The organism is Bradyrhizobium sp. URHD0069 (assembly GCF_000701345.1).
GTDB lineage: Bacteria > Pseudomonadota > Alphaproteobacteria > Rhizobiales > Xanthobacteraceae > Bradyrhizobium.
In genome coordinates, this window is record NZ_JNIJ01000026.1 from 55,760 (window position 1) to 98,372 (window position 42,613).

Annotated in this window: 37 protein-coding genes and 1 pseudogene (1 of these 38 only partly in view); 25 read left to right on the forward strand and 13 right to left on the reverse strand. The window is 60.9% G+C overall.

From position 1 onward, the window contains the following. Positions 1-284 carry the 3' end of an SDR family NAD(P)-dependent oxidoreductase gene (locus N554_RS0117145; RefSeq protein WP_029584585.1) on the forward strand. Its footprint begins 502 nt before the window's first position, so the window shows 284 of its 786 coding nt (coding positions 503-786); the start codon falls outside the window, past its left edge; the stop codon is at positions 282-284. A 1,315-nt stretch (positions 285-1,599) separates the two neighbouring features. Here N554_RS0117145 and N554_RS0117150 read toward each other — a convergent pair. Next, positions 1,600-3,180, reverse strand: a complete 1,581-nt coding sequence (locus tag N554_RS0117150; RefSeq protein ID WP_029584586.1) for a winged helix-turn-helix domain-containing tetratricopeptide repeat protein — start codon at positions 3,178-3,180, stop codon at positions 1,600-1,602. Positions 3,181-3,371: 191 nt separating this feature from the next. Between N554_RS0117150 and N554_RS0117155 the strand changes: the two genes are divergently transcribed. The 5 genes from N554_RS0117155 to N554_RS0117180 all read left to right on the forward strand — a co-directional run bounded on the left by N554_RS0117155 (position 3,372) and on the right by N554_RS0117180 (position 8,200). Next, the gene (locus tag N554_RS0117155; RefSeq protein ID WP_029584587.1) at positions 3,372-4,127 is read left to right on the forward strand and encodes an SDR family oxidoreductase; all 756 of its coding nucleotides are present in this window, start codon (positions 3,372-3,374) and stop codon (positions 4,125-4,127) included. 43 nt (positions 4,128-4,170) lie between these two features. Then, on the forward strand, positions 4,171-4,470 hold the full coding sequence (locus N554_RS35970; protein WP_081851290.1) for a hypothetical protein: 300 nt from the start codon (positions 4,171-4,173) through the stop codon (positions 4,468-4,470). A 24-nt stretch (positions 4,471-4,494) separates the two neighbouring features. Next, positions 4,495-5,448, forward strand: a complete 954-nt coding sequence (locus tag N554_RS0117165) for a helix-turn-helix transcriptional regulator (protein WP_029584622.1) — start codon at positions 4,495-4,497, stop codon at positions 5,446-5,448. A 511-nt stretch (positions 5,449-5,959) separates the two neighbouring features. After that, positions 5,960-7,165, forward strand: coding sequence for an NAD(P)/FAD-dependent oxidoreductase (locus N554_RS0117175; RefSeq protein ID WP_029584589.1), 1,206 nt, complete (start codon positions 5,960-5,962; stop codon positions 7,163-7,165). 78 nt (positions 7,166-7,243) lie between these two features. After that, positions 7,244-8,200 carry an MBL fold metallo-hydrolase gene (locus N554_RS0117180; RefSeq protein ID WP_029584590.1) on the forward strand — a complete coding sequence of 319 codons (957 nt, stop codon included), beginning with the start codon at positions 7,244-7,246 and terminating at the stop codon, positions 8,198-8,200. Positions 8,201-8,442: 242 nt separating this feature from the next. On the opposite strand, the gene N554_RS0117185 is transcribed toward N554_RS0117180, so the two are convergent. The 4 genes from N554_RS0117185 to N554_RS0117200 all read right to left on the reverse strand — a co-directional run bounded on the left by N554_RS0117185 (position 8,443) and on the right by N554_RS0117200 (position 13,462). Beyond that, positions 8,443-8,835 (reverse strand): VOC family protein, encoded by a 393-nt coding sequence (locus N554_RS0117185; RefSeq protein ID WP_029584591.1) that lies wholly within the window; start codon positions 8,833-8,835, stop codon positions 8,443-8,445. Between the two features lie 128 nt (positions 8,836-8,963). Beyond that, positions 8,964-10,157, reverse strand: a complete 1,194-nt coding sequence (locus N554_RS0117190) for a calcium-binding protein (RefSeq protein WP_029584592.1) — start codon at positions 10,155-10,157, stop codon at positions 8,964-8,966. A gap of 959 nt (positions 10,158-11,116) precedes the next feature. Further along, entirely contained in the window at positions 11,117-12,175 is a 1,059-nt protein-coding gene (locus tag N554_RS0117195; RefSeq protein WP_029584593.1) for a phosphotransferase family protein, read from the reverse strand. 48 nt (positions 12,176-12,223) lie between these two features. Beyond that, complete coding sequence (locus N554_RS0117200; protein WP_029584594.1) at positions 12,224-13,462, reverse strand: acyl-CoA dehydrogenase family protein; 1,239 nt, start codon at positions 13,460-13,462, stop codon at positions 12,224-12,226. A gap of 239 nt (positions 13,463-13,701) precedes the next feature. On the opposite strand from N554_RS0117200, the gene N554_RS0117205 reads away from it, so the two are divergent. From N554_RS0117205 to N554_RS0117220, 3 genes are all read left to right on the forward strand, one after another. Then, positions 13,702-14,367: a TetR/AcrR family transcriptional regulator gene (locus tag N554_RS0117205; RefSeq protein ID WP_029584595.1), complete on the forward strand. Its 666-nt coding sequence runs from the start codon at positions 13,702-13,704 to the stop codon at positions 14,365-14,367. Between the two features lie 574 nt (positions 14,368-14,941). Beyond that, positions 14,942-16,303, forward strand: coding sequence for an acyl-CoA dehydrogenase family protein (locus tag N554_RS0117210; RefSeq protein ID WP_029584596.1), 1,362 nt, complete (start codon positions 14,942-14,944; stop codon positions 16,301-16,303). A gap of 403 nt (positions 16,304-16,706) precedes the next feature. Next, positions 16,707-17,318, forward strand: a complete 612-nt coding sequence (locus N554_RS0117220) for a DUF5666 domain-containing protein (protein WP_029584598.1) — start codon at positions 16,707-16,709, stop codon at positions 17,316-17,318. Between the two features lie 2,492 nt (positions 17,319-19,810). Here N554_RS0117220 and bioB read toward each other — a convergent pair. The 3 genes from bioB to N554_RS41500 form a co-directional block, all read right to left on the reverse strand. Beyond that, positions 19,811-20,818, reverse strand: a complete 1,008-nt coding sequence (gene bioB, locus N554_RS0117245; protein WP_081851292.1) for a biotin synthase BioB — start codon at positions 20,816-20,818, stop codon at positions 19,811-19,813. Positions 20,819-20,947: 129 nt separating this feature from the next. Continuing rightward, entirely contained in the window at positions 20,948-22,177 is a 1,230-nt protein-coding gene (locus tag N554_RS0117250) for a CaiB/BaiF CoA transferase family protein (RefSeq protein WP_029584602.1), read from the reverse strand. Beyond that, positions 22,140-22,415: a hypothetical protein gene (locus tag N554_RS41500; protein ID WP_210165380.1), complete on the reverse strand. Its 276-nt coding sequence runs from the start codon at positions 22,413-22,415 to the stop codon at positions 22,140-22,142. The genes N554_RS0117250 and N554_RS41500 overlap by 38 nt, the downstream gene beginning before the upstream one ends. 222 nt (positions 22,416-22,637) lie before the next feature. Between N554_RS41500 and N554_RS0117255 the strand changes: the two genes are divergently transcribed. From N554_RS0117255 to N554_RS0117275, 5 genes are read left to right on the forward strand one after another with little or no spacing between them, the layout of a single operon-like run. Next, positions 22,638-23,594 (forward strand): ABC transporter permease, encoded by a 957-nt coding sequence (locus N554_RS0117255; protein ID WP_029584603.1) that lies wholly within the window; start codon positions 22,638-22,640, stop codon positions 23,592-23,594. Continuing rightward, positions 23,594-24,490 carry an ABC transporter permease gene (locus N554_RS0117260; protein ID WP_081851293.1) on the forward strand — a complete coding sequence of 299 codons (897 nt, stop codon included), beginning with the start codon at positions 23,594-23,596 and terminating at the stop codon, positions 24,488-24,490. Before N554_RS0117255 ends, N554_RS0117260 begins: the two co-directional genes overlap by 1 nt. A 47-nt stretch (positions 24,491-24,537) precedes the next feature. Beyond that, a complete protein-coding gene (locus N554_RS0117265; RefSeq protein ID WP_029584605.1) occupies positions 24,538-26,244 on the forward strand; it encodes an ABC transporter substrate-binding protein in 1,707 nt (568 codons plus the stop codon). Positions 26,245-26,258: 14 nt separating this feature from the next. Continuing rightward, positions 26,259-27,230: an ABC transporter ATP-binding protein gene (locus tag N554_RS0117270; RefSeq protein WP_029584606.1), complete on the forward strand. Its 972-nt coding sequence runs from the start codon at positions 26,259-26,261 to the stop codon at positions 27,228-27,230. Continuing rightward, positions 27,223-28,236: an ABC transporter ATP-binding protein gene (locus N554_RS0117275; protein WP_051677532.1), complete on the forward strand. Its 1,014-nt coding sequence runs from the start codon at positions 27,223-27,225 to the stop codon at positions 28,234-28,236. Before N554_RS0117270 ends, N554_RS0117275 begins: the two co-directional genes overlap by 8 nt. Before the next feature lie 249 nt (positions 28,237-28,485). Here the strand turns inward: N554_RS0117275 and N554_RS0117285 are convergent, their stop codons facing one another. The 3 genes and pseudogenes from N554_RS0117285 to N554_RS43035 all read right to left on the reverse strand — a co-directional run. Then, positions 28,486-28,764 (reverse strand): hypothetical protein, encoded by a 279-nt coding sequence (locus tag N554_RS0117285; protein WP_029584608.1) that lies wholly within the window; start codon positions 28,762-28,764, stop codon positions 28,486-28,488. Positions 28,765-28,855: 91 nt separating this feature from the next. After that, positions 28,856-29,809: a class I adenylate-forming enzyme family protein gene (locus tag N554_RS42715; protein ID WP_256378744.1), complete on the reverse strand. Its 954-nt coding sequence runs from the start codon at positions 29,807-29,809 to the stop codon at positions 28,856-28,858. Positions 29,810-29,936: 127 nt separating this feature from the next. Further along, a pseudogene (locus tag N554_RS43035) lies at positions 29,937-30,455 on the reverse strand (AMP-binding protein); the annotation flags it as partial. A 326-nt stretch (positions 30,456-30,781) separates the two neighbouring features. Here N554_RS43035 and N554_RS0117300 point away from each other — a divergent pair. The 4 genes from N554_RS0117300 (at position 30,782) to N554_RS0117310 (ending at position 35,973) form a co-directional block, all read left to right on the forward strand. Continuing rightward, on the forward strand, positions 30,782-31,591 hold the full coding sequence (locus N554_RS0117300; RefSeq protein ID WP_081851294.1) for a response regulator: 810 nt from the start codon (positions 30,782-30,784) through the stop codon (positions 31,589-31,591). A gap of 184 nt (positions 31,592-31,775) precedes the next feature. Next, on the forward strand, positions 31,776-32,489 hold the full coding sequence (locus N554_RS38425; RefSeq protein WP_197033604.1) for a DUF1127 domain-containing protein: 714 nt from the start codon (positions 31,776-31,778) through the stop codon (positions 32,487-32,489). Then, positions 32,486-33,472: a cytochrome-c peroxidase gene (locus N554_RS0117305; protein WP_029584612.1), complete on the forward strand. Its 987-nt coding sequence runs from the start codon at positions 32,486-32,488 to the stop codon at positions 33,470-33,472. The genes N554_RS38425 and N554_RS0117305 overlap by 4 nt, the downstream gene beginning before the upstream one ends. Next, on the forward strand, positions 33,469-35,973 hold the full coding sequence (locus N554_RS0117310; RefSeq protein ID WP_051677533.1) for a two-component system VirA-like sensor kinase: 2,505 nt from the start codon (positions 33,469-33,471) through the stop codon (positions 35,971-35,973). Before N554_RS0117305 ends, N554_RS0117310 begins: the two co-directional genes overlap by 4 nt. Positions 35,974-36,346: 373 nt before the next feature. Here N554_RS0117310 and N554_RS38430 read toward each other — a convergent pair whose 3' ends face one another. Together N554_RS38430 and N554_RS38440 are read right to left on the reverse strand one after the other, a co-directional pair. Continuing rightward, positions 36,347-36,991, reverse strand: coding sequence for an alpha/beta fold hydrolase (locus N554_RS38430; protein ID WP_245283634.1), 645 nt, complete (start codon positions 36,989-36,991; stop codon positions 36,347-36,349). An 851-nt stretch (positions 36,992-37,842) separates the two neighbouring features. Next, positions 37,843-38,097: a hypothetical protein gene (locus N554_RS38440; RefSeq protein WP_081851297.1), complete on the reverse strand. Its 255-nt coding sequence runs from the start codon at positions 38,095-38,097 to the stop codon at positions 37,843-37,845. 604 nt (positions 38,098-38,701) lie between these two features. Here N554_RS38440 and N554_RS42090 point away from each other — a divergent pair. The 7 genes from N554_RS42090 to N554_RS0117370 form a co-directional block, all read left to right on the forward strand. Further along, positions 38,702-39,211: a hypothetical protein gene (locus N554_RS42090; RefSeq protein ID WP_245283635.1), complete on the forward strand. Its 510-nt coding sequence runs from the start codon at positions 38,702-38,704 to the stop codon at positions 39,209-39,211. A gap of 226 nt (positions 39,212-39,437) precedes the next feature. After that, entirely contained in the window at positions 39,438-39,851 is a 414-nt protein-coding gene (locus N554_RS0117345; RefSeq protein ID WP_029584616.1) for a hypothetical protein, read from the forward strand. A 5-nt stretch (positions 39,852-39,856) separates the two neighbouring features. After that, positions 39,857-40,243, forward strand: coding sequence for an ASCH domain-containing protein (locus N554_RS0117350; protein WP_029584617.1), 387 nt, complete (start codon positions 39,857-39,859; stop codon positions 40,241-40,243). Positions 40,244-40,246: 3 nt separating this feature from the next. Further along, complete coding sequence (locus tag N554_RS0117355; protein ID WP_051677535.1) at positions 40,247-40,861, forward strand: SOS response-associated peptidase; 615 nt, start codon at positions 40,247-40,249, stop codon at positions 40,859-40,861. A 24-nt stretch (positions 40,862-40,885) separates the two neighbouring features. Further along, entirely contained in the window at positions 40,886-41,377 is a 492-nt protein-coding gene (locus tag N554_RS0117360; protein WP_371259494.1) for a hypothetical protein, read from the forward strand. Further along, positions 41,374-41,562: a hypothetical protein gene (locus tag N554_RS35985; RefSeq protein ID WP_036053444.1), complete on the forward strand. Its 189-nt coding sequence runs from the start codon at positions 41,374-41,376 to the stop codon at positions 41,560-41,562. Before N554_RS0117360 ends, N554_RS35985 begins: the two co-directional genes overlap by 4 nt. A gap of 324 nt (positions 41,563-41,886) precedes the next feature. Then, positions 41,887-42,613: IS110 family RNA-guided transposase (locus tag N554_RS0117370; RefSeq protein ID WP_029584620.1), on the forward strand; the 727-nt coding region annotated here is incomplete at its 3' end.

The window sequence follows — 42,613 nt, forward strand, 5'->3', positions numbered from 1 at the left end:
CCACGGCGTATTCGCTGTCCGGTACCGGCGTGCGGATCAATGCGGTATGTCCGGGCCTGATCGAGACCGGCATGACCAAACCGGTGTTCGACCGCGCCAAGGAGCGCGGCACGGAGGACAAGATCGGCCAGCTCAACCCGCTCAAGCGCGCCGGTCAGCCGCACGAGCTCGCGGCGATGGGATTGTTTCTCGCCAGCGATGAGGCGTCGTACGTCAACGGACAAGCGATCCCCGTTGATGGCGGCCTCACCGCGTCGATGCCGTATACGGGCAAACCGATTTAGTGGATCGTTGAGGTGCAACGCGTTCATCGAGGTTGTGATCATGTCTCCGACCTCATCCCTGCGTAACGGCTTCGCCGTTATCGCTGGAGGAGCGCGCCCTTGCGCGCGTCTCGAAGGATGGCCGCGAGTCCCTGCGTTGCGCCCATCCTTCGAGACGCTTGCTTCGCAAGCCCCTCAGGATGAGGTCCGTATCCTTCACACGCTCTTTCGCTGGCGACAAAGGGCTGGGAGTGTGACGCGTTGAGACGTCATCGCGAGCCGACGAGTCGCGCGAAATGCGTAGTCAATGTCGTCCCCGCGCACGCGGGGACCCATACGCCGCGGCCTTACATTTTGGCACGGTGGCTAACGGTTTCTGCTCCAATAGACTAAGGTGGTTATGGGTCCCCGCGTGCGCGGGGACGACGCATGGTGGGGGTGTGCGTTCGCACTCAGCGAGCCGCAACGGATTCAATTTTCAGACAGCTGCATTGTTCGCAGACGCAGCTACGCGATCCCGCGGCGCGATGCGCCCGAGGCGTGCTGGAATCTTTCGCCCAGGAAAATGAGGGCGTGGGGAATGCCGGGTGCACGGTGCACCCGCAGCCCGTGTGCAATGGTAGTAAGCACACGGTAGTCACCGCAGGTCACCGGAACACCCGGCATTCCCGCACGCAATGGTTTTAACGGCTTATATCGTGCTCTCCCCGGCGACGAATTCGTCTTGTCACCGTCGTCGGCGGATTGAAGGTTTTGCCGAACCCGGTTGGGCCAACGATAACCTCCGCCGACTTGACACCAGCAACGGGTGCCAGGACCACACGGTTTTGCCGTCCGCGACCCGTCTTCGCCAAGAGGCTTCGCCGGGCTGTGCACCTCCGGCGAAACTTTAGTGAAAACGGAAGCAGCATCGTTCGTCTGCGCGCCGCAATTCGCTCACGAGGTTCAACTCGCCCTGCGATCGCCAATGCGCGCCCGACGCTGCCGCGTCCACCGCATCCCACCCCGCGTCCGTGACGATCGCGATACGCCCCTCTCATGGGGTGAGACGGCGAGGGATATAGATTTGATTTGGATAAAACGGGAAGCGGAATATTTTTGCAAATGGGGCTGGACAGGAAAATCGGTGATTTGCCCGTCGGGCAAATCAGTTCACAAGGTGGACGGAGTCGCTTGCGCCAAGCCCACCACTCACTGGCCGTGACACTAGCTCGGCGCCGGAATTTTGATTTGTCTGATCGTCCTTTTTCCAGCGGCGGCAATCAGCTACGCCCCGATAGCGACCAAATTCTGCAGCGCAGCCAAGTGTCGCGATGTGCCAAGAGCAGCCCTCAGATCACCGTTCAGGTAGCCCCGCCCTGCGAAGCCCTTCCGCGAATACTGAGAGATCCTCCGGCCGTTTGATCGGCAGCCAATCCCCGAGATTTGAGATGCGGAGCGCGGGGTGGAGCTCTCGCAGCTGATCCATTGCCCGCCGAGCTTCCTCCGATCGGCCGGTCAATGCTCGGCTCGCGGCGATGATGCTAACTGTCATCAGGAAGCTCGGCAGGTTTGTGTATGCCTCCTCCGCCCACGCGGAAGCCGCGTCAAAGCGGCCTGCGAAGAGATGTGCCATCGCGATTCCTGCCTGCATTCGGTACAATTCCGGATCGACGGGACTCAAACGCATGGCGCGCTCGAAGTGCTCGATGGCGCTTTGGGATTCGCCGCGCCAGGTTCGCAAAAAGCCGCCGAGAAACCAGGCCGATGCCAAGTTGGGATTGAGGAAGACGGCTCGGTCGAGCAATGCGATACCGCTATCGAGATCGCTTGTTAGGTGGGCAAGTGCATGACCACCTCGCGTGAGCGCCACTGCATCGTCCCGGCCTAGCTCGACGGCGCGGCGGGCCAATCGTACGCCCTCCGCTATTTCCTGCGGGCTATGGCTCGCCCAGCCATTGACTTTGCGCCAGACGTAGCACCACGCCGCCATTGCGTAAGCCGCAGCAAACTCGGGGTCGAGCTCGATGCTTCTTTGGAAAAGCGGCAAAGCCTCCTGGACGGGCTCCCTGCTGCCGCGATGCAAATGCGCGAGCCCGCGCAAATAGCAGTCATACGCGTTGAGGCTCGCTGTCGGCTTGCACTTCGCGCGTTCGATCTCCGCCAGCTCGACCCGCGGAGCGATGGCGCCGACGACGCTCGCGGCGATCCGGTCCTGCAGCTCGAAGATGTCGTCGAGTGTACCTTCGAAGCGCTCCGCCCAAAGGTGAGCGCCTGTGCTCGCGTTAATAAGCTGTCCCGTGATGCGGACACGGTCTGCGGCCTTGCGCACGCTGCCTTCCAGCACATAGCCAACCCCGAGCTCCCGCCCGACCTGCTTCAGGTCCACAGCCCCGCCCTGGTACGTGAAGCTCGAATTGCGGGCGATGATGAACAGCCAGCGAACGCGCGACAACGCTGTGATGATGTCCTCCACCACGCCGTCAGCGAAGTAGACCTGCTCGGGGTCTCCACTCAGGTTCTGAAACGGCAAGACGGCAATGGATGGCTTGCTGGGAAGGAGGAGCGCCGGTCGAGAAAGCTCATCCGATGAGCGCGAACCGATTTTGGCGGGGCCACCTGACGATTGTGCTTCCGTAACTTCGCCAACAAACCGAAAGCCCTTGCGAGGAATTGTGCGAACCAGGTGTTGCTCCTCACCACTGTCGCCGATCGCTTTGCGTACAGCGTTGATGTGGCTGGTCAGGGTCGATTCAGAGACGATGCGTCCGCCCCACACGGCATCCAGCAGGCTATCCCTGTTGACGACGCGCTCACGGTTCTGCACGAGGTAGACCAACAGGTCGAAGACTTGCGGGCCAACGGAAACCGCCGCGGAGCCTCGCGTAAGCTCCCGCCGCTCAAGGTCGAGCACACAATCCTTAAATGCAAACTGCATGTCGACGCTCCCTAACCACTGGGATGTTGGCAGCGATAGGACACGGGATTGCATGGCACGGGCCGGGCTCCTTTGGACGAGAATGCAAGGTAAACCCAAGAGGAATTCAAGGCCGCAGCAAGGCCTTCCGGCGGATTTGCAGGCATTCTCTTAAACACCAGCCAGATTGCCTGGTGAAAAAAGGAGCAGCCATGAGGATCGTCGTTATTGGAGGCAGCGGCCTCATCGGAACGAACCTCGTCAGCAGACTTCGCCAGAAGGGACATGAGGTCGTAGCGGCATCGCCTGCCTCAGGCGTCAACACAATAACGCGTGAGGGACTGGCCGAAGCTCTTTCGGGCGCCAAGGTTGTCGTCGACGTGGCGAATTCGCCGTCGTTCGAGGACAAGGCGGTGTTGGAGTTCTTCGAGAAATCGGGCCGCAACCTGCTGGCTGCCGAGGCCGCCGCGGGCGTAGGGCATCATGTCGCCCTGTCTGTCGTCGGCACCGAGCGGAATCCAGATAGCGGCTACCTTCGCGCCAAGGTGGCGCAGGAAAATCTCATCAAGGCTTCCAGGATTCCGTACACGATCCTGCAGTCGACGCAGTTTTTCGAGTTCGTCGGCGCCATTGTTCAGTCGGCCACGGATGGCGATACCTTTCGCCTGTCGCCCGCGCTTTTCCAACCCGTCGCTTCCGATGACGTCGCTGCCGCTCTGGCCGACATCGCGGTTGCCCCGCCGGCAAACGGTACTATCGAGATTGCCGGGCCTGAGAAGATCCCCCTCGACGCGATTGCGCGGCAGTATCTGGCGGCGAAAGCAGATCGACGTCAGGTGATAGCGGACATTCACGCCCGGTACTTCGGCGCACCGCTCGACGACAAATCCCTCACTCCAGGTGACCGTCCGCGTTTGGGGGCCATCCGATTCGAGGACTGGCTGAGCGGTTCTACGGCGCAAGGTTAGCCGCACTGCGCCCCAACTTTGCTTGATCTTCTGAGAACCAACAATGCCGAACTCATTCTATCTTACCTTGGCCGTGCTGCTCGGCATCGCCGCGATAGCCAACGGTGCTTTCATGCTTATCGCGCCAGAGAGTTGGTACCTCGCGGTGCCAGGCGTGACCACGACAGGCTCTTTTAACCAGCATTTCGTGCGCGACATTGGGTTGATCTTCCTGTTGCTCGGCGGCGCATTCTTGCTCGGCGCCGCACGACCGCATTTGCGTATTCTGCTTTGGGCCACGCCCTCGGTCTGGCTAGCCGGTCACGCCCTATTCGCGGCCGACGGCGGCCTCGGACTGACATAGCTACCCCAGTTGGAGTTTAGATCCATGAGTAAGCCGATCTTGCGCGATCCTTCGCAGGAGGATCCGCCAGCCGCGTCTGAGGTGCGCCAAGGCAACGTGCCGACTGCCGATGGGCGTCCTGCCGATGTGGAGATGGCACGGGTGCTTAGGACCGCACCGCTTCGCATGGCTTTGGATCCGTCCGGCGGCGCGATCGCCCACTGGAAACATGAACCATTGCACGACGTCGTCGAGCCCATGACCCATCACGTCATCATGGCTTACAACGGTTCGATGCAGCGCATGGAGCGGCGGTCAGGAAGATCGGTTGCGATTGGGACGTTTCGTCCCGGGGTTGTGATAATCATTCCGGAAGGATCAAGCTCCCGATGGGATATTCCGAAACCTGTTGATGTCGTTCAGCTCTATCTTCCGCACACAATGCTCGAGCGCGTTGCCCGCGAAGCCGACACCGCCACACCGACCAATCTCCTGGAGCGAACGGCGCATCCCGACCCCATTACATCCCGATTGCTCTTGACCGCGGCCGACGCCATGGAGGGCAACGGGGCCCTGGATACGCTGTTCAGGCATCAGCTGACAGACCTCCTGGCCACGCGCCTCCTGGCTGCGCACACCGGCTCGCCAACCACGTTCCAGCCGACCATGGGTGGGCTGTCGCCGAAGGTCCTGCTCCGCGCCATCGAACGCCTGCGCTCGGACAGCGATGCGGACGTCTCCCTCGCTGCGCTCGCTTCGGATGCCGGCCTGTCGCGCTTCCACTTCTGCCGAGCCTTCAAGGAAAGCACCGGGCTTTCGCCTCATGCCTGGCTGCGCCAGTACCGCCTCGAGCAGGCCATGCAAATGCTGCGCGACACTGACGCATCCGTCGTGTCGGTCGCAGCGGCGCTTGGCTATGCCTCCCAGACCGCCTTCGCCGCGGCGTTCAGGCGGCTGACCGGCGAAACCCCGAGCGATTGGCGACGACGCGTGCGTTAGCAGCAATCGCTCTACAAGCACGTCAATCGCTCTGGAGCGAGGCCCTGGGCGCCCTGTTCAGGCAGCAGCTCGCAGATCTCCTGGCCACGCGCCTCCTGGCTGCGCACGCCGGCTCGCCACGGCGAAACCCCAAGCAATTGGCGACGGCACGCACGTTAACAGCAATCGCTCTGCAACCAGGTCAATCGCTCTGGGGCAGTTGCAGAACTGGTTCGCTAGATCATCGCTGTGCCCACGACAACAACCGACGGAGACAAACGATGGTCTGGAAGAGTTTCATCAGCCAGCTTGCATTCACATCACGACGGAAAGTCCTCCCTGCCGCAATCGTGTACGCGATTTCAGTGATCGTTCACTTCACTTCGCCAGCAGACGGCGGAACGGAAATTCCAACGCATTCCGCTCAAAGGACCAATCCCCTCGAACTTCGCAACGTTATTCACGTCGGCGATTCCACTGGCGGCGGCAACGCGCGGATTTCCGAGAAAATCAAAACACAGGAGTAGATCACATGCGACTCGTCATCATAGGCGCCGGCTTCGCCGGCATGTACGCCGCACTTTCCGCTGCCCGCCTGCGCGACATCCAGGGCGTTTCGCCCGAGGAGTTCGAGATCGCGCTGGTTGCCCCAGAGCCGACGCTGGTGGTTCGCCCGCGGCTCTACGAACCGAAGCCCGAGACCCTGACGGCTCCTCTGCTGGATGTCCTCAAGGCTATCGACGTTGTCTATGTGCAAGGCAGCGCCGAGACGATCGACGCCAAGTCTCGTACCGTGGACGTCGTCGCCGCCAAGGGTGCGCGAAAGACACTGTCCTACGATCGGTTGGTCGTGGCCACCGGCAGCCGGCTGTTTCGTCCGAATATTCCCGGCCTCGCCGAGCACGGTTTTAGCGTCGACGACCTCAGCGATGCGATCGCCCTCGACAAGCACTTGCACGGCCTTGCCGATCGGCCCGCAATGAACGGGCGCGACACGGTTGTGGTTGCCGGCGGCGGGTTCACCGGCATCGAGGCGGCGACGGAGATGCCCGCGCGGCTCCGCAAAATCCTCGGCAAGGATGCCACGCCGCGCGTCATCATCGTCGACAGGAACAGCACGATCGCCCCCGATATGGGCGAAGGCCCCCGCCCCGTCATCGAGAACGCCCTGCTCAAGCTCGGTGTCGAGACCCGGCTCGGCGCCGGCGTCGCGTCGCTCGATAAATCCGGCATCACGCTTTCCAATGGCGAACACATCGAAACCGAGACCGTGATCTGGGCAGCCGGCATTCGCGCCGCTCCGTTGACCCAGCAGATCCCCGCCGAGCGCGACAACTTTGGCCGGTTGCTCGTCGACCGGGATTTGCGTGTGCCCTCGGTGCCTGGCGTGTTCGCCACCGGCGATGCCGCTCGCGCGGCAAGCGACGATGTCGGCAACTACGCGCTGATGTCGTGCCAGCACGCCACGCGGATGGGCGCCTTCGCCGGCAACAATGCCGCCGCCGAGCTGCTCGGCGTGCCGACCAAGCCGTATCACCAGAAGGCCTACGTCACCTGTCTCGATCTCGGCGAAGCCGGCGCGCTGTTCACGCGCGGCTGGGAGCGCAAGGTGGAGATGGTCGGCGACGTCGCCAAGAAGACGAAGCAGGAGATCAACACCGTCTGGATCTATCCGCCGAAGGCCGAGCGCGCCGCTGCGCTGGCGTCGGCTGATCCGGAGCATGTCACCGATCTCTGAACACCTCACCAGCATTGGCCGCGCTTCCCACGCGGGAAGCGCGCCCCCCACCAAAATCGAGCGCAGGAGTTTTCAAAGATGAATCGGATGATCCACAACACTCAGCAGGAGACAAACATGAGCCTAGACATCACCTCACACCCCGTCAGATCGGGGTCCGACGAATTGGTTCCGTCGCGCTACGCGGTGCGGGTCGGCGACATTGACGTTCTGGTCGTCAGCGATGGCGTGCTACCGCTCCCAACCGCAATGTTGGCACACAACGCCGACCCGGCCGTCCGGGCGGCCTGGCTGGACGACATGTTCCTGCCGCCGGACGCTTTCGACTGGCCGCTGAACGTGGTCGTGGTACGTAGCGGCGGCCAGACCATACTCATCGACGCTGGGCTAGGGTTCGACCCGGACTTGCACTTGCCGCGGGCCGGGCAGTTGATCAAGCGACTGGAGGCCGCCGGCATCGATCTTGCGTCCGTGACCGACGTGGTGCTTACCCACATGCACATGGACCACATTGGCGGGCTGCTCGTCGACGGGGTGAAGGACCGGCTGCGTCCGGACCTGCGGATCCACGTGGCGGCCGCCGAGGTCAAATTCTGGGAGTCGCCCGATTTCTCCCACACCTCCATGCCGCCGGGGTTCCCGGACGCGCTTCGGTCGGCCGCCAAGCGGTTCATGAAAGTGTACCGCAGCCATCTGCGGCCGTTCGAGGAGGAGTACGAGGTGGCGCCGGGGGTGGTCGTCCATCGCACCGGCGGCCACACCCCCGGGCACAGCGTGGTCCGCCTGGCGTCCGGCGGCGACGGGCTGACGTTCGCCGGCGACGCCGTGTTCGCGGTCGGGTTCGACCAACCCGACTGGCACAACGGCTTCGAGCACGACCCCGAGGAGGCGGCGCGCGTTCGGGTCCGTCTTTTGCGGGAGCTGGCTGAGACCGGCGAGATGCTGGTGGCCACTCACCTGCCATTCCCGTCCGTCGGCCGGGTGGCGGTCGACGGCGACGCCTTTCGTTGGGTACCGGCCTTCTGGGACTACTGACCGCTTGTCGGGTTAGGGCCGAACTAGGGCGCGTACTAAGCGCTTCATCCGATACGGGCCGCGTTTCCAGCGCCGGAGCGCGGCCCGCTCACCCAAAATCGCTGGCACCGCAATCTCCGTCGATGGCGGCTGGACCGCGCAGTCGGGCGCTTCGGGTGCCCGGCCGCGAATGACCCAACGGACATCCTCGAACGTTCCACATTCTGCTCTTAGAGAGACAGCCTGCTGGCTCGATGGAGTAGTTAGGCCGGATTGAGCGCACTGATGGTGACGTAATATCCGTCAGGATCGCGGAGCGAAAACTCCGTAGTTCCAGTGTTGGGATTTACGTGTGGATCTTCTTCGAGCCGGCTGACAAGCGCGCGCGCTCTTGTCAAAGCTGCGTCGAAGTTGTCGACCCGGATGAACAAGAGGAGGCCGTTGCCAGGCTTGGCGCGGTCGGGACTTCTCAACGAGGGATGCTCGTGCGCACCCCACTTGTGCAGACAGAGCAAGACCGTTCCATCCGACTGGTCGACGATTTGCCCGAAGTGGTCGTGGGCAGGTGCCGTCTCCGGCAGGCCAAGTAGCGACTGGTACCAGTTGAAGCTCTGTGGCACGTCAGCTACGCCAATGATGGTCCACGTGCGCTTCATAGGTTCCTCTGCACCAAAACGTTGCTACTCGAACGCGGCAGGCGGATCCGGCGATTGAAGGTCCTCAAGCCGTCCCCACTGCCGCGTCGTCCAGAGGAATAACTACGACGAGCAACTTACGGGCACCCTCAGACTATGAAGTCCGTAGAATGGAGGGCCGCCGTGTGCACCCCATTCAACGTGATGGTATCGTTGGCCGTCAGCTGGATCACGGCATTCCCAGAGCTATCATCGCTGATGAGGCTGGACAGGGCCGCCCAGCTTGCGAACCCGTAATCATGCACGTTGATCACATCGTGCTCTGGTGCCGTGCTGCCTACGGCCAGATTGCCTTGATCGAAGTCGTTGATCACGTCGATGCCGGAGCCGGTCTTGAAGACGAAAGTGTCGTTGTTCGGTCCGCCCCAAAGCCGATCATTTCCGCCCCCACCGTTCAGGATATCCTTGCCGCCGGTAATGGAGCCAGGTGCGGAGGGAGCGTAGCTCTGCGCATCGCCGTAAAGGGAATCGGTGAGCGCCCCTCCATTGAGGACGTCGTTCCCGCCGTGTGCACTGCCTGACATGCTTGCGGCATCACCGATCACGCTAGTGCCAAAAATGCTCGGCTCGCCACCAGCAACGACGGTGAGAATGTCATTCCCGCCATGCGCATTGTCGGTCAACGACGTAAGCGAATCCCCCGACAGACTCCCACCTGCTATTTGCATATCGCCACTTACAGTCAGGGAGAGATTGTCGTTCCCGCCACGCGCATTATCGGTCATGGGACCAACGGCATCCCCGCTTAGCCTCGCTACGCTCTCCAGTCCGGTTTCGGTAACGCTAAGCGTGTCGTTACCACCGAGCGCGTTGTCGGTCATGGAACCGCCGGCATCCCCGCTGAACACGTTGTCAAACGCTCTACCCCCGGTCACCCCCGTAAGACTATCATTGCCGCCTCTTGTGTCGCCCGACATGTCGCTTCCGGCATCTCCGTAAATAGCAATATTCGAGCGGAAATGGCCCCTGTCCTCCGCATAGAGCGTGTCATTGCCGCCCGTGGCATTGTCGAACATGAATTGGGCGTCACCGATAACGGTGGCACCACTAAAGGGGAAATCAACGTTCGCCACGAGACTGTCGTTTCCTCCGTGGGAATCGCCATGCATGGTCGTGTCTTCGCCAACGAGAGTCACGAACGCGTTAACGCTAAGGATGGTTGCCGTCAGTGTATCGTTCCCACCCCAGGCACCGATTGGGAAACCGGGGTCGCCGACCACGGTCATGGATTGGCCAAAGTCAGGAAGGGTGACCGTGATTGTGTCGTTTGGCATATGGCGCATGGCGCAGCACTCCATTTCATTTCAGTCGCGGGGCCTGAAAACAGTGGAGGGTCCTTGCGAGACGCGTTGTGGCCACGCTTGGGATCAAATCTACTTCGGGTTGATGGCGGAAATTTGCTGCGGACTGGATTTGATTGCGAGACCGTAATCTTACGGTGGTCCCAGTGTTGCGAAATGAACAGACGCCGGGCTCGCACCTGATCTTTGATCCTCGCACTTCATCACGTGATCATATTTCCGATCGGCGCAGTGACGGGCTGTTCGAAGGGCGGCCCGCGTCCGTCGTGGTGACGCGGTCGCGTCGAGGTCAATGCCGTTCCGTAATGCGCAGGGAGTGACCGCCCGCTACTCCCCTCATCGTTTTCGGGGTCCCTCTGGAAGCATAGATAAGTGCCGGGACCGCGCGATCGCGATCTGCAAAAACGTTTGATGCCGCGTGATCGGTGCTGGCATGGCAACGGTTGGAGACGATGCGTGACGGATGTGGGGACGATGGCGGATCGACCGAAGCGCAACAACGGCGCGGCGCACGTTCCTGCACTGGTGAGCGGCAACAAACTGGCTCGAGGTGCGCACCGAGATTGCCAGCGTCTGCCAGGTCGCCTGCTCTGAGCGAGCCCTCGATGATCGACTTGGCGAGCTGGTTAGAGTCCTGGCGCTTCGGGTGCTTCTTTCATCGGCAGGACATTCCCTCTTCCATGCTGCCCCAGAAGCCACATTGCGGGCCGCGCGCGTGTAGCTCGGCCCGGAAGATCAATAGAACTGCAGCCGCAACAAGGGCCGCCGACAGCAGGATTGAAAGTCTTGTTCGCATTTCGCCAATATGCCCCTGGGGACCGCCCGTTTCCAGGGCGGGACCTGCCAGATCAAACTGACCTACCCGGCAGTTGTGTTTGCTTGCGGTAAACGAGCCAAGCTCGCAGACTGACGCTGCACCCGGCGCGAAAAACGATCCGCTGTCACGCCGCTCCCGCCTTCTGGGCGTATTCCCAGGAAGCCTTCGACAGCGGCACGGTGCGCTTGGCCGATTCCATGGCCTTGGCGCTCGCCGCTGTGCCGTCGCGAATGCGTCCTGCGATTCCTTGGGTGATGCCGGCGAGCCGGAACAGGTTATAGGCAAAATACCAGTTCAGATCGGGAGCGGCGCTGCGGGTGATGTTGCAATAGATTTGCGCGGCTTCTTCCATGCTCGGGATATTCAGCGCCTTGAGATCGGCACCCGCCAGACCGGGCATGGTCCATTGCATCAGGAGATAGGTGAAATCCGCCATGGGATCACCGAGCGTCGACAGCTCCCAGTCGAGCACCGCAATCACCCGCGGCTCGCTGGCATGGAAAATCATGTTGTCGAGGCGATAGTCGCCGTGCACGATCGAGACGCGCTCCTGCTGCGGCACCGTTTTCGGCAGCCACTCGATCAGCTTTTCCATTTCGGGAATGTACTGGGTCTCCGACGCACGATACTGCTTGGTCCAGCGATCGACCTGACGCGCGAAATAATTTCCCGGCTTGCCGAAATCGCCGAGCCCGATCGCCTGCGGATCGTAGGCATGCAATTTCGCGAGCGTCTCGATCTTGCTGGTGAAAATCCTGCGCCGCGCCTCCGGCGACTGGGTGGGAAGCATCGGATCCCAGAACACCCGGCCCTCCTCCATCGACATGATGTAGAAGGCGGCACCGATCACCGTGTCGTCGGTGCACAAAGCATAGGCTTTGGCGACCGGAAAGTCCTGCTTGCCGAGCGCGGCAATGACGCGGAATTCGCGATCGACCGCGTGCGCAGACGGCAGCAGTTTTCCAAACGGCTTACGGCGCATCACATAGGATCGCCCCGGCGTATCGAGCCGGTAGGTCGGGTTTGACTGGCCGCCCTTGAATTGCAGGACGGTCAGCGGTCCCTGATAGCCTTCGACGTTGTCGCGCATCCAGCCGTCGATGCGCGCTTCATCGATCCGATGCCGTTCCTCGACGGGCTTGGTTCCCGAAAACTCTTCGTCTTTTCTGACGCCCTCGGCCACGGTGACGCTCCCTGGGGTTACTTGGGGAGCGCCAACCGGAAGCTCCCGTTAGTGCGTAGCGGGAGCGTTTGCATACTTCCGAAGTTCAAGTCTGGCAATGGCGCGGTTATGGACCTCGTCCGGGCCGTCCGCCAGGCGCATCGTGCGCATCGAGGCATAATCCCGCGCAAGACCGGCATCATCGGAGACGCCGGCGGCGCCGAACGCCTGAATGGCGTTGTCGATGATCTTCAGCGCCATGTTGGGCGCCGCCACCTTGATCATGGCGATCTCGAGCTGCGCGGTCTTGTTGCCGACCTTGTCCATCATGTCGGCGGCCTTGAGACACAGCAGCCGGTTCATCTCGATGTCCGTGCGAGCCTCGGCGATCCGCTGTTCCCAGATCGAATACTCGATGATCTTCTTGCCGAAGGCGGTGCGCGATGACAGCCGCTTCACCATTTTCTCCAGCGCTTCCTCGGCCTTGCCGATGGTGCGCATGCAGTGATGGATGCGGCCGGGACCAAGCCGTCCCTGCGCGATCTCAAAGCCCCTGCCCTCGCCGAGCAGAATATTGCTGGCGGGAACGCGGACGTTCTCCATCAACACCTGGGCGTGGCCGTGCGGCGCGTCGTCGAAGCCGAACACCGGCAGCAGTTTCTCGACCGTGATGCCCTTGGTGTCGAGCGGCACCAGGATCTGGGATTGCTGCTGATGGCGCGGTGCTTTCGGATCGGTCTTGCCCATCACGATCGCAATCTTGCAACGGGGGTCGCCGACGCCTGACGACCACCATTTGCGGCCGTTGACGACGTAATGATCGCCGTCGCGCTCGATACGGGTTTCGATGTTGGTGGCGTCGGAGGAAGCCACCGCCGGCTCGGTCATCAGGAACGCCGAGCGGATTTCGCCCTCCATCAGCGGCCGCAGCCACTTCTTCTTGTGCTCCTTGGTGCCGTAGCGCATCAGCACTTCCATGTTGCCGGTGTCCGGCGCGGAACAGTTGAACACTTCCGAGGCCCAGCCGATGTGGCCCATCTCTTCGGCAAGCGGCGCGTATTCCAGATTGCTCAATCCCGCGCCACGGAATTCGTCGTCCTCATGCGCCGACGGCGGCATGAACATGTTCCACAAGCCTTCGGCGCGCGCCTTCTTCTTCAAATCCTCGACGATCGGGATCACCTTCCAGCGCTCGCCCGCTTCGTCCTGCTGCCGGTAGATCGGCACGGCGGGCCGGACATGCTTGTGCATGAACGACTGCACACGATTGAGCCATTCGCGCTGACGGTCAGACATGTTGAAGTCCATTGGGTGTTCCTCACATTCTTGGCTTGAAATGTTTATCGACACTGTCTCCCCGCCGCCCCTCGTCCGCAAGACTATTCTTGAGACTGTTCTTGCCGCCGATAGAGCGGCTGCGACGAGGGCCGGCTGGTTGGCTGGGAACGCCGTGCGACAGCGCGCATTGACATTCCCCGGTCTAAAACGATAGTTTCATACAATTGTTTGAATTGCAACGCCCAGACTTTTCCGCATAGGCCCATGACATGGCGTCGGATCACACGAGAACCGCGATCCTCAGCGCCGCCGAGCGGCTTTATGCCGATCGCGGCTTCGGCGACGTCACGCTGCGCGACATCGTCGCCGCAGCGGATGTGAACCTCGCAGCCGTGAACTATCACTTCGGCTCCAAGGACGAACTGATCGCGGAATTGTTCGTCACCCGCAGCCTCGCGACCAACCGCGAGCGGCTCAACGAATTGAAGTTGGCTGAAGAAGCCGGCGGCGGACGTGCCAGCATCGATGCTATTCTACGCGCCCTGGTGGGACCGACGCTGCGCGGCTGCCTCGGCCCCGAGCGCGAGCGCTCGACCGCGGCGCGTTTCATGATCCGCGCCTCGATTGAATCGGTGCCGCCGATCCGCCGGATCAAGAACCGCGAGATCGATCATTTGCGCAAATTCGCCGCCGCGATGAAGCGCTCGCTGCCCGGTCGCAGCGAGGTCGATCTCTATTGGGGACTTCATTTCGCGCTCGCGATGGCGCACCAGACCATCCGCGACAGCGAGCGGCTGACCAAACTGTCGGAGGGCTCTTGCGACCTCAACGATGTCGAGGGGGTCATCGACCGCGTCGTCGCGGTGTCGGTGATGGCGCTGACGGGTGGCGAAACCAAAATCGCCGAAAAGGTCGGCGCGCAACGCGCGCGCTAGGTTAGTCGTGGAGTTTGTGCGGCTTCGATTCCATCGCTGACGCTTCGGAATAGTGTAGCCTGCTTTCGCAGGCGATGGCGTGGCGCGTTGGTACTCAGCGAATTGCTACGGTTTCAATTGTCAAACAGCCCAAACAATTTCAGGTGCGGGTCCGCGATCTCGCGGCGCGATGCGCCCAAGCTGTGCATGACTCTTCGTCCAACAAAGGGCGTGGGGAATGCCGCGTGCCTGACGGAGGTGTGAAGGGCTCGTGTCGCCTATCTTGCGTTGTACGCAGCAGGGATCTTTCAGTTCCGCTTCCTTGCATGGAACGTGGCTGCGCCTGGGATCGTCATGGTCTTTCTGTCGCTCGTCTGAACCATGGTTCGTCCGTCGAACCTGCGGCTTGCTCAGGTTTCGATTGGCGTTCTCTTGTTAGTGATCATTCGTTCTCTCGGTGAGTCTAGCGCGACCGTCGCGGTTCGTGGTAACTTAATTGCTTGAGGGGAAGCGCGAGAGCCATCGGCAATGGCGCGCACCGTCACTCGTCGAACTTGCGCGCTGCCCTCGGACCATCATTGAGGGAGACGCAGCAATGGCCATCGATTTCAGGCTGACGACAGAACAGCGGAATCTGCAGGAGGCCGCGCGTGACTTCGCGCAGAACGTGCTCGCGCCGCTCGTTCCCGATGCAGATGCAGCGCGCGACCCGCATGAGGCCTTCGCCAAGACCAAACCGGCTTATGTCGAGTCTTATAAGCGTGGGTTCGCCATGGGATTCCTTCCCAAGGAGTACGGTGGCGGCAGCGTCAGCAACCTCGACCTCCAGCTGGTCGCCGAGGAGATCTGCGCCGTCGACCCGGGCTTCGCGACGACGCTCCTGGTCAATGGTTTGGGCCTTATGAACGTCGCCTGGTTCGGCACCGATGCCGAAAAGGAGAAGTGGCTTCGGCCGGCCTGCACGGACGCGAAGGGAGAGTATCTTGCTGGCTGGGTGGTGAGCGAGGCAGCGGGCCGTCCCGGCGGCACCGCAAATTTCGATGCACCACAGCCGTCGCCCACAGGCATCGGTCTCACCGCCGAACTGATAAACGGCGAGTACGTGCTGAATGGACGCAAATACTGGCCGTGCAATGCCGGCGGGTGGGACAAACAGGGCGCCGACGTCAACGTATGCATCGTCAGGACGGACAAGACGAAGGGCGGCAAGGAGGGTCTGAGCGCAATCCTCGTGCCGAGAGGTACGCCGGGCTTCCGCGTCGAGAAGGTCATCGACACGATGGGCCATCGCCTCTGTCAGAACAATTCGCTCGTGTTCGACAACGTGCGCGTTCCCGAAGAGAACGTTATTTCCGGCACGAAAGGCAACGGCGACCTCGTCATCAGCAAGGCTTTCACATGGTCGGGCCCGGTCGCGGCGATCGCCGCAGTCGGTGTCGCCAGAGCCGCCTACGAATATACCCTCGAATGGGCCAAGGGTAACACGGCAGGTGGTGCACAGCCGATCATGCAACATCAGCATGTGGGTTATCTGCTGTCGGATGTGGCTATGAAGATCGAGGCTGCGCGCTATCTCTCCTGGAAATCGGCCCAATACCTCGATCTCTATGACAGCGAGGGCCATGTCCCAGGCGCTTGGTCGAAGATTTTCGGCGGGGAGACCTGTGTCGAGGTCGTATACACGTGCATGCGCATCATGGGCGTCAACAGCTACGATAGGAGCCATCCGCTCGAGAAATATATGCGTGAGGCCCTGTGCTTCCCGATCTACGACGCCGGCAACATCGGCATGCAGCGTCGTAAGATTCATGGCGTGATGGCCCATGATTCATTCGACCCGCGCGCCTTTGTCGACAACAAGGCGATGATCTTCTCGAAGGATATGGAAGGATTGGACACGTCCCCGAACCTGGTCGAAACGGGGAGGCCTCCGGAGCCGCACAAAGCGGCGGCCTAGTGCGCAGTCCGGAGCGGGCAGACTATACGCGGGTCGAGCGAAGGCCGAGACCCAGCGAGGGGCCGGTGCCGTCGGCGCTCCTGACGGCAGCGGCCGGCCATCGATCAAACAGCTGGGCGCAAGCGATTGCCAAGATCGTCGACGAGGTCCGCCGCGCGTTACGGTTCATAGCGGACCCCCCGTCGGAGGCTCGCATCGTACGAGTTGCTTGCTGCGCTGCCCGGTCAAAATGACGCGATTGACCCAATTCGGAAATGGCGCCCAGAGGCGAAAGAACCCATTTCCTGAGGGCACCGAAGCTCAAAAGGACGGTCATTGGTTTCACCGATTGGACAGGAAACATGTCCTCCTAATTTGGGGTTATCAGACTACCGCCAGTGATCGCGACACAGGGAGGATCACTATGCAAAACTTGATACGGCGCGCGTTCGCAGCCGCAAGCTTCGCCCTGGTCTGCGCCGCATTGCCTGTATCGGCACAGGAAACCGTTCGCATACGGGGTACGATAGAACGTATCGAAGGGCCTGTTTTCGTGGTCAAGACTCGCGACGGTGCGGAGGTGAAGCTGAGCCTCACCGACAATCCGCTCTTTGTAGCAATCGTGAAATCGACGTTGGCCGACATCAAGCCCGGCATGTTCGTCGGCTCAACGGGAATGACGCAAGCAGACGGCAGCCAAAGGGCGATCGAGGTACACATCTTCCCGGAATCGATGCGGGGAACAGGCGAAGGTCACTATGATTGGGACCTCAAGCCGCAGAGCAAAATGACCAATGCCAATGTTGAGAAGACTGTCGCCGGGGTTGATGGACAGATGCTTTCCGTCAAGTACAAGGGTGGAGAAAAGAAGATTCTTGTAACCCCCGACACCGCGATCGTCACCTATGTCACTGGTGACAGGAGCGACCTTAAACCGGGGACCAAGATCTTTGTCGCTGCGAAAAAGCAGTCTGATGGAACCTTGCAAGCTCCACGCATCACGTATGGCAAGGATGGATTGACGCCGCCGATGTGAATACGGCGCCATCGATACAATCGAAGCTGCCTGCGATTGCCGGCGAATTGATCGAGCAATACGGCGCGACTTCCGCCTTCTAAGCGGAGCCAATAGTGGTCATCGATCTTGGCCCAGCCACATATGGCCGACCGACTCCCCAATCGCTAATGGGAAACTTCGAAGACAGCAATCGAAGCAGCCGATTGCTGTGGCATTAGCACAGAAAAGGACGATGCCGATGAGCGCGCTGGTAATGCCAATCCGCCGCACAGCTTGGTGCTTTCTATCGCGCTTAACGAAAGTTTTAATGGCGACGGTGCGGTTGTCTCCTATCTAAACAATGTCCGCGAACAAAGCCGACAGTCATGAAACTGCAATGGCATTAGCGCCTGCGTTCGCGAACCGATCTAGCAGTCATTATGTCACCGGCGTCGAACGCACGCCGAATGTGCCAGTGGCGATGGCCGCAACTTTATAGCTTGTTCCGTTACCAGCTAACAGGAATGGCCGCCTTGTCATGAAGCGGCGGATGTCTCGGACCGCAGGTGGATGAGGAAATTCGTGCAAAAGCCTCTCGATCGTAAGGATGTAGCCGCCCCAGATGATTTGAGTGTCGTTTTGGGGTTTACGCAGATGCTGTCTGGCGGTGGCAACGTGGATGAGGTGTCACGCCTCGCAACCGATCATGGCTGGCTCGACGCGAGTGGTCAGCTCACCGCTGCCGGAGGCCAGCTTGCTCGCGCGCTCCTGCAACAAAGCGGAACGCGAACGATATTTCGTGTTTGGTGAGTCTTTGCCTGCCGGATTCTGGCATGGCGATGCTCGTGACACACGACCCGAAGCGGATATCGGAGGCGCGGCCCCTTGGACATGCGCGCATGCTCTTGCCGATTTGAACGAACGTGAGGCCGATGGCCCCTGGGGAAACGGCCGCCCGAACCCATTTTTCCAGCCCGCCGCGTGCAGGGACCGTTCGCCGCCCGGCAAGTTGATTGGAGCAAATGCGATGCGCTCTTTTTTGGCCCTAAGCCTGTTGATGATCTTGTGTGCTTCTGCAAGCGCCGCGACTGTGCATCACACTATCCCGCGACATCATGTCATCGTTCGTCCTAGCCAAGGGTTCCCGGGCTACGCCGTTCCGGGCTGGGCCTACGCAGCGCCTCCGCCTGCGGTTCGCTACGACGACACACCTAGCTACAACGATCCGTCCAAGTCTGGAGGCTCAACGGCCTTACCTATTGGGAACTAGACATAGCAGCGGAGGACTCGGGAGCGGCGGACTCGGCCACCCCAAATGCGCTCGCGAGACGTGGTAGCGTTCCTGGCGCCGAATACAGCGGGCTTTGCGGCGCCGTGCAGCACCACTAGGATTGGCGCTGCCAATGACTAGACTGCGCTGGCTTTTTGTCATTGATCCCACGGCGCCTCATGGGTCCGAGGGCTGAACTCGCGGCGCAGCACACTTCACCTGCGTGAGTGCTGCCCCGTTCCCCTCTTGACCGTCAGTCACGTTCGAGGATCTTGGCGGGCGTACGCAACGGCCAGCGCCCGGTCCTCTGTCTCCAAGAACGGAGTCCGTATCTGACACGACCCGACGATGAGGTGCCACAAGCCGTTAAGCTTCTGGATGATGACGTTCATGAGAGTGCTTCCTCCCCTGCTTGAGAGGTGTTGTGGACGAATTAACCCGCCGGTCAAGTGTACACATAAGCGACCGTTACATGTCCTGACCCAACCGTGCGGGCAAACGCGAACGGACGACGCAGAGGCTAGTACTGTGGTCGCCGGCAAGGATAGGAGGGGAAAAGCAGGGCGGTAAAGCTGATCAGCGCAAACCAACGCCGCCTCATGCTACACCTCCAGGCAAGTTTCGCGATCCGTTACCCCACCCTGCGCTCACATTCGCGAGCAGCTGACCGAGCCAATGCCTTGGCCGCATCAGCGTGTGCGGCCTTCTCGGCTCGCCGCTCATAGTCCTCAGCAAGCGCCTTAAGCTGATTCGCAACGTGTTGGTCCGTCATTGTTTGGGCCGCCCGGAGTATGGTCCGTGCCGTGTCCAAATATTCTTTGCTCAGCATTTCGCCTCCACGATCCCAGTTCGAACGGCATAACGCCGTCGAACTACAACCAATCACAGAGAGACGGACCGGACTATTGCACCGACGTTCATCAGTGCCCTACATTTGTTTGAGACGAGGATACTTCGGTTTAGGATCACCTCCTGCGCGCCTCGCGAGTGGTGGGAACGTGGCTCCCCCCGCCCGGCGGCTACCTAGCGACATTGGTCGACCAGCTGGACGGGGGCTCAATCATTCTAACGGGATCGCCGTTCGATGGGCACTTGGGCGCAGGCCGCGGTGTCGGTGATGGCGCTGACGGGAACTGAGGCGCAAGGCAAGGCGCCCGCCAAACTGGTAGCGCGCGGGACGCGAACTGATCGAAGCTGCCGACCTAACTGCGGCGCGCCTTTCGGGAGGGTCGCTTCGTATCAATCAATGCCGCAGCTTTGCTCACATCGTACCCGGCTCCATCGCTTCGATACCAAGACGACGGAACAGCGCCGCATCGTGATCTTCGCCGGGATTGCCGGCCGTCAACAGCGTGTCTCCGACGAAGATAGAATTGGCGCCGGCAAAAAAGCACAATGCCTGCATCTCGTCGCTCATCGCGGTGCGGCCCGCTGAGAGGCGGACATAGGATTTCGGCATCATGATGCGGGCGAGCGCGATGGTGCGCACAAAGGCGATCGGGTCGATTGGTTCGATCTTCGCGAGCGGCGTGCCGGCCATCGGGATCAGCATGTTGATCGGCACACTCTCGGGATGATCCGGCAGGTTGGCCAGCGTCACCAGCATATCGACGCGGTCGATCGCCTCTTCGCCCATGCCGACGATGCCGCCGCAACATACTTTCATGCCGGATTCCCTGACATTGGCGAGGGTCTCCAGGCGGTCCGCAAAGCTGTGCGTGGAAATGATCCGGCCGTAATGGCGCTCGGACGTATCGATGTTGTGGTTGTAGTAATCCAGGCCGGCCTCCGCCAGGCGCGCCGCCTGCCTGGTGTCGAGCATGCCCAGCGTCATGCAGGTCTCCATGCCGAGCGCCTTGACGCCCTCTACCATGGCGACGACGGCATCCATGTCGCGATCCTTGGGGCCGCGCCATGCCGCGCCCATGCAATAGCGGGTCGCACCAGCGTCGCGAGCCTTGCGCGCCTCGGCGACTACGCGCTCCACCTCCATCAGCCGCGAAGCCTTCAAGCCGGAATCATGATGGCTCGACTGGCTGCAGTATCCGCAATCCTCCGGGCAACCTCCGGTCTTGATGCTGAGCAGCCGGCTGAGCTGCACCTTGTTGGCATCGAAATGCTTGCGGTGGACAGTCTGCGCCTGAAACAGCAGATCATTGAAGGGCGCCTCATAAAGCGCCAGCGCCTCCTCCCTCCTCCATTCCCGGCAAATGTCGCGGGGTATCGGCGTCACCGATGCGGTTTCGTTTGAGCGCAATGCGAGCGTCATATTCTCTCCTGAGGAATTCCAGACGGCGCCCCAGCCGATCGATGCAGGCTATGCCCGATCGCCGGCTCCGTCGCAATATCTTGCCGCAGCCACACGGGCGATAGTCAAACGACCCGCGCCGCTTCCCTGCTAGATGATGCCCTGCTTTTTCAGCGCATCCAGCCTTGCATCGTCGTAGCCAAGCTTCGACGCCAGCACTTCCCTGGTGTTCTCACCCAGCAATGGCGGCGCGCGATAATCCTTCACCGGCGTCTCGGAAAAGGTGATGGGATTGCGGATCAGCGACAGCGCCGGCTCGAAGGGATGGTTCACCTTTATCTCCATGCCGCGCTCGCGCACATGCCTGTCGGCAAAGACCTGCGCGAAATCGTTGATTGGCCCGCAGGGCACGCCGGCTTTCTCCAATTCTTCCAGCCAATAGGCCACAGGCTTCTTCAAGAAGAGCTCCGCGAAGATCGCCATGATCTCCTTGCCGTGAACGACCCGGTCGTTGTTCTTGATGAATTTCGGGTCGGCCGCGAGTTCCGGACGCCCGAGAACGGCGCAGGTCCGCGCGAACTGCGCGTCGTTGCCGACCACCAGCATCAACTCGCCGTCGGTGCATCGAAACGCGCCCGCCGGCATGCCGCCATTGCCCCAGGTGCCGCGCCGCGGCGGGGTGTTGCCGTTGACGAGGTAAATTTGCGCGTAATGCGACAGCGAGGCGATCACGGTGTCGAGCAGGCAGACGTCGATATGCTGGCCCGCCCCGCCATTTGCCCTGCGATGATAAAGCGCAGCCAGAATCCCGATCGAGGTGTTCATGCCGGTCATGTAGTCGACAATGCTGGGGCCAACCTTCATTGGGCCGGCACCGGATTCGCCGTCCATATGGCCGGTGACGCTCATCAAGCCGCCCATCGCCTGAAAGATCGCATCATAACCGGCGCGCGGCGCGTAAGGTCCGGTCTGGCCGAAGCCGGTCACCGAACAATAAATGATGCCGGGATTGACGGCGCGGATCGATTCGTAATCGAGCTTGTAGCGCTTGAGATCGCCGACCTTGAAATTCTCCATCATGATATCGCAAGACTTCGCCAGTTCGCGGATGATCTCCTGACCTTGCGGTTTTGCGAGATCGACCGTGACCGATTTCTTGCCTCGGTTGGCGCACAGATAGAACGAGTTGTTATTATTCTCCTTGCCCTCGGGATCGACGAGATAAGGCGGCCCGAAGGCGCGCGCATCGTCGCCGCCACCCGGCCGTTCGATCTTGATGACCTCAGCGCCGAGATCGGCCAACATCTGCGCCGACAGCGGCCCCGCGAGCACCCGCGTCAGATCAAGAATTTTGACGCCTGAAAGTGGCAAACCCGACATTCAGATTTTCCTCCGAAATTTGGTCTGTGGCGCAGGAAAACTCGCCGGCGCTGAACCAAATCTGCCGATACACTATTTTCGGCGGCAGAGCATTGCGCTCATGGTATGAGGCCATCCATTTGCGGCGTGCGGTGCGGCTAAAGCGCGTTCTTGCTTGTGCACGGAACCCGCTTTGGCCGCTTTGCGCCAGAAAGCGGTCGTTCCAAATACCAGAAAAGCCAGCGGAACAGCTCAGCATGGCTCTCCATCGATTACGCTAAGTCGAGGCCCCACTTGGGGTGACGTTGAGTGCCACAGCAGAGGCGCGCTGTTTCCGTGACACGGAATGTTACAGTGCGCACGCAGATTTCTCTGTCGCCCGATCGCGAAAAGGTCGCAGCGGCGGCATGCGATAATACTTGCAGCCGTTTCAGGTGAGGTTCACTCTTGCTGCCAAAAGAGCGAGGGCAGGACACGACTCATGCAGGCCTATCTGGCACGGCGACTTCTGGCGCTTATCCCAGCGCTGTTCTTCGCCAGCCTGATTGTTTTCGTCATTGTAAGACTGGTGCCGGGCAACATCATCGACATGATGCTCGCCCAGAACGACGTCGGCGCCGACAAGCTATCGCGTGACCAACTTGTCGGTGCGCTCGGTCTGGACCGCCCGATGTGGCAGCAATATTTTCACTGGATCGGCGGCATTCTGCTGCACGGCGATTTTGGCCGCTCGCTTTGGCAGAACACCCCGGTGCGGGAGCTGTTGGGCGCGCGGCTGCCGGTCACGTTCCAGCTCGGCTTCATGGCGCTGATCGTAGCGCTGATCATCGCAATTCCGATCGGGATCTATTCGGCGATCCGGCAGGACACCGCCGGCGACTATCTCACCCGCTCGTTCTCGATCCTGATGCTGGCGGTGCCGAGCTTCTGGATGGGCACCATGGTGATGGTGTTCCCCTCGATCTGGTGGGGCTGGTCGCCGCAGGTGAAATTCGTCGCGTTTACGGAAGATCCACTGCAGAACCTGAAGCAAATGATCCTGCCGGCGGTGATCCTGGGCACCGCGCTCTCCGCGATAACCATGCGCCTGACGCGCACCATGATGCTGGAGGTGCTGCGGCAGGATTATATCCGCACCGCCTGGGCCAAAGGCCTGTCTGAAAACCTCGTTGTCGTCAGGCACGCGCTGCGCAACGCGCTGATCCCGGTGGTCACACTGATAGGTCTGCAGGCGCCGATCCTGATCGGTGGCGCCGTCATCGTCGAGCAGATCTTCGTCATTCCCGGCATGGGGCTGTTGCTGCTCGACGCCATCAGCCAGCGTGACTATCCGATCATCACAGGGGTCAGCCTCGTGATCGGCTTTTGCGTAATGCTGATCAATCTCGCCGTCGATCTGAGTTATGGCCTGCTCGATCCCAAGGTGAGATATCGCTGATGACGCTGGCGATCGATATCCCCGCTACGTCTGCCCGTACGGAACGCAGCGGCGTCATCCACTTCGTCGTTCGCCTGTTCCGCGAGAAGCCTCTCGGCGCCGCAGGCGGCGTGATCTTCGTCCTGTTCCTGCTGTGCGGAATCTTCGCGGATGTGCTGGCACCCTATGGCATGAACCAGATCAGCCCACGCAATCGCCTGCTGGCGCCGTCCTGGGCCTATCCCTTCGGAACCGACAATCTCGGCCGTGACATGCTCTCGCGCTGCCTCTATGGCGCGCAGATTTCGGTGATCATTGCGTTTGCCGCCGCGTCATTGGCAACTATCGTCTCCATCGTGATCGGCATCCTGACCGGCTACCTCGGCGGCAAGATCGACCTCGTGACCCAGCGCTTCGTGGATGCCTGGATGAGCTTTCCCGATCTCATCATCCTGCTGGTGGTGGTTTCCGTTCTGGGTCCCGGCCTGCCGCAGATCATCGGCACACTCGGCCTCCTGCTCGGCATTGCCGGCTCGCGCATTATCCGCTCCGCCGTGGTTTCGGTGCGCGAGAACATGTATGTGCACGCCGCGCAGTCGATCGGCGCCTCGACAGGCCGCATTCTGTGGCGGCATATCCTGCCGAATATCATGCCGCCGATCATTGTGCTGTTCACGACACGCATTGGTACCGTGATCCTCGCTGAATCCAGCCTCTCGTTTCTCGGCCTTGGCGTTCCGCCCCCGACCCCGACCTGGGGCGGCATGCTGTCGGGCTCCGGCCGCACCTTCATGTTTCAGGGGCCCTGGCTGGCGCTCGCGCCGGGCCTTTGCCTGACTGTCGTCGTCTACGCCACCAACGTGTTCGGAGACGCGCTGCGCGATCTGCTCGATCCGCGCATGCGCGGATCGAGATAAGTTCGAAAATAAACGTCTTCAAAAATAGCCTCGGAGGAAGTGAAGTCATGTATCATTCTCGCGCCGCTTTGCGTCTGGCCACCGCGTCAGTCGCCGTCATGCTGTCGCTCGCAGCTCCTGCATTCGCCCAATCGGAAGCGCCGCCGAAGGCCGGCGGTACGCTGGAAATCGGCACCGTCTATGTCACGCTCTCGGCACTGTCGTTCGATTCCGCCGACTGGAACTGGAAGCATAACCACGATACCGGCTCGGTCTACGAACAGCTCTTCGTCGCGGACCTCTCCAAATCCAAAAGGCTGGGCGGCAAGCATCCGTTCTATGCCGACGCCTGGCTTCCTTCCGACGCCATCAAGGGCGAACTCGCCGAGACCTGGACCTGGAAGCAAAATCCGCTGCGGCTCGAGATCAACCTCCGCAAGAACGTGATGTTTCCGGACAAGCCTGGCGTAATGGCGGCACGCGAATTGGTCGCTGACGACGTGGTGTTTGCGTATAACCGTCTCGACAAGAGCCCGAAGAAGATCTCCGGCTATTTTGATCACCTCGACAAGGTCGAAGCCACCGACAAGCATACGGTGGTATTCACCTTCAAGAACTACAACGCCGAGTGGGATTATCGCTTCGGTTATGGCTACTACTCCGCCATCATACCGAAAGAAGTCGCCGACGCCGGCGCCGGCAACTGGAAGAACGTCAACGGCACCGGCCCCTTCCTGCTCGGCGATTTCGTCCAGGGAAATTCCAACACCTATGTCAAGAACCCCAATTACTGGGGCACCGAGAAGATCAATGGCGTCGAGACCAAGCTCCCGCTGGTCGACAAGATCGTCTATCGCACCATAAAGGACGAGGCGACCTACCTCACCGCGCTGCGAACCGGCAAGCTCGACATCCTCGAAAACATCCGCTGGTCGGCGGTCGACGAGTTGAAGAAGAGCGCTCCGCAATTGCAATGGTCGAAGTGGCTCTCGATGAATGGCCAGTTCCTGGCCCTGCGCGTCGATACCAAGCCGTTCGACGACGTTCGCGTCCGGCGCGCCCTCAATCTCGCTGTCAACAAGCAGGAAATCGTCAAGGAATACTACGGCGGCAATGCCGAGATGTTCGCCTACCCGCAGCATCCTGATTACCTCGGCTATTTCGAGCCGCTCGAGGCGATGCCGGACTCCATCAAAGAACTCTTCACCTACAACCCCGAGAAGGCGAAGAAGCTGCTCGCCGAGGCCGGCGTGCCGAAGGGCTTTACCTTCAAGGTGCAGGTATGCGCCTGCCAGCCCGATCATATCGACCTGGTACCGCTGCTGGCAGCCTATTTTGAACAGGTCGGCGTCAAGCTGGACATTCAAACCCTGGAATACGGTGCGTTCCTTTCAGCCATGACCACCAAGACCAATGCGCCGGGCTATCTCATGAACAATGGGCATACCAATCCGACCACGACCATCCGCAAGAGCTTTGTCCGTGGCCAGGTCTGGAATCCGTCGCAATGGAACGATCCCGAATACGACAAGAAAATGGACACCGTCTATCTCGAGCAGGATGAGACCAAGCGCCAGGCCATGCTGAAGGAGATGACGCGCGAGATTCTGGACAAGGCCCCCTATGTGTGGCTCCCGACGCCCTACATCTTCACGGCCTGGTGGCCCTGGGTGAAGAATTATGGCGGCGAATTGCGCGCCGGCGCGGTACGTCCGGGACCGATCTACGCCCGGATCTGGGTCGATCAGGACCTCAAGAAAAAGCTCGGCCACTGAGTGGGCGCGCCGCAATGACGCGACCGCTGCTCGAGGTCAACAACCTGACGACGCGGTTCCGCACCGAGCGCGGAACCGTGGCCGCGGTCGACGGCGTGTCGTTTCAAGTCGCCCCCGGCGAAACGCTTGCGATCGTCGGCGAGTCCGGATCCGGCAAGAGCGTCACCGCTTTGTCGGTGCTGCGCCTGATCCCGAACCCGCCGGGCCGAATTGAAAGCGGCGAGATCCTGTTTGACGGTGTCAATCTCGTCAAACTCGACGATCCCGGTATTCGCGCCGTACGCGGCAACAAGATCGCCATGATCTTTCAGGAGCCGATGTCGTCACTCAATCCGGCGTTGACCGTCGGCCTCCAGGTGGCGGAGCCGATCAACGTGCACCGGGGAACGCCATGGGCGAAAGCCTACGAGGCCGCGACCGAGCTCATCGGTCGCGTCCGCATTGCCGACGCCGCCAGCCGGCTGAATTCCTATCCGCACCAATATTCCGGCGGCATGCGCCAGCGCGTCATGATCGCGATGGCGCTGGCCTGCGCGCCGCGGCTGATCATCGCCGACGAGCCGACCACCGCGCTCGACGTCACCGTTCAGGCGCAGATCCTGGATTTGCTCAAGGAAGTCACGCGCGAGACCGGCTCGTCGCTGATCCTGATCACGCATGATCTCGGCGTCGTCGCCCGCTACGCCGACCGCGTCGCGGTCATGTATGGCGGACGCATCGTCGAGGTCGCACCGGCGCGCGACCTCTACGCCAGGCCGCAGCACCCCTATACGCTCGGCCTGATGGCCTCGGTGCCCCGGCTCGATGGCGGCGGCGGCCGACGCCTGATGCCAATCGAGGGCCAGCCGCCCGACCTCGCCAGCCTGCCGCCCGGCTGCTCGTTCGGCCCGCGCTGCCGGTCGATCATTCCCCAATGCCGGACAGAGCGGCCTGAACTGATCCAAGTGGCCGACCGCCACGCCAAGGCGTGTTTCGCCAATGTCTGACGCCCTGCCCGGCCCCACGCTATCGGATGAGCCGATCCTCCGGGTGGAGGATCTGAAGGTTCATTTCCCGATCACCAAGGGCATCGTGATCCAGCGCAAGGTTGCGACCGTCAAAGCGGTCGACGGCGTTTCCTTTACCATCCGGCGCGGCGAAACCTTAGGGCTAGTCGGCGAAAGCGGGTCGGGCAAGTCGACTACCGGCCTTGCGGTGCTACGCATGCTGACGCCGACCGCAGGCCGGATCGTGTTCGAGGGACAGGATATCGCTCCGCACAGGGGCGCAGAGTTGCTCGCCGTGCGCCGCCGCATGCAGATGGTCTATCAGGACCCCTATGGCTCGCTGAACCCGCGGATGACCATCCGCAGCATCGTCGGCGAGCCGCTGGCCGTGCACGGTCTCGATGGCGACAAGAAAGCTACGCGGGAGAAGGTCGCAGCATTGATCGCTTCTGTCGGGCTGTTGCCGGACATGGCAGATCGCTATCCGCACGAGTTCTCCGGCGGCCAGCGCCAGCGCATCGGCATCGCGCGGTCGCTTGCACTGGAGCCGAGCCTCTTGATCGCCGACGAGCCGGTTTCCGCGCTCGACGTCTCGATCCAGGCGCAGGTCATCAACCTATTCATGGATTTGCAGGAGCGTCTCGGACTGACCTACCTGTTCATCGCGCACGACCTAGCCGTGGTCCGTCACATCTCGACGCGGATCGCCGTGATGTATCTCGGTCGCATCGTGGAGATCGCCGATCGCGACGATCTCTATCGCAATCCGCTGCACCCCTATACCGAAGCACTGATGGCGGCCGTACCGGTCGCCGATCCTGAAGTCGAAGCCCGCCGTCCCCGGGCCGTCATCTCGGGCGAAGTGCCGAGCGCGCTGCGGCCGCCGCCGGGCTGCAGCTTTCACACCCGCTGCCCCCGCGCCATGGCCGTCTGCAAGACCGAGCAGCCGTTCTTGCGCAAGATCAGCCCGGAGCGGGCTGTGGCGTGTCATCTGCATACGAGCTGAACAATTCGACGATGCGCATGTCGCGAGGGTGGTCAGATCGCTTTGGGCTTGAGGTCCTCACGTCGCGCAGAGCGAGACGGATGTTGAGGTGCGAGCGGTTATGGCACCAAACAGTGAGCTTGCACCGGCTTGTCGTCAACCAGCGAACTATAGACATTGTTCAGCGCATAAGCGGTGGCGAGCAGGCTCGCCGTCGGATAAATCGCTTCTGCCGACGAGCACCCACTCATTGTCCAGTTCGCATTTTGCTCAACAGCCGCGGCAAATAGTGAGCTTGCGATCGACAACGCGGTCCTCGTCGCCGAGCCGCTCGATATCACCGGGACTCTCCGAGGAAATGTCCCTCGCCTGCGGTTGGCGATGGCCAACCGGCGCGGGCATGGCCAGTCGCAGTTCCCGCGAAGCCGATGAAGCATCGCCTGTGCTCCCAGATATATTTGCTCCATTTGCCAGGCCGACAGTCTCGGCGAGAGCGGTACGGCCGATGAGCAAGGCCGCCATGACGAAAGTGCCCAACAACTTGCGCATGAGTGGGTCTCCTGAGCTGAACTTTTTCCCTCGAGCGGCGCGCGAATGCGGCCGCCCGCACCTGGTTTTCATGAACCCTGGTTAGCGATTGCTATCTGCCAGGGGCGGCCCGCCGCGATCGCCGGTCGTCGGAACGCTGCGCTTGCGAAACCGAGGATGCAGCCAGCGAGCGGTGCACCCGATCAGCATTTGTGGCCATCGCCTGCAGCGCCTTCCGATCGATCTTGCTCAGCGCATTGCGAGGCATTGCATCGAGCTCCATGAGGCGCTCGGGAACCTTGTAAGCCGCTAGTCGTGTCGCGAGATTGTCGATTACTTCGGAGATGACCTTTTTCCCTGCCCCTTTTGCGAGCTTCACGAAGCCGACGACCCGCTGGCCGAGCACGGCGTCCGGTATGCCGACCACGGCGGCCTCCTCGACCAAAGGATGCGCCGCAACGATCGCCTGTTCGACTTCTACAGGCGAAATGTTGGTTCCGCCTCGGATGATGATGTCCTTCTTGCGGGCCACGAATATCAATTCGTCAGCTGCGCCGCGCTGCATTAGGTCGCCGGTATGATACCAGCCCCACTTCATGCTCTCCGCCGTCGATTGCGGATCATTCCAGTAACCTGCGAACAGATTTGGCCCGCGGACCAAGAGCTCACCGATCTCGCCGTCGCGGACATCGTCGCCGTTCTCGTCAACCAGCCTGACTTGCGCATCCTTGGTGATTCGTGTGACTTGCCCGGGTCGCGGACCGAAAGTAAGGGTGCCGAAGACTTCGGTTGCAGCCCAGTAATTGTACAGCGGAGCGTCGAAGGCGGAGGTGACCTGCTCCTGCAGATCGATCGGACAGGCATCGCCTCCTGTCAGGCACAATCGCAATGCCCCCAGGTTGCGCGACCGGGAGCGGTAACTGTCGAGCAAGGCCGCATATTGGGCGGGAAAGCCGACATGCAGGCTGCAACGATGTCGCTCGATCGTGTCGAGAACCGTGTCGGCATCGAACCTCTCGAGCAGCACGAATAACGCACCGGTCTGAGCGCAGGACAGAAAAGTCATCAACCCGCTCATATGCGCCAATGGCAAAGGCGCGGCGATGATGTCCTCGCTGTTCCATCCCATGGATCAGAAGGTCGGTCGATTCAGCGAGCGTTGCCAGAGTGTGAACAACGAACTTGGGCTCACCGGTCGTACGGGATGTGGTGATGAGTACCGCCGGCTTGTCCGCAGCCGGCGAGTGCAAGGAAACATCGCTCCTCGCTCCCTCAAACAGCTGCTCCCATGGCAGGCTTTCATCCCCTTTCTGGCCTGCACCAACAATGACGCGTTTGTACTTCGGCAGGATCGCGGGGTCGACCGACGCAACGCTGTCGTACAGTCCGGTTTCGCCAATATAGAGCGCAGGATTCAGTCGTTTCAGGAGCGGTGTCAGTTCGGCGAACGTGAACGCGGTTCGCAACGGGGCCGCAACGGCGCCGATGCGAAAGCAGGCGTAGTAGGCAACGATGAACTCAGGGCGGTTCATCATGTGAAGAGCAACGCGATCGCCCGGCTTCACGCCACGTACCACCATCCCATGCGCGAGACTTTCGGATTGGCTGGCGATCTTCTCGCATGTCCATGCCTCGCCATGAAACAGGAATGCTGCATTCTTCGGCCGGGCTTGTGCCTGGTGTATCAAGACTTGAATTGCCGTTGGTTTCATCGGCTGGTCTCCTTCTGCTGGAGCAGCCAGATTGTGTGGGTTCCGCTACCGCACTGTTTCAGCCATTCGGGAAAATCGTTGCGTTTGTAAGCCGGCGCATTGCGTTCCCTATGGCGCGCTTCGGCATACGTCGACACTCGGCATGCGGCCGTCGGGCGGCGAACACGAAATTAGTTACGGCCGTAACAATCCCGCGAACGACCCTGCGAAAACGACGCCAATCACCTAAAAAAGGGTAATTTTACGCGTTCTAACGCGGCTCGCCGAAACGTGTGCTGCAGCGCGTGATCACGTGTCCTATAGGAGGCGGGGGACGGAGAACTGGAATGAATGAACGGGTCACAAGCCCAGCCACCCATCCCAACGGCCACGCGTTGGGGTCGCTTGGATCGTCAACGCCGAACAAGAATCCAGACCGCAAACCGTCCAAATGCCTGGTCGTCGAGGACGATATCACCATGCGGCACCTGGTGACGAACTATCTCGAAGATCACGACATTCGAACAATCTCTGCCGCGCGGCGGGACGAAGCGGCGAGTCTCCTTGCCCGCCACCAGCCGGATCTGGTGGTGCTTGACCTGCGGCTCGGGCAAGAGGACGGGCTCGATCTGCTTCGCGAAATCCGTGCGCAGTCCGACGTTCCCGTCATCATCACCACGGGTCATCGCCGCGACGAAATCGATCGCGTGGTCGGATTGGAGCTGGGCGCCGACGACTACATCACGAAGCCATTCGGCCTGAGAGAATTGCTGGCCCGTATCAGAGCCGTGCTGAGACGTCGGGAAGCCGGGCAAGTTGCAGCGCAACGGGACACCGAGAAAGGTCGTTGGCGCTTCGGCAACTGGCAGCTTGACCGGCGAACGCGCCGCCTGATCAACTCGTCCGGTGAGCCGGTCGTTCTCACAAAAGGCGAATATGCGCTTTTAACCGCGTTTCTGGATGCTCCGCAGAGACCGCTCTCCCGCGAAAGTCTTTTGCAGGCGACGCGCGTTCACGAGGATGTCTTCGACCGGAGCATCGACGTGCAGGTGTTGCGGCTGCGTCGCAAGCTGGAGACAGACCCGAGCGCGCCCTCCATTATCCGAACTGAACGGGGCATCGGTTATGTCTTCACGCTGCCAGTGGAACCATTGTGACATCGGTTCGCCGGGCGGCAGTGGAATCGTGTGACAGCGACGCGCGATTGGAATGGCGCGTTCGGCAGCAACAAAGGCGGCACCGGTTCGCGTTACGGCCGTAGCCTCAATTGCCCGCACCGGAATGTTCCGGAAACATAGCCCCCTCAGAGTCTCCCAAACCGGAAATCTACGGGAGACACTGATGCTAGCCCTCAAACAAATGCCCTACGACCCATCGAGCTCGCCTGGTCGGGCACCGTGCCGGCTTGACGGACACGTGGCTGCTCGGGAACGATCGTCCAGTTCTGACAAAGCGCCGCTCTCGTTAAGGCCGCAAGAAAAGCCCCAGCGCACATTCCTGGCGGCCCCTTCCCGGCTGTTCGCCGAAACGTTCGCACGAATTCCGGTTCATGCCGGAAACATTTTTTTAGACGTCGTGCTTGCCGTCTTCTCCTGGGTGGTAGCGGAATTCCTCGCTGGCTGCGCGGCCTATGCCGAGGCTTGGCATCCGACCCCGGTGATTATGGAAGGATGTGTTGCTCGCCGCGCCCCCGTGCCGCCTCCGGCGTCGAGCCGTCCCGGCGCGAGGTCTGACCTGAAGGCTATTTCCAGCAAGGCAACACCGGCTATCGAAGGTGCTGGACTGCGTCTGGTCGGGCAAGCGCGATCTCTTCCCGCAACGATGTCCTGCCCCGAACATCGGGCGCCGACACAACATACGCCGAGCGCTCGACAGCGCTGGTACGCCCCGATCAGAGCAGCCGCATCCGTTTTGCTGTCGGCGATCCGCGAACGACAAGCAAGGCACCAGGCCTTGATCGAACTCAGGACCTTCGATGACAGAATGTTGCGCGACATGGGCATATCGCGCGGGGAGATTGAATCCATTGGCAGGCGAACAATCTGGCGGGAATGACGCGATCGCGCTCACTTGGACTCACTGCCAGGATCTGCCGCCGACTCCTGTGGTCGGTTTGCGCGGGTGCCCTGCTCTCAAGCATAGTAGTCGCAGAGCCTCAGCTTCTTTCTGGACCTCCGCAAGCCTGGCTTGCGGACGATCAGGAGCCGATCACGCCTATCCCGCCGCCGCCACGCGCCGATCCCCTCAAGCTTGCTCTTGGGGAACGCCTGTTTAGCGATGTCCGTTTGTCTGCACATGGCGATCTTTCCTGTTTGTCCTGCCATGACATTCGCACCAACGGAGCCAACGGCCGCAACAGCCGAACGTCACAGGATGGATCAACGCCATCGTTCGACACGCTCACCATTTTCAATGCTGCGCTCAACTTCAGGCTGGCCTGGGACGGGCGCTTCCGTACCCTCGAGTCACAAGCCGAGGCATCCCTCGAGAATCCCGCCAACATGCACACCAGCACTGCCGAAGTCATTCGTAAGCTGAACGCCGATCCGGGGATGATCAGACAGTTCGACGCTGCCTATGGTCATGCGCCGGACCGGGAAAGCTTCCTCGATGCGCTTGTGACCTTTGAAAGCTCCCTGCTCACTCCAGGGAGCCGGTTCGATCGCTGGCTCGAAGGCGATGCATCGGCGCTTACTACAACCGAGCTGGACGGGTATCGCATGTTCAAGTCACTCGGATGCAGCTCCTGCCATCAGGGGGTCAACGTCGGGGGCAACTTGTTCGGGCGGTTGGGAGTGTTCCGCGGGTCGGTTTCCGGTCCAGCCAGGATGCGCGTGCCGAGCCTGCGCAACATCGCGACGACGGCGCCCTATTTCCATGATGGCAGCGCGGCAACCCTCGAGGGGGCCGTGCGCCGCATGGCCACGGCGCAGCTGATGCGGAAACTGACCGATGACCAGGTCACGCTGCTGGTGGCATTCCTCAACACTCTTACCGGAAATTATCGTGGCAATCCGGTCACTGGAGCGATGCCATGAGCATCGCACCGCACGTCGCCAAGTTCGTCTGCCTCGTCGTACTGCTCAGCTGGTTCTCGTTGCGCTCAATCAATCCACAGGCTGAGCTCTTCGATCGTGCACTCGCCGAACTCGATCGCTTCCGAATGATCGAGAGCGAGCTCTACCGGGACATCTTCACCGCCCGCACCGGCATGTTGCGCAACTACGATCCACTGGTGAAACAGATCAAGGCCTTGCGCTCCTCGATCGAGCGGCTGCGTTCGATCTCCGCCATCGATCACGAGACGATGCAAGCAGTCGACCGGCTGGCCGCGTTGATTGACCGGCAGGAAGGCTTGGTGGAGTTGTTCAAAACCGAAAACGCCCTCCTTTACAACTCATTGTCGTTTCTCGGACGCTTCAGCGTCCGTTCGATCTCCTCGGATCTAGACCCAGCGATCAGCGCTACCGCTGCTGCGATCCTTCACCTGACGCTCGACAGATCGCCGGGAACGGCGCGCGACGTCCATGAGCGCCTCGACGAACTTGACCGGCAGGCCAACCGAACCAGCCAGGAGGATTCGGTCGAGGCATTGCTTGCCCATGGACGACTACTGCATACGCTCCTGCCCTCCGTTGACCGCGCGTTGAGCGAGATGCGCGGATTGCCGCAAAAGCAAAATCAGGACGAGCTTCGCGCCCTGATTCTCAAACGGCAGATTGCGTCGAGGAAGTTGGCGCGCTGGTTCCGCGTGCTGCTCTACGGGACTTCCCTGTTGCTCGTGGTGTTCCTCATTGACCTCGGCCTCCGCCTCAAGTCGCGCGCCAATGCGCTGCAACGCCGTGCTGCACTGGAGCACGTGATCGCTCAAATATCGATGCGCTTCATCAATGCGCGGCCGCAGGATCTCGATGCTGAAATCGACCGGGCGATGGCCGACCTGACGGCTTATAGCGGCGCTGAGCGCGTATATCTTGTGATGTCCCGCCTTAGCGGGCCTTCACGGGTTTGGCACCAGCCTGGAAAGAGCGCTCCGCCCGGGTGGCCCGAGCTGGCGTCCGACCTCGCGGCGCGGATCAAGACCGGCCCCGACGGCGTAGTCCATATCCCCCGGGTCTCTCAAATGCCGCCGGGCGACGAAAAGAATACCTTGGACAGCTTGGGTATTGGCGGATGGGCATGCGTGACCAGTACCGACCACGAGGGACGGACGGCCACACTCGGCTTTGACACGGTCGGCAGGCCTTGCCGCATTTCGCATGTTGGCGAGCTCGCCCTTTTACGTATGGCGCTGGATACGCTTGTTCACGCGGTCGAACGAAATGCGATTGAAAAGGAGCGCAGGCGCCTGGAAGCGCGTTTGCAGCAGGCGCGCCGCATGGAGACGATCGGTACCTTCACCAGCGGCATTGCTCACAACTTCAACAACATACTAGGCGGCATTCTCGGCCATTCGGAGGTGATGGAACACCACGTGGGCTCGGATGCCAAACTCATTGGTAATCTTGACGGAATCCGCCGCAGCGCTGAGCGGGCGCAGGATCTCGTCAGCCAAATCCTGGCTTTCGGTCGCCGTCGCGATATTCGCCGCAAGCCTCTGAGCATCAGCGCCTTGATCGCCGAGACCGCCTCTATGCTGCAAGTTTCGCTGCCTTCTCACATCGAGCTTGCGATCCATCAGACGCCGGTCGCGGCGATCGTCCTCGGTGAGCACGCCCAGCTTCAGCAGGTGCTTCTCAACCTGTGCCACAATGCAGCCAACGCGATGGCGAATGGCGGCCGCATCGAAATCGCAACCGAGCTGCGCCAAGTTTCCGAAGCGATTTCGCTAAGCCAGGACGAACTTGAGCCCGGTCAGTACGTTTGCATAGCCGTTTCCGACATCGGCAAGGGTATGGACGAACCGACACTGAGACGCATTTTCGAACCTTTCTTCACTACCCGGGCGTCGGGGAACGGCCTGGGCCTCGCGACGGTACGCGAGATTGTGCGCGATCATGGTGGAGGCATGAACGTACACAGCAAACCCAACAAGGGAAGCCGATTCGAGGTTTGGCTGCCCCGGGTTACCGCCACCGTGTCGTTGTCGGAACTAAGTGCAGCCGTGCTTCCCACAGGAAAGGGCGAGGTTGTCATGCTTGTCGCCGGAGACGACGACTGCATGCTGAGAGACGAGGAAATGCTTGCAGCGCTCGGATATGAGGCGGTGGGCTTCGCAACCGCTGATGCGGCGCTCGCCGCATGCAAGGCGAACCCGGGACGCTTTGACATGGCGGTCCTCGGCGAACTCGGATCGCCCGGCCGAACGCTCGAATTGGCAACAGCGTTGCACGCGCTCGTTCCACATCTTCCGATCGTGATCGCCATCAGCTCTGCCATTGAGATAAGCGCTGATACACTCATGACGGTGGGACTCGCTGATGTCGTTCGCTGGCCGATAGTTGCCGAAGAGATCGCAGTCACGCTCGCCCAGAACTCGACGTGGGACACGGTTATCACACATCCGGAGCAGCATCTGTTGCCGTCACCGACGCAGTGATCCGAGCGATCTGTGGCGGCAACAAGATCCGAGCATTTCCGATGTAACCACATCTCCACACGGAGAGATCAAGTCGTAACAGCAAAGGGCGAAATTTACTCCGGTCATCAGTCGCGGAGTATCAAGATGGACAACAGCTCTCTCGATGTATCCCTCCGAAGCATCTCTTCGCCGTGGATTTACTGGAGAAACGAATGTGAGATCCAACGAGCCGTCCGTGCGCTGACTGAGTTCGAGGATCAGACGCTGCGCGACATGGGTATACCAGATCGTTCCCAAATCGAGTTCACCGTTCGGTTTTGCCGCGAGTGCTGACGTCTCAAAGCGACCGTTGCGGCGGTACTGCTTACGATCTTGCCTCGCGCCGGTACGGTCACGAACTTGCAGTGAGGTCGATCTGTAGGGCTATTGCTCGGCAAGGAAACGCTGGATCGCATCGTTGAACGAGGCGGGATCCTGTATGAAGGCAAAATGGCTGACGTTGGCGAGGAACAGCAGCCGTGCGCCTGGAATCGTGGCTGCAATATATTCGGTGTGCTCGCGCTTGATGCCTTCGTCGTGCTCGCCATCCACCACCCACACCGGTGTCCGGATGGCGCGGAGCTGTGATACCGCCGTCGCTCCAGCCGATGATGGCCGCCTTGTCGATCTTTAGATTGTCGAGCAGCGCGATGACGTCATCCGCCATCAGGTCGTAGCCGAACGGCCGCTGGTCGCGCGTGCTGCGCCCGTGACCGCGGCTGTCTACCAGAATAACGCGGTGCGCCTGCGCCAGCACCCGCGCCTGATCGGCAAGATAGTCGGAGTTGGCGAGCCCTCCATGCAACAGCACCACCGGCGGGCCGGCGCCGACCTCAACATGATACAGCCGGATGCCGTTGATTTCGGTGCGGTCGGCGTGACCACCTGCGACCGGAGTCGGCGTCGGCGGCAATGTCTTCCATAACTCTTCCGCAGCGGCGTAGCGCAGCGGCAACGTCACCAACAACAGAGCAACTAAAAGACGGAAGCTCTTCACTTGGTGCCCTCCTGTTCACCGAACATGAGGATGCGAAACGCGATGGCTGATTGCCGCGGAGTTCATCGCGACTGCCTTTCTTACGCTCGTCTCACGCGATCTTTGGCGCGCGCTTAATCAGGCCGCCGCAGATCAGCCGCCGCCAAACTTGGATGGATCATCGTAGGAAGGGGGATCATCGTGGTAGGTACGCACACCACCCGGAACCGTGTCGTCGCGGTAGATCCGCGCACCACCCGGAACCGCGTCGCTTGGGAGCATACCGAAGCTCGAGGTCACGGCATGGCTGGGACGAACGACGACATGTCGCGATTTGGAAGAATGCCCTCTTGGGGCGGCGCTCGCAGAAGCACAAAGAGCGATCAAAAGGCCCAAAGCCAGAACAGAACGCATCGCATTTTCTCCAAGCGACCCATCTCCGTTCTTACGTGGCGCGTAAGCCTGTACCGCAGCAATCTGTAACAGCTCCAAGATTGCTCAAATCAAATCGGGGTGATCATGTCGGGGTGATCATGCGGCGTGCCGTAAAACCACCCCGAAGCCGTTGCTTCACACCAAGGCTTCACACCAAAGCTTCACACCGCTCCGCGCGAGACCAGGCGCGCGGCCAGGTGCAAATGCCTCGCACCTCTCCTGACCTAGCCCAGGCGATTGATGAGCACGATCTAGCTCATTTGAAGCCAGTCTGGCTGGCCGAAGTGGTCGATTCGCGGTGTGCCGTTGCGAGGCGTCGCACCGGGCTTACGGGCAACGAAATACCCAAGGCGACGATTTTCTGGCGCCGCCTATTTTCGCATAAACATTGTTTTCAGCAGCATTGTTTTCAGCCCTGGCGCCCGCCTCCCTTCAACTCAGTACCCGCCAGTCTCGCAAGGGATATTGCCACCACCCCAGGGTTCTGTAGCAAATGCGCCGACGCGCGGCGCCGGAATGCAGGCTCCGCCATAAATATCTCCACGATAAACATAACGAGCCGTGGGAGGGACGCTCGCATAGGCGTTTTCAGCGGCGTGCCGCCTGGCTGCGTAATTTTCGCGAGCCATGGCGGGCGTTGCCAGCATGGCGGTGGCGATCAATCCGACTGACAAGAGCTTGATTGGCGTCATAAAACTTCTCCTTTACGTGAAGCAAGCCAAAGACGTTTGGCCGTACTCACGACATGTGGATAGCTGCGGGAATTTTTAAACGCCACATCTGCTCACGATCATTCAACGCGTCGTGAGAGTTTGCAACGACGTGGTCCGTCACGCCGCCACGTGCGACACGCGTCAGCGCCCCTGACAATTTTGTCCGTCACCCCAAAAAGACTTTTGCAACGGCATCCCCCTCATCACCGACGTTCGCTAGGAGGATCGGCAGGTCCGTTCGTGCCAAGAGTGACATTCCAGGACGATTGGTACCAATCCAATATACCGGCCAGCCTACTTCGTGCAGATCGACGATAGCACGACGACGTCAATGCCGTGCAGGCGCCGCGAACAGTCCGAGAAAACTTTGTCGGAATGACTCGGCCCGCTTTGTCGGAATGAGGAACCCGGCCTCGCCTAAGCAGCTGAAAACATTGGAGCGGGTGAAGGGAATCGAACCCTCGTATTCAGCTTGGAAGGGTTTCGGCGGCTGAATACTTTCAACGCTCATTCGGACAAAAAACCTATTTCCACGCACTGATCGCAAAAGCATTTTTCGCTTGGTCCGAACGTCGGCGCAACCGTGACCGGCAATCACGGTGACGCGAGGGTTTTCGGGATCGCTCATCGCCGAGCGAGCGCGATCCGTCCGATTACGGGGCCATGCGGTGCCGTTCAGCAAGGATCGGAAAACGTGATCCGCCGCCGCGTGAATCATCGCGGCTGGCAGCGCGAATTTGATGATCCGATCCCGCTGCCCGACGGCCGAATGCTGCTCACCCTGCATGACGCCGCGACCTACATCACCAACCTGCCGAAAAAGGAGTGGGCCCTGCCGAAATGGCAGGCCGCGATCGAGGCGCTGATGTTGGTGGCTGATCTAGGGGGTCCGACAATGTTCGCCCGGAATGGCATGATGCGCGCATTGAACCGGTATCATGTTCGGGAGTTTGATCCGTCGCGCAAGGAACATCACTGGGGGGGCGGAGAAAGCTCAAGAGAGACCAATGACGGTTTGGGTTTACGTCGACACCAGCAAGCAGGTCGGCGACCGCGAGCACCTAAAGGTCTTTGCGAGCGAGGACGCTGCTGAGACATGGCTTACGGAAAACGACCCGGAGGGCGTCGCGTTCGAATATGAGGTTCTGGAGTGAACCACACCGGCCGCCGGGTGCATGCCACCATCACGGCGCGGTGCCGGATTTCTGCATGCAGACCTGGCACGGCGGTTTTCAACAAACAGCTTGTGGAACTGCGACGTCAGCTCGCAAGCTGTAGCGGCTTGCCGGTACCGCCCGGCCGGGGGCATTCTGCGCGGCATGGGCACCAAGTCACGCGAGACGATCTACGGCGCATCGGTCAGGGCATCGGCGGAGCGCGCCGCTGAAGCGCGCAAGGTCGCTGATCGGCTCGCCTGTGAAGCCTGGAACAAGCGCATGCTCGGTTTTCAGGGACCGGCCCAGCCCTCCCCGGCACTGGGTGACGCGCTGAACACCAGCTACCTGTATCTTGAGGTGAAATGCCTTGGCTGCAGCACGCATCAAACGGTCCCGTTGAATATCGTGCGTCGGCCGAAGACGACGCCCATCCATGAACTGGAGCGATACATGCGTTGCCGCCAGTGCTCCGAAGTCCGGGGCTATCCCTACAAGCGGAGCCATCTGGTCGCGCTGCGCACGACCAGGATCACGGCGAGCGATCCGCCCTCGACGTGGTGGCCGGGAGAACGATAGTGCGCATGGACTGGCAATTACTCGAAACATTTTCATTTGGCGACCATCCAGCACTGGCCGATGAACTCGTCGGGCTGGTGCTCGAAGGCAAAAAGCGCGCTACGTGTTGGGCGGTTAGCGAGGGGCTGAAAGGAGCCGCTGTAGGAAAACCCATGGTGGCGCTCGATGGCAAGAACAGGCCGCGCGTCGTGCTGAAAACGATCGAGCTAACGCAGCGCCAGTTCGATCAAGTCGATGAGGCATTTGCCTATGACGAAGGTGAAGGCGATCGGTCACTCGCGTATTGGCGCGAAGCACACAAGCGCTATTTCACGCGGGCTGGTCTATTTGAGCCGCAGATGATGCTTTGGTGCGAGCGCTTCCGAGTGGAGCATGTGATCGAGCGGTACTGACAAATGTGCAATCTCTACAGCATCACGACGAACCAAGCGGCCATCGCTGCGCTGTTCCGCGTGGTCAACCGCTACGTTGGCAACCTGCCGCCGATGCCCGGCGTGTTTCCCGATTATCCCGCGCCCGTGGTCCGCAATTCCGGTGCCGAACGCGAGATGGTGCTGATGCGCTGGGGCATGCCGCCGCCTCCGAGAACCGGCGGACCGCCGGTGACCAACATCCGCAATACCACTTCCCCTCACTGGCGCGGGTGGCTGAGGCCGGAAAGCCGGTGCCTGGTCCCGGCAAACAGTTTCGCGGAATACGCGCCAGAACCCAATCCTGAGACCAAGAAAAAGGACGTGGTCTGGTTCGCGCTCAATGACGACCGGCCGCTGTTCGCCTTCGGCGGCATTTGGACCGAGTTCAAAGGCGACCGAGGCACCAAATCAAAACCGATTTCGGGCCCGCATCTTGTCTATGGTTTTCTGACGACGTCGCCGAATGCCATCGTCGAGCCGATCCACCCGAAGGCGATGCCGGTGATTTTGACGACCGATGAAGAACGGTACGTATGGATGCGCGCGCCGTGGGATGAAGCGAAGGCACTGCAGCGCCCTTGCCCGACGATGCCCTGAGCTGGTTTCCCGGTGAAAGTGACGGTGGGAGAGCAGTTTTCGGCTTACCTTGTTCCGGCCCACCAGAAACTGGCAAAAGGCGACTATCAGCGGATCGGCTTCACCGACTCGTTCGGCAGATCGCATTGGGCCCCGCGTCAGGACATTCTAAGAGCCCTGCCTTACATTCGCGAAGAATGCGATCGATTGGCGAAGCCGCCGCCATTAGCGCGCCACGCGCCTGATCAAGGCTGGAAACGGCAATTCGACGAACCGATAGCCCTGCCTGCCGGACTGGCGCTGATCACCCTGCGCGACGCCCCAACCTACATCACCGAGCTTCCGAAAAAGGAAGCCGCAGAGCCGGAATGGCAGGCCGCAATCGAGGCGCTGATGCTGGTGGTCGAGCTAGGCAGACCGACGATGTTTGCGCGAATCGGCGTCATGCGGGCATTGAACCGGGGCCACGTTCGCGCGTTTAACCCGTCTCGCAAGGACCCTCACTGGGGACGCCGCAAGCTGGCGCGAGATCGATGAAAACAGTCTGGATTTACGTCGATACAAGAAAACAGGTCGGCGACCGTGACCATCTCAAGGTGTTTGCAAACTCGGACCTTGCCGATGAGTGGTTCGTGATGAACGATCCTGAAGGCGTCGTGTTTGAATACAAGGTCATAGGCGTAGATGACGAAACCGGGTCAGGACGCCAACGGCATCGCTAGGACCGGCCGATCATCACATGAAATGCCCGGCTGCGGCCGGTGGTTCGACATGCGCGATCTCGGCCAAGTCGCCGAGCACGTCCACGATGCTTGGAGGAACCAGCCCCCTGCCACCACCCGGTCAAGGCACCGTGCATTAGCGCGGTGTCGCACCACTATCGGGAACGTCGCAAGCCGGCGCGGCATCGGCAATGATGTCCGGTTTGACGCGCATTCCGGACTCAAGTCGGACATCGCGCCATGTCCGATAATGGGATGGACCGGCTGCTTCCCCCACGGGGATAGTCTGCAAAGACTATACCGCAGCACCCGGAGAAGCAGCTCATGGATACCACCACACCGCCCTTTGCCTCGATCGGCATCGACATTGGCAAGGAAGTCTTCCACATCGTCGGCTTCGGCACTGACGGCAAGATTGCTTTTCGTCGCAAGATCAAGCGACTGGCACTAGCCGAGACCTTCAAGAAGTTGCCACCTTGTGTGGTCGGAATGGAGGCATGCCTCAGTGCGCACTTTGTCAGCCGGGCCCTGCGGCAGCTGGGCCATGAGCCGAGGATTATCCCGGCGATCTATGTGAAGCCGTTCGTGAAGGGGCAGAAGAACGATTACAACGACGCCGAGGCGATTGCCGAAGCATCCCTACGGCCGAACCTGCGCACCGTGCGCGAGAAGACGCAGGATCAACTCGATCTCCAGGCCTGCCATCGAGTTCGCTCCCGCCTGGTCTCGCGGCGGACGGCGACTATCAATCAGATCCGAGCGTTCCTTATCGAGCAAGGCATCGCGGTTAGGACTGGAGCAAGAGCTCTGCGCAACTCTCTCCCCGCAATTTTAAAGAACCGCAAGGACGAGATATCACCACGGATGAGCGGCCTGATCGCTGGCCTTTATGAAGACTGGATTTTGCTCGATGAGCGAATCGAGACGATCGCCAGCGAGATCGAGAAGATCAGCGAGAAGGAAGCCAACTGCCAGCGCCTCATGAGCGTTCCCGGCATTGGCCCACTGATCTCGACCGCCGTGGTCGCTGCCATTGGAACCGGCGAGGCAT

Excerpts from the sequence above, each read along its gene's own strand:
- N554_RS0117155 (WP_029584587.1), top strand. The coding sequence starts at position 3,372 with ATGAGGATCGTCGTTATTGGAGGCAGCGGCCTCATCGGAACGAACCTC.
- N554_RS0117255 (WP_029584603.1), top strand. The coding sequence starts at position 22,638 with ATGCAGGCCTATCTGGCACGGCGACTTCTGGCGCTTATCCCAGCGCTG.
- N554_RS0117265 (WP_029584605.1), top strand. The coding sequence starts at position 24,538 with ATGTATCATTCTCGCGCCGCTTTGCGTCTGGCCACCGCGTCAGTCGCC.
- N554_RS41500 (WP_210165380.1), bottom strand. The coding sequence starts at position 22,415 with ATGCTGAGCTGTTCCGCTGGCTTTTCTGGTATTTGGAACGACCGCTTT.
- N554_RS0117210 (WP_029584596.1), top strand. The coding sequence starts at position 14,942 with ATGGCCATCGATTTCAGGCTGACGACAGAACAGCGGAATCTGCAGGAG.
- N554_RS0117305 (WP_029584612.1), top strand. The coding sequence starts at position 32,486 with ATGACGCGATCGCGCTCACTTGGACTCACTGCCAGGATCTGCCGCCGA.
- N554_RS0117345 (WP_029584616.1), top strand. The coding sequence starts at position 39,438 with ATGGGCACCAAGTCACGCGAGACGATCTACGGCGCATCGGTCAGGGCA.
- N554_RS0117185 (WP_029584591.1), bottom strand. The coding sequence starts at position 8,835 with ATGAAGCGCACGTGGACCATCATTGGCGTAGCTGACGTGCCACAGAGC.
- N554_RS0117355 (WP_051677535.1), top strand. The coding sequence starts at position 40,247 with ATGTGCAATCTCTACAGCATCACGACGAACCAAGCGGCCATCGCTGCG.
- N554_RS42715 (WP_256378744.1), bottom strand. The coding sequence starts at position 29,809 with ATGACTTTTCTGTCCTGCGCTCAGACCGGTGCGTTATTCGTGCTGCTC.
- N554_RS0117350 (WP_029584617.1), top strand. The coding sequence starts at position 39,857 with ATGGACTGGCAATTACTCGAAACATTTTCATTTGGCGACCATCCAGCA.
- N554_RS0117200 (WP_029584594.1), bottom strand. The coding sequence starts at position 13,462 with ATGGACTTCAACATGTCTGACCGTCAGCGCGAATGGCTCAATCGTGTG.
- N554_RS0117175 (WP_029584589.1), top strand. The coding sequence starts at position 5,960 with ATGCGACTCGTCATCATAGGCGCCGGCTTCGCCGGCATGTACGCCGCA.
- N554_RS0117310 (WP_051677533.1), top strand. The coding sequence starts at position 33,469 with ATGAGCATCGCACCGCACGTCGCCAAGTTCGTCTGCCTCGTCGTACTG.
- N554_RS0117150 (WP_029584586.1), bottom strand. The coding sequence starts at position 3,180 with ATGCAGTTTGCATTTAAGGATTGTGTGCTCGACCTTGAGCGGCGGGAG.
- N554_RS0117190 (WP_029584592.1), bottom strand. The coding sequence starts at position 10,157 with ATGCGCCATATGCCAAACGACACAATCACGGTCACCCTTCCTGACTTT.
- N554_RS0117260 (WP_081851293.1), top strand. The coding sequence starts at position 23,594 with ATGACGCTGGCGATCGATATCCCCGCTACGTCTGCCCGTACGGAACGC.
- N554_RS0117205 (WP_029584595.1), top strand. The coding sequence starts at position 13,702 with ATGGCGTCGGATCACACGAGAACCGCGATCCTCAGCGCCGCCGAGCGG.
- bioB (WP_081851292.1), bottom strand. The coding sequence starts at position 20,818 with ATGACGCTCGCATTGCGCTCAAACGAAACCGCATCGGTGACGCCGATA.
- N554_RS38425 (WP_197033604.1), top strand. The coding sequence starts at position 31,776 with ATGCTAGCCCTCAAACAAATGCCCTACGACCCATCGAGCTCGCCTGGT.
- N554_RS35970 (WP_081851290.1), top strand. The coding sequence starts at position 4,171 with ATGCCGAACTCATTCTATCTTACCTTGGCCGTGCTGCTCGGCATCGCC.
- N554_RS0117275 (WP_051677532.1), top strand. The coding sequence starts at position 27,223 with ATGTCTGACGCCCTGCCCGGCCCCACGCTATCGGATGAGCCGATCCTC.
- N554_RS0117300 (WP_081851294.1), top strand. The coding sequence starts at position 30,782 with ATGAATGAACGGGTCACAAGCCCAGCCACCCATCCCAACGGCCACGCG.
- N554_RS35985 (WP_036053444.1), top strand. The coding sequence starts at position 41,374 with ATGAAAACAGTCTGGATTTACGTCGATACAAGAAAACAGGTCGGCGAC.
- N554_RS0117220 (WP_029584598.1), top strand. The coding sequence starts at position 16,707 with ATGCAAAACTTGATACGGCGCGCGTTCGCAGCCGCAAGCTTCGCCCTG.
- N554_RS0117270 (WP_029584606.1), top strand. The coding sequence starts at position 26,259 with ATGACGCGACCGCTGCTCGAGGTCAACAACCTGACGACGCGGTTCCGC.
- N554_RS0117250 (WP_029584602.1), bottom strand. The coding sequence starts at position 22,177 with ATGTCGGGTTTGCCACTTTCAGGCGTCAAAATTCTTGATCTGACGCGG.
- N554_RS0117165 (WP_029584622.1), top strand. The coding sequence starts at position 4,495 with ATGAGTAAGCCGATCTTGCGCGATCCTTCGCAGGAGGATCCGCCAGCC.
- N554_RS0117180 (WP_029584590.1), top strand. The coding sequence starts at position 7,244 with ATGAATCGGATGATCCACAACACTCAGCAGGAGACAAACATGAGCCTA.
- N554_RS38440 (WP_081851297.1), bottom strand. The coding sequence starts at position 38,097 with ATGACGCCAATCAAGCTCTTGTCAGTCGGATTGATCGCCACCGCCATG.
- N554_RS0117285 (WP_029584608.1), bottom strand. The coding sequence starts at position 28,764 with ATGCGCAAGTTGTTGGGCACTTTCGTCATGGCGGCCTTGCTCATCGGC.